44 protein-coding genes, 1 tRNA gene and 1 pseudogene (1 of these 46 running past the window's edge) are annotated in these 57,671 nt (G+C 71.4%); 26 read left to right on the forward strand and 20 right to left on the reverse strand.

All coding sequences use genetic code 11. The features are described 5' to 3' along the window. A partial coding sequence (locus tag HMPREF2863_RS05470) for a C40 family peptidase (protein WP_141756369.1) occupies window positions 1-451 on the forward strand: 451 nt, incomplete at its 5' end. 195 nt (window positions 452-646) lie between these two features. Further along, entirely contained in the window at window positions 647-2,521 is a 1,875-nt protein-coding gene (locus HMPREF2863_RS05475; RefSeq protein ID WP_070638662.1) for an ABC transporter ATP-binding protein, read from the forward strand. Window positions 2,522-2,614: 93 nt separating this feature from the next. Here the strand turns inward: HMPREF2863_RS05475 and HMPREF2863_RS05480 are convergent. Together HMPREF2863_RS05480 and HMPREF2863_RS05485 are read right to left on the reverse strand one after the other, a co-directional pair. Further along, window positions 2,615-2,688 (reverse strand) — tRNA-Arg (locus HMPREF2863_RS05480). A 33-nt stretch (window positions 2,689-2,721) separates the two neighbouring features. Continuing rightward, a complete protein-coding gene (locus HMPREF2863_RS05485; protein WP_070638879.1) occupies window positions 2,722-3,351 on the reverse strand; it encodes a hypothetical protein in 630 nt (209 codons plus the stop codon). A gap of 157 nt (window positions 3,352-3,508) precedes the next feature. Between HMPREF2863_RS05485 and pcrA the strand changes: the two genes are divergently transcribed. The 3 genes from pcrA to sucD all read left to right on the forward strand — a co-directional run bounded on the left by pcrA (window position 3,509) and on the right by sucD (window position 8,507). Then, entirely contained in the window at window positions 3,509-6,196 is a 2,688-nt protein-coding gene (gene pcrA, locus HMPREF2863_RS05490) for a DNA helicase PcrA (protein WP_070638664.1), read from the forward strand. A gap of 190 nt (window positions 6,197-6,386) precedes the next feature. Further along, a complete protein-coding gene (gene sucC, locus HMPREF2863_RS05495; RefSeq protein ID WP_067190441.1) occupies window positions 6,387-7,556 on the forward strand; it encodes an ADP-forming succinate--CoA ligase subunit beta in 1,170 nt (389 codons plus the stop codon). Between the two features lie 30 nt (window positions 7,557-7,586). Then, window positions 7,587-8,507: a succinate--CoA ligase subunit alpha gene (gene sucD, locus HMPREF2863_RS05500; RefSeq protein WP_070638665.1), complete on the forward strand. Its 921-nt coding sequence runs from the start codon at window positions 7,587-7,589 to the stop codon at window positions 8,505-8,507. 119 nt (window positions 8,508-8,626) lie between these two features. On the opposite strand, the gene HMPREF2863_RS05505 is transcribed toward sucD, so the two are convergent. From HMPREF2863_RS05505 to HMPREF2863_RS05515, 3 genes are read right to left on the reverse strand one after another with little or no spacing between them, the layout of a single operon-like run. Beyond that, entirely contained in the window at window positions 8,627-9,235 is a 609-nt protein-coding gene (locus HMPREF2863_RS05505; RefSeq protein WP_227718725.1) for a response regulator transcription factor, read from the reverse strand. Next, window positions 9,232-10,341: a sensor histidine kinase gene (locus HMPREF2863_RS05510; protein ID WP_070638669.1), complete on the reverse strand. Its 1,110-nt coding sequence runs from the start codon at window positions 10,339-10,341 to the stop codon at window positions 9,232-9,234. The genes HMPREF2863_RS05505 and HMPREF2863_RS05510 overlap by 4 nt, the downstream gene beginning before the upstream one ends. 39 nt (window positions 10,342-10,380) lie before the next feature. Then, complete coding sequence (locus HMPREF2863_RS05515; protein ID WP_067190449.1) at window positions 10,381-10,629, reverse strand: hypothetical protein; 249 nt, start codon at window positions 10,627-10,629, stop codon at window positions 10,381-10,383. A 220-nt stretch (window positions 10,630-10,849) separates the two neighbouring features. On the opposite strand from HMPREF2863_RS05515, the gene HMPREF2863_RS05520 reads away from it, so the two are divergent. Then, complete coding sequence (locus tag HMPREF2863_RS05520) at window positions 10,850-11,779, forward strand: ABC transporter ATP-binding protein (RefSeq protein ID WP_070638671.1); 930 nt, start codon at window positions 10,850-10,852, stop codon at window positions 11,777-11,779. A 46-nt stretch (window positions 11,780-11,825) separates the two neighbouring features. Next, window positions 11,826-12,533 carry an ABC transporter permease gene (locus HMPREF2863_RS05525; protein ID WP_070638673.1) on the forward strand — a complete coding sequence of 236 codons (708 nt, stop codon included), beginning with the start codon at window positions 11,826-11,828 and terminating at the stop codon, window positions 12,531-12,533. 278 nt (window positions 12,534-12,811) lie between these two features. Here HMPREF2863_RS05525 and HMPREF2863_RS05530 read toward each other — a convergent pair whose 3' ends face one another. From HMPREF2863_RS05530 to HMPREF2863_RS05540, 3 genes are all read right to left on the reverse strand, one after another. Continuing rightward, complete coding sequence (locus HMPREF2863_RS05530) at window positions 12,812-13,963, reverse strand: VIT1/CCC1 transporter family protein (RefSeq protein ID WP_067190455.1); 1,152 nt, start codon at window positions 13,961-13,963, stop codon at window positions 12,812-12,814. A 299-nt stretch (window positions 13,964-14,262) separates the two neighbouring features. After that, window positions 14,263-15,627: an aspartate aminotransferase family protein gene (locus tag HMPREF2863_RS05535; protein WP_070638675.1), complete on the reverse strand. Its 1,365-nt coding sequence runs from the start codon at window positions 15,625-15,627 to the stop codon at window positions 14,263-14,265. 221 nt (window positions 15,628-15,848) lie between these two features. Next, entirely contained in the window at window positions 15,849-17,042 is a 1,194-nt protein-coding gene (locus HMPREF2863_RS05540; RefSeq protein WP_070638677.1) for an alcohol dehydrogenase catalytic domain-containing protein, read from the reverse strand. A gap of 309 nt (window positions 17,043-17,351) precedes the next feature. Between HMPREF2863_RS05540 and HMPREF2863_RS05545 the strand changes: the two genes are divergently transcribed. The 4 genes and pseudogenes from HMPREF2863_RS05545 to HMPREF2863_RS05560 all read left to right on the forward strand — a co-directional run bounded on the left by HMPREF2863_RS05545 (window position 17,352) and on the right by HMPREF2863_RS05560 (window position 22,821). Then, window positions 17,352-17,921: an XRE family transcriptional regulator gene (locus HMPREF2863_RS05545; protein ID WP_067190461.1), complete on the forward strand. Its 570-nt coding sequence runs from the start codon at window positions 17,352-17,354 to the stop codon at window positions 17,919-17,921. Window positions 17,922-18,027: 106 nt separating this feature from the next. After that, complete coding sequence (gene speB / locus HMPREF2863_RS05550; protein WP_070638679.1) at window positions 18,028-19,035, forward strand: agmatinase; 1,008 nt, start codon at window positions 18,028-18,030, stop codon at window positions 19,033-19,035. Beyond that, window positions 19,032-20,819, forward strand: a complete 1,788-nt coding sequence (locus tag HMPREF2863_RS05555) for a thiamine pyrophosphate-binding protein (RefSeq protein ID WP_070638681.1) — start codon at window positions 19,032-19,034, stop codon at window positions 20,817-20,819. Before speB ends, HMPREF2863_RS05555 begins: the two co-directional genes overlap by 4 nt. A gap of 332 nt (window positions 20,820-21,151) precedes the next feature. Then, window positions 21,152-22,821 (forward strand): annotated as a pseudogene (locus tag HMPREF2863_RS05560) (FAD-binding dehydrogenase). Window positions 22,822-22,903: 82 nt separating this feature from the next. Here HMPREF2863_RS05560 and HMPREF2863_RS05565 read toward each other — a convergent pair. Beyond that, a complete protein-coding gene (locus HMPREF2863_RS05565; protein ID WP_371327621.1) occupies window positions 22,904-23,410 on the reverse strand; it encodes a pyridoxamine 5'-phosphate oxidase family protein in 507 nt (168 codons plus the stop codon). A 52-nt stretch (window positions 23,411-23,462) separates the two neighbouring features. Next, complete coding sequence (locus HMPREF2863_RS05570; protein WP_070638683.1) at window positions 23,463-24,431, reverse strand: inositol monophosphatase family protein; 969 nt, start codon at window positions 24,429-24,431, stop codon at window positions 23,463-23,465. A 164-nt stretch (window positions 24,432-24,595) separates the two neighbouring features. On the opposite strand from HMPREF2863_RS05570, the gene HMPREF2863_RS05575 reads away from it, so the two are divergent. Together HMPREF2863_RS05575 and HMPREF2863_RS05580 are read left to right on the forward strand one after the other, a co-directional pair. After that, entirely contained in the window at window positions 24,596-26,713 is a 2,118-nt protein-coding gene (locus HMPREF2863_RS05575) for an acyltransferase family protein (protein ID WP_070638685.1), read from the forward strand. A gap of 171 nt (window positions 26,714-26,884) precedes the next feature. Continuing rightward, entirely contained in the window at window positions 26,885-27,082 is a 198-nt protein-coding gene (locus tag HMPREF2863_RS05580) for a hypothetical protein (RefSeq protein ID WP_070638687.1), read from the forward strand. 259 nt (window positions 27,083-27,341) lie between these two features. Here the strand turns inward: HMPREF2863_RS05580 and HMPREF2863_RS11810 are convergent, their stop codons facing one another. Beyond that, a complete protein-coding gene (locus HMPREF2863_RS11810; protein WP_141756371.1) occupies window positions 27,342-27,713 on the reverse strand; it encodes a hypothetical protein in 372 nt (123 codons plus the stop codon). Window positions 27,714-27,741: 28 nt separating this feature from the next. On the opposite strand from HMPREF2863_RS11810, the gene HMPREF2863_RS05590 reads away from it, so the two are divergent. Next, window positions 27,742-29,004 carry an App1 family protein gene (locus HMPREF2863_RS05590; RefSeq protein ID WP_083315250.1) on the forward strand — a complete coding sequence of 421 codons (1,263 nt, stop codon included), beginning with the start codon at window positions 27,742-27,744 and terminating at the stop codon, window positions 29,002-29,004. A 2-nt stretch (window positions 29,005-29,006) separates the two neighbouring features. After that, complete coding sequence (locus HMPREF2863_RS05595) at window positions 29,007-29,489, forward strand: acyl-CoA thioesterase (protein ID WP_070638691.1); 483 nt, start codon at window positions 29,007-29,009, stop codon at window positions 29,487-29,489. Between the two features lie 14 nt (window positions 29,490-29,503). On the opposite strand, the gene HMPREF2863_RS05600 is transcribed toward HMPREF2863_RS05595, so the two are convergent. The 4 genes from HMPREF2863_RS05600 to HMPREF2863_RS05615 all read right to left on the reverse strand — a co-directional run bounded on the left by HMPREF2863_RS05600 (window position 29,504) and on the right by HMPREF2863_RS05615 (window position 34,319). Further along, entirely contained in the window at window positions 29,504-29,995 is a 492-nt protein-coding gene (locus HMPREF2863_RS05600; protein ID WP_070638881.1) for a PKD domain-containing protein, read from the reverse strand. 461 nt (window positions 29,996-30,456) lie between these two features. Next, window positions 30,457-31,236, reverse strand: coding sequence for a DUF6318 family protein (locus HMPREF2863_RS05605; protein WP_070638693.1), 780 nt, complete (start codon window positions 31,234-31,236; stop codon window positions 30,457-30,459). 359 nt (window positions 31,237-31,595) lie between these two features. Further along, entirely contained in the window at window positions 31,596-32,936 is a 1,341-nt protein-coding gene (gdhA, locus tag HMPREF2863_RS05610; RefSeq protein ID WP_070638695.1) for an NADP-specific glutamate dehydrogenase, read from the reverse strand. 171 nt (window positions 32,937-33,107) lie between these two features. Beyond that, window positions 33,108-34,319: a glycosyltransferase family 4 protein gene (locus tag HMPREF2863_RS05615; RefSeq protein WP_070638883.1), complete on the reverse strand. Its 1,212-nt coding sequence runs from the start codon at window positions 34,317-34,319 to the stop codon at window positions 33,108-33,110. A 239-nt stretch (window positions 34,320-34,558) separates the two neighbouring features. Here HMPREF2863_RS05615 and HMPREF2863_RS12425 point away from each other — a divergent pair, with 239 nt between their 5' ends. Both HMPREF2863_RS12425 and HMPREF2863_RS05625 read left to right on the forward strand, forming a co-directional pair. Further along, a complete protein-coding gene (locus tag HMPREF2863_RS12425; RefSeq protein WP_141756372.1) occupies window positions 34,559-37,267 on the forward strand; it encodes a cell division protein PerM in 2,709 nt (902 codons plus the stop codon). A gap of 363 nt (window positions 37,268-37,630) precedes the next feature. Beyond that, entirely contained in the window at window positions 37,631-38,575 is a 945-nt protein-coding gene (locus tag HMPREF2863_RS05625) for a DUF559 domain-containing protein (protein WP_168165762.1), read from the forward strand. 415 nt (window positions 38,576-38,990) lie between these two features. Here HMPREF2863_RS05625 and HMPREF2863_RS05630 read toward each other — a convergent pair whose 3' ends face one another. Next, window positions 38,991-39,296: a hypothetical protein gene (locus tag HMPREF2863_RS05630; RefSeq protein ID WP_070638701.1), complete on the reverse strand. Its 306-nt coding sequence runs from the start codon at window positions 39,294-39,296 to the stop codon at window positions 38,991-38,993. Between the two features lie 331 nt (window positions 39,297-39,627). On the opposite strand from HMPREF2863_RS05630, the gene purN reads away from it, so the two are divergent. Beyond that, window positions 39,628-40,218, forward strand: a complete 591-nt coding sequence (purN, locus tag HMPREF2863_RS05635; RefSeq protein ID WP_067187958.1) for a phosphoribosylglycinamide formyltransferase — start codon at window positions 39,628-39,630, stop codon at window positions 40,216-40,218. Between the two features lie 62 nt (window positions 40,219-40,280). On the opposite strand, the gene HMPREF2863_RS05640 is transcribed toward purN, so the two are convergent. Together HMPREF2863_RS05640 and HMPREF2863_RS05645 are read right to left on the reverse strand one after the other, a co-directional pair. After that, a complete protein-coding gene (locus HMPREF2863_RS05640; RefSeq protein ID WP_067187961.1) occupies window positions 40,281-40,592 on the reverse strand; it encodes an NINE protein in 312 nt (103 codons plus the stop codon). Window positions 40,593-40,662: 70 nt separating this feature from the next. Next, entirely contained in the window at window positions 40,663-42,069 is a 1,407-nt protein-coding gene (locus tag HMPREF2863_RS05645; RefSeq protein ID WP_070638703.1) for an MFS transporter, read from the reverse strand. A gap of 340 nt (window positions 42,070-42,409) precedes the next feature. On the opposite strand from HMPREF2863_RS05645, the gene purH reads away from it, so the two are divergent. From purH to HMPREF2863_RS05665, 4 genes are all read left to right on the forward strand, one after another. Continuing rightward, on the forward strand, window positions 42,410-44,104 hold the full coding sequence (gene purH / locus HMPREF2863_RS05650; protein ID WP_070638705.1) for a bifunctional phosphoribosylaminoimidazolecarboxamide formyltransferase/IMP cyclohydrolase: 1,695 nt from the start codon (window positions 42,410-42,412) through the stop codon (window positions 44,102-44,104). Window positions 44,105-44,108: 4 nt separating this feature from the next. Further along, a complete protein-coding gene (gene mgtE, locus HMPREF2863_RS05655; protein WP_246828837.1) occupies window positions 44,109-45,569 on the forward strand; it encodes a magnesium transporter in 1,461 nt (486 codons plus the stop codon). A 133-nt stretch (window positions 45,570-45,702) separates the two neighbouring features. Next, window positions 45,703-46,131 (forward strand): hypothetical protein, encoded by a 429-nt coding sequence (locus tag HMPREF2863_RS05660; protein ID WP_070638707.1) that lies wholly within the window; start codon window positions 45,703-45,705, stop codon window positions 46,129-46,131. 157 nt (window positions 46,132-46,288) lie between these two features. Next, on the forward strand, window positions 46,289-48,511 hold the full coding sequence (locus tag HMPREF2863_RS05665) for an NADP-dependent isocitrate dehydrogenase (RefSeq protein WP_070638709.1): 2,223 nt from the start codon (window positions 46,289-46,291) through the stop codon (window positions 48,509-48,511). Between the two features lie 345 nt (window positions 48,512-48,856). On the opposite strand, the gene HMPREF2863_RS12430 is transcribed toward HMPREF2863_RS05665, so the two are convergent. Then, window positions 48,857-49,462: a methylated-DNA--[protein]-cysteine S-methyltransferase gene (locus HMPREF2863_RS12430; RefSeq protein ID WP_070638711.1), complete on the reverse strand. Its 606-nt coding sequence runs from the start codon at window positions 49,460-49,462 to the stop codon at window positions 48,857-48,859. A gap of 111 nt (window positions 49,463-49,573) precedes the next feature. On the opposite strand from HMPREF2863_RS12430, the gene HMPREF2863_RS05675 reads away from it, so the two are divergent. Next, a complete protein-coding gene (locus HMPREF2863_RS05675; protein WP_070638713.1) occupies window positions 49,574-51,190 on the forward strand; it encodes a TIGR01777 family oxidoreductase in 1,617 nt (538 codons plus the stop codon). Between the two features lie 107 nt (window positions 51,191-51,297). On the opposite strand, the gene HMPREF2863_RS05680 is transcribed toward HMPREF2863_RS05675, so the two are convergent. Further along, a complete protein-coding gene (locus HMPREF2863_RS05680; protein ID WP_070638714.1) occupies window positions 51,298-53,163 on the reverse strand; it encodes a glutaminase in 1,866 nt (621 codons plus the stop codon). 63 nt (window positions 53,164-53,226) lie between these two features. Here HMPREF2863_RS05680 and HMPREF2863_RS05685 point away from each other — a divergent pair, with 63 nt between their 5' ends. The 3 genes from HMPREF2863_RS05685 to HMPREF2863_RS05695 form a co-directional block, all read left to right on the forward strand. Beyond that, on the forward strand, window positions 53,227-56,037 hold the full coding sequence (locus HMPREF2863_RS05685; RefSeq protein ID WP_070638716.1) for an ATP-dependent helicase C-terminal domain-containing protein: 2,811 nt from the start codon (window positions 53,227-53,229) through the stop codon (window positions 56,035-56,037). A 167-nt stretch (window positions 56,038-56,204) separates the two neighbouring features. Next, window positions 56,205-57,518, forward strand: coding sequence for an extracellular solute-binding protein (locus tag HMPREF2863_RS05690; RefSeq protein WP_067187989.1), 1,314 nt, complete (start codon window positions 56,205-56,207; stop codon window positions 57,516-57,518). Next, window positions 57,515-57,671, forward strand: the start of a protein-coding gene (locus HMPREF2863_RS05695) for a carbohydrate ABC transporter permease (RefSeq protein ID WP_070638718.1). 791 nt of this gene lie beyond the right edge of the window; the window shows 157 of its 948 coding nt (coding positions 1-157); its start codon is at window positions 57,515-57,517; its stop codon lies beyond the right edge, outside the window. Before HMPREF2863_RS05690 ends, HMPREF2863_RS05695 begins: the two co-directional genes overlap by 4 nt.

A 57,671-nucleotide genomic window follows, 5' to 3' on the forward strand; every position in this document is an offset into this window, starting at 1 on the left:
TGAGGCCGCTGAGCGTGCCGAGGCCGAGCGCCAGGCCCGTGAGGCCCGTGAGCAGCAGCCCGACCCGACTCCGGCCACGGACCCGGCCCCGTCTTCGGGCAAGAACCTCTCGGGTGCCGTCGAGGCCGCCTACTCCGGCATCGGCGGTCGCTACGTCTACGGCGGCAAGGTTCCAGGCGGTTGGGACTGCTCCGGCTTCGCTGCGTGGGCCTACGCCCAGGCCGGCATGTCCATCCCGTCGCAGACCTCGGCCATCCGCGCCTCGGCCAACACCGCTCCGACCTCCAACCCGCAGCCGGGTGACCTGGTCTTCCAGCGCGGCGGCGGCCACGTGGGCATCTACGTCGGCGACGGCATGATGATCTCCGCGCTGAACCCGTCCCGCGGCACCTTGCTGCACCCGGTGTCCTGGATGCCGGTCTCGGGCTACTACACCTACGTCGGCCCGTGATCGGCGGCGCCCGCGGCTCGGTCCTCGGCTGACTTCGCTGCGCCCGCAGCGGAACGAGGGCATGCTCACAGCTGAAAACGCCACGAAGGCGCGCATTCCCGCCGAATGCGCGCCTTCGTCGTCCCTACGATGGGACGGCCTGCGGCGTCGGCCGCGCGCCCCCGGGGCAGGCACGAGGAGAGGAGCGGTGGTCGGATGAGCATGGAGCGAGCCGCGCGGATGTCGATGATGCGGATGTCCCACGGGGGAGCGCCGCAGCAGACCAGCCTCAAGCCGGGCACGGTCAGAAGAACCCTGGGGTTCGCCGCGCAGTACAAGGGCAAGCTTGTGCTCTTCCTGCTGCTCTCCGTGGTCTCGGCCGTCCTCGGCGTGGCCTCGCCGGTGCTCGCCGGTGACGTGGTCAACGCCATCACCGGGGACGGGAACGCGGACCTCGTGGTCCGGCTGGCCCTGCTGATCGCCGCCGTGGCGCTCGCAGACGCCGCTCTGTCCATCGTGACCCGCTGGCTGTCCTCGGGATTGGGGGAGCAGGTCATCTTCGACCTGCGCACCCGGGTGTTCGAGCACGTTCAGCGGATGCCGGTGGCGTTCTTCCAGCGCACCCGCACCGGCGCCCTGGTCTCCCGTCTGAACAACGACGTGATCGGCGCCCAGTCCGCCATCTCCCGCACGCTCTCCGGCGTGGTGGCGAACGTGGTCTCCCTGGCCCTGACGCTCGCGGTGATGTTCTCCACCTCGTGGCAGATCACCGTCCTGGCGCTGATCCTGCTGCCGCTGTTCATGGTCCCGGCCCGCCGGGTCGGTGCGAAGCTGGCGGACCTCACGCGGGAGCGCGCCGGCCACAACGCCGCCATGGGTGACCAGATGACCGAGCGGTTCTCCGCTCCCGGGGCGACCCTGATCAAGCTCTGGGGCGACCCGAAGGCCGAGGCCGAGGAGTTCGGCCGCCGTGCCGGCCGGGTCCGGGACACCGGCGTCACCATCTCCGTGCGCCAGTCCGTGTTCACCACGCTGCTGACCCTGGTCTCCGCGCTCGCCCTGGCCGTGGTCTACGGCGTGGGCGGCCTGCAGGCGATCGCCGGCACCTTGGACGCCGGAGACGTGGTCACCATGGCCCTGCTGCTCACCCGCCTCTACGCGCCGCTGACCTCCCTGGCCTCGGCCCGTGTGGAGATCATGACCGCGCTGGTGTCCTTCGAGCGCGTCTTCGAGGTCCTGGACCTGCAGCCGCTCATCCGCCAGAAGAACGTGACCACCCCGCTCCCGGACGGACCGCTGGGCCTGCGCCTGGACGGCGTGCGCTTCGCCTATCCGTCCGCCCAGGACGTCTCCCTCGCCTCGCTCGAGGAGGTCGCGGTCCTGGACACCCGTGGCGGCCAGGAGGTCCTGCACGGCCTGGACGTGGACGTCCCCGCGGGCTCCACGGTGGCGCTGGTGGGCTCCTCAGGTGCCGGCAAGTCCACCATCGCCTCGCTCGTCACCCGCCTCTACGACGTCTCCGCGGGCACGGTGACGGTCGGCGGAGTGGACGTGCGGGACCTGTCCTTCACGGACCTGCAGAAGGCGGTCGGCATGGTGACCCAGGACGGGCACCTGTTCCATGACACCGTCCGCGCGAACCTCACCCTGGCCCGCCCGGACGCCACGGACGAGGAGGTCTGGGACGCCGTGGAGCGGGCCCGACTGCGTCCGGTGGTCCAGGCCCTGCCGGACGGCCTGGACACCGTGGTGGGCGAGCGCGGCTACCGGCTCTCCGGCGGCGAACGTCAGCGCATGACCATCGCCCGGCTGCTGCTGGCCTCCCCGCGCGTGGTCGTTCTGGACGAGGCCACCGCCGCCCTGGACTCCACCAACGAGAAGGCCATCCAGGACGCCCTCGCCGAGGCCCTGGCCGGGCGCACCGCCATGGTGATCGCCCACCGCCTCTCCACCGTGCGGGACGCGGACCAGATCCTCGTGGTGGAGGACGGCCGGATCGTCGAGCGCGGCACCCACACCGAGCTTCTCGCAACCTCCGGGCGCTACGCCGAGCTCTACCGCACCCAGTTCGCCCCGGGCGCGGACGGCTGAGCCGGCCCCACGGCCGGGAGAGCAGACACGAGAAGGCGGGCGGCCGTCGTCGGGAACCAGATCCCGGACGAACGGCCGCCCGCCTTCGTACAGTGCCCCAGACAGGATTCGAACCTGCGACCTGCCCTTTAGGAGAGGGCCGCTCTATCCAGCTGAGCTACTGGGGCCTGCGGCGCCCTCACGGGCACCGACAGACAAGTCTAGCGGCGTGCGCGGCCCCTGCCACCGAACACCAGCAGGACCACCGTGATCAGGACGATCAGCGCCAGCAGGATCCAGCGGGTCACGGTGAGGGAGGAGGCGAGTCCGGTGCCGTCGCCGCCGGCGTGCAGAGCCGCCTCGATCGCGATGTTCTCCCAGATGTCCACCGCTGCGAACACGGCGCCGAGGCCGACCATCGCCCACTTCGGGCCGGCCGGGCGCAGACGCCAGGCGGCGACGGCGATCAGGGTGAGCGCCACGGCGATCGGGAAGATCACGCCCGCGGTCTTGTGCACCCAGTTCAGCTGCCCGAGCGCGGCGTCGTCCATGACGGCGGCCAGCGCGGCCACGTCCGCGGCCGAGTAGCCGAAGAACCGGTTGTCCGGCATCGTCAGGCCGTCGGCGAGCTGCGCCATCTGGACGAGCGCGAGCAGGTGGTAGTAGCCGGCCATGAACAGCGTGGTGCCGATCAGGGCGATCACGGGCATCGCGGGGCTGCCTTCGCGCTCGCCGGCTTCGGCGAGGTCCCTGCGCGGGGACAGGTCGCGCAGGCTGACGCGTTCCGGGGCCTCGGCGGGCGTGGCGGGACGGCCGCCGTGGGCGGACGGGGACTTCTTCTTCTGGGACACGGACACCTCCGGTGGTCCAGTATCCCAGGTCGTCGGCGGCTTCCCGACGACGGCCGCGCACCTTTGGTGCGTCGCGGTGCCCGGGAACCGGCGGCTTCCCGACGGCGGCCGCGCTCCCCGGTAGCCCGTCCGGGCCCGGAACTAGACTGGATCCGCCATGGATGACCTCTTCGCCGCCCTCGGCCGTGCCGCCCGCCCTGACCGCCGTTCCGGATCCTCGGATCCGCAGACCGCCCTGCCCGGACTCGTGCCGACGTCCGTCACCTCCCGGCAGGCCGATCCGGAGGCGGGCTTCGACCCGGAGGCCGGTGCCGGCCGTCGCGGGGGAGCGCCCGCAACAGGCGGGCAGGCAGGCGGAGCCGTGGCGCCGCCGTCGCCGGAGTCGCTGGTGGAGGGGCTGAACCCGCAGCAGGCCGCCGCGGTGCAGCACACCGGCTCGCCGCTGCTGATCGTGGCCGGCGCGGGCTCGGGCAAGACGCGCGTGCTGACGCATCGCATCGCCTGGCTGCTGGCCATAGGCCATGCCCGCCCCCACGAGGTCCTGGCCATCACCTTCACCAACAAGGCCGCCGCGGAGATGCGCGAGCGCATCACCGGGCTGATCGGCCCCATGGCGCAGCGCATGTGGATCTCCACGTTCCACTCCTCGGCCGTCCGCATCCTGCGCAACGAGGCCTCGGCGATCGGGCTGAAGTCCACGTTCACCATCTACGACTCCGCGGACTCGCTGCGCCTGGTCACCCAGATCGCCAAGGCGCAGGACCTGGATCCGAAGCGGTTCCACCCCAAGGGCATCCTGAACAAGATCAGCTCGCTGAAGAACGAGCTGACCGAGGCGGACGACTACGCGGCCACCGTGGCCCAGAACGACCCGTGGGGCCAGGCCGTCTCCGCGGTCTACACGGACTACACCGCACGCCTGCGCCAGGCGAACGCCCTGGACTTCGACGACCTCATCGGCATGACCGTGCACATGTTCGAGGCGTTCCCGGCGATCCTGGACAACTACCGCCGCCGGTTCCGCCACGTGCTCGTGGACGAGTACCAGGACACCAACCACGCCCAGTACCGGCTGATCCGCCTGCTCGCCGGCCCGGCGGGCGTCCCGGACGGGGTGCAGACCCCGGGCGGCGAGCTGACCGTGGTGGGCGACTCGGACCAGTCGATCTACGCCTTCCGCGGCGCGGACATCCGCAACATCGTGGAGTTCGAGGAGGACTTCGCCGACGCGGCCACCATCAAGCTGGAGCAGAACTACCGCTCCACGCAGACCATCCTGGACGCCGCCAACGCGGTGATCTCGAACAACGCGGACCGCCGCCCCAAGTCCCTGTGGACGGCCGAGGGGGCGGGCGAGAAGATCGTCGGCTACACCGCGGAGAACGAGTCCGCGGAGGCCGAGTGGATCGCCTCGCAGATCGACCGGCTCCAGGACGAGCACGGCGTCCGCCCCAAGGACGTCGCCGTCTTCTACCGCACCAACGCCCAGTCCCGGTCGCTCGAGGAGCGTCTGGTCACCCGCGGCATACCGTACCGCGTCATCGGCGGCACGCGGTTCTACGACCGCAAGGAGATCAAGGACGCCCTGGCCTACCTGCGTGCGCTCGTGAACCCGGACGACGACATCAACGTCCGCCGCATCCTCAACGAGCCCAAGCGCGGCATCGGAGACCGCGCGGAGGGCGCCGTCGCCGCCTGGGCGGACCGCAACCGCATCCCGTTCTTCGCCGCCCTGCGGGACGCGGAGAACGCCCCCGGCATGGCGACCCGCTCGCTCAAGGCCGTCAGGGCCTTCGTGCAGATGATGGACGACCTCGCCCAGGTCGCGGAGACCTCGGACCCGGCCACCGTGCTCGAGGCCGTTCTGGAGCGGTCCGGCATGCTCGCCGCGCTGCGCGAGTCCGAGGACCTGCAGGACGAGTCCCGCGCGGACAACCTCGGCGAGCTCGTGGCCGTGGTGCGCTCCTTCTCCGCCTCGAACCCGGAGGGCACCCTCTCCGACTTCCTCGAGCAGGTCGCCCTCGTGGCGGACGCGGACCAGCTGCCGGCCGCACCGGACGTGGAGGGTGAGGCGCTCGCCGAGCAGCAGGGCCAGGTCACCCTGATGACCCTGCACACCGCCAAGGGCCTCGAGTTCCCGGTGGTGTTCCTGACCGGCATGGAGCACGGCGTCTTCCCGCACTCGCGCTCCATGACGGATGAGAAGGAGATGGCCGAGGAGCGCCGCCTGGCCTATGTGGGCCTGACCCGCGCCCGCGAGCGCCTGCACGTGACCCGTGCCGAGGTCCGCTCGCTGTGGGGCCAGCACCAGTACAACCCTCCGAGCCAGTTCCTCGCCGAGATCCCCGAGGCCCTCATCGACTGGGAGCGTGAGGGCGCCGTCCGTCCCGGCGGCGCGCAGTTCGGCTCCATCACCTCGCTGGCAGGAGCCGGCACCTCCCGGTACGCCCAGCGCTTCGGCGGGTCCGGGGCCACCGGTTCCGGGCGCGGCTCGTCCGGCCGCGCCTCCTCGTACGGATCCGGCGTCTACGGCTCCGGCACCCGGAGGAACGACGACGGCCCCGCGCCGCGTGTGCGGCAGCGCCTCACCCGCGGAGACGAAGCGAAGGACCTCACGGTGCCGACGGGCGTCGTCCGCGGCCAGGCGCCGAGGCGCGTCAGCCCGCAGCGCGAGGTCGTGAAGCTGGTTCCCGGGGACCGGGTGCGGCACGCGACGTTCGGCGAGGGGTCGGTCGTCGGCGTCTCCGGCGAGGGGGACAAGACGGTGGCCACCGTGACCTTCGCGGAGACCGGCGCGCAGAAGCGCCTGCTGCTCCGGTACGCGCCGCTGGAGAAGGTCGACTGACCAGCGGCCGGGAGGCGGACCCTGGCCCGTGATGGCGGGGCTGGTTCTCGGTTAGAGTGGGTTCGGAACGGTTGCCCGCCGGCCGTCGCCGTCCTCGTGCGGGACGGGGCCGGCGGGGTACGTTCGCCCGGGCGGGCACGCCTGTGCCGCGCCGGGCCCACTGTCTTCGACGTAGAAGGACTCCGTAACCGTGGACCTGTACGAGTACCAGGCGCGCGATCTGTTCGAGAAGCACGGTGTCCCCGTGCTCGCCGGCATCGTGGCGCAGACCCCGGAAGAGGCCAAGGCGGCCGCTGAGAAGATCGGCGGCGTGACCGTCGTCAAGGCGCAGGTGAAGGTCGGTGGCCGCGGCAAGGCCGGCGGCGTGAAGGTCGCCAAGACCGCCGACGAGGCCTACGAGCACGCCAAGGCCATCCTGGGCATGGACATCAAGGGCCACACCGTCCACCAGGTCATGATCGCCCAGGGCGCCGACATCGCCGAGGAGTACTACTTCTCCGTGCTGCTGGACCGCGCCAACCGCACCTACCTGGCCATGTGCTCGGTCGAGGGCGGCATGGAGATCGAGCAGCTGGCGGAGGAGCGCCCCGAGGCCCTCGCCAAGGTGCCCGTCTCCGCCCTGACCGGCATCGACGCCGAGACCGCGCAGAAGATCGTGGACGAGGCCGGCTTCCCGGAGGAGCTGAAGTCCGAGGTCGCCGCCGTCATCCAGAAGCTGTGGGGCGTGTTCGACAAGGAGGACGCCACCCTCGTCGAGGTGAACCCGCTGGTGAAGACCGGCGACGGCAAGATCCTCGCCCTGGACGGCAAGGTGTCCCTGGACGACAACGCCGGCTTCCGCCAGGAGGGCCACGCCGCCCTCGTGGACGAGCGCACCGAGGACCCGCTCGAGGCCAAGGCCAAGGAGAACGACCTCAACTACGTGAAGCTCGACGGCCAGGTCGGCGTGATCGGCAACGGCGCGGGCCTCGTGATGTCCACCCTGGACGTCGTCGCCTACGCCGGGGAGAACCACGGCGGCGTGAAGCCGGCCAACTTCCTGGACATCGGCGGCGGCGCGAACGCCGAGGTCATGGCCAACGGCCTCGACGTCATCCTCGGCGACGAGCAGGTCAAGTCCGTGTTCGTGAACGTCTTCGGCGGCATCACCTCCTGCGACGCCGTCGCCAACGGCATCGTGAAGGCCCTGGAGATCCTGGGCGACACCGCCACCAAGCCGCTGGTCGTGCGCCTGGACGGCAACAACGTGGAGGAGGGCCGCCGCATCCTCGATGAGGCGAACCACCCGCTCGTGACCCTGGCCGCCACCATGGACGAGGGCGCCGACAAGGCCGCCGAGCTCGCCCACGCCGCCAACTGAGCTTCTCGGAAAGACTGAGGTAAGACTGACATGTCCATCTACCTGAACAAGGACTCCAAGGTCATCGTCCAGGGCATCACCGGCGGTGAGGGCACCAAGCACACCCGCCTGATGCTCAAGGCCGGCACCAACATCGTGGGCGGCGTGAACGCCCGCAAGGCCGGCACCACCGTGTCCCACGAGGACAAGGACGGCAACGCCGTCGAGCTTCCGGTCTTCGGCTCCGTCACGGAGGCCATGGAGAAGACCGGCGCCGACGTGTCCGTGGCCTTCGTGCCGCCGGCCTTCGCCAAGGACGCCGCCATCGAGGCCATCGAGGCCGAGATCCCGCTGCTGGTGGTCATCACCGAGGGCATCCCGGTGCAGGACTCCGCCGAGTTCTTCGCCCTGTCCCAGTCCAAGACCGGTGAGGACGGCAAGCCGAAGACCCGCATCATCGGCCCGAACTGCCCCGGCATCATCACCCCGGGCGAGGCCCTGGCCGGCATCACCCCGGCCACCATCACCGGCTCCGGCCCGATCGGTCTGGTCTCCAAGTCGGGCACCCTGACCTACCAGATGATGTTCGAGCTGAACGACTTCGGCTTCTCCACCGCCATCGGCATCGGCGGCGACCCGGTCATCGGCACCACCCACATCGACGCCCTCGAGGCGTTCGAGGCCGATCCGGACACCAAGGCCATCGTGATGATCGGCGAGATCGGCGGCGACGCCGAGGAGCGTGCCGCCGAGTTCATCAAGGCCAACGTGACCAAGCCGGTGGTCGGCTACGTCGCCGGCTTCACCGCCCCGGAGGGCAAGACCATGGGCCACGCCGGCGCCATCGTCTCCGGTTCCTCGGGCACCGCCCAGGCCAAGAAGGAGGCTCTGGAGGCCGCGGGCGTGAAGGTCGGCAAGACCCCGTCCGAGACCGCCGAGCTCATGCGTGAGATCATGAAGGGCCTGGCCTGACCCAGACCCTCGGCCGCCGGGCCTGACGGCGCGGCGAGTCAGCGAACGGCCCCCTCACCCGTCAGGGTGAGGGGGCCGTCGTCGTGGTGTGGTCCTGTGCGGTGGCGGCAGAGGCGGAGTCAGAGCCACTCGCGGCGGCGGGCGAACCGCGCCGCGTCATGGCGAGTGGAGGTCTGGGTCTTCTGCATGGCGCTGGAGAGGTAGTTGCGGACCGTGCCCTCCGCGAGGTGCAGCTGTTGGGCGATCCTGGCCACGGAGTACCCCTCGCTCGTGGCGCGCAGGGCGTCGAGCTCCCGGTCGGTGAGGGGACAGTCGTCCGAGATCGCCCGGGCCGTGGTGTCCGGATCGATCCATCGCTGCCCGCTGTGCACCTTGCGGATCGCGTCGGCGATCTCCTCCGGCTCCGCCGACTTGGTGACGAACCCGGCGACCCCGGCCTTCAGGGCCCGTCGGAGCACCCCGGGACGGGCGTGGCGGGTGAGCATCACCACCGGGAGATCGGGGTGGGTCTGGCGGAGCGCCTCGACGGCGGCGATGCCGTCCAGCCCGGGCATCTCCATGTCCGTCACCAGCATGTCGGGATCGATGCGGCGCACCGCCTCGACCGCCTCATCGCCGTCGGCTGCCACCTCCTCGACGCGGATGCCGCCCTCCATCTCCAGCAGAGTGGCCAGTGCTGTGCGCAGGAGCTTCTCGTCGTCCGCCAGAACGATCCTGATCTCGTTCACGTCGCCTCCTCCTCGTCCGCGTCCCATCGTGCCTCGAGGGTGAACCGTCCGTCGTCACAGGAGACGTCCAGGCGGCCTCCGACTCCCGCGAGGCGGGACCGGAGGTTGGCCAGCCCTCCCGTGTGGTCCTCGGCGGGGACACCGATCACACCGTCATTGGAGATCACCACGTGCCCGGGGGCGAGGCTGATCTCGACCCGACGGGCGTCGGAGTGACGCAGGATGTTGGTGGTCGCTTCCCGGATCACGACGCCGGCCACGTGCTCGAACTCTTTGCGTCGCGGGCCGCCGGCGTCGTCGGCGGTGACGGTGATGCCTGCAGCTTTGAGCAGCGCGACGGAGTTCGCGAGCTCACCGCGCAGGGTCAAGTCGTGCCCGTCCTGTGCCAGCGCCTTGGTCTCGGCCATGGTCCGGCGCAGGGTCTGCTGGGCCTCGTCGAGTTCCCGCCGGGCCGCGTCGGGGTCCGTGGACAGCAGCCGCTGGGCGACGGCGATCTTGAGCTTCACCACGTGCAGCGCATGGCCTTGGATGTCATGGAGGTCCTGGGAGAAGCGCAGCCGCTCGGCATCGACAGAGGCCGCCCGCTCCTGCTCCGCACGCTCGTCCTGCAGGCGCATGAGATCGAAGGAGGCCCGGGAGTCGGGGATGGTCACGCACGCGACGCCCGTCAGCAGGACGCCCATGCCGAGATAGACCCACAGGGCCTGGGGGTCGGTGACGACCACGAGCACGCCGGCTGCTGCCCCGATGGTGAGCACCAGCAGGGTCACGACGGCCCTGGCCTGTCGGCTCCACATGACCTCGAGCGCACCGGGGAGGGCGAAGGCCAGTGCGCCGAGGGGAGTCAGCTCCCAGAGGGCGCTGAGAGCCCAGGTGAGGGTGCCCAGCGTGAGCACCGCCCAGCGAATCGGGGCGGCGACCTGCCGGTGCCACTGGGACAGCAGCCAGAGGCCGGCGATGAGGCCGGGTGCCAGCACGAGAGGAGGCCACGGCTCCACGGCCGACGTCAGGAGGGTGACGATGGCAGCGACGCCGAAGACTGCGAGCAGGACGAAGCTCGTCCTGCTGCGCAGTCTTCGCGTCTCCGATGTGTGCTCGGAGGTCATCGGCACTCCTGTTCAGTCAGTGCGTGGATCGGGTGCTCCTCAGGTGGCCGCCTGCCCCTGTCGCTCGACGGCCTTGTTGCTGGCCGAGAACGCCACAGCGGTCGCGACGACGGAGACGACCATGCCGACGATCAGCCAGGTGGCGTCGGCGGTGCCCCGTGCCGGGATCCAGGAGGTGATCTCAGAGGGCAGGATCTCAGGGATGGGCAGGTAGTGCAGCGTCAACATGATGCCGAATGCGGTGGCACAGAGGAGCAGGATGAATGCGATGGTCCGGATGGTCTTCATGGGAGCCTCCCGTGTCCAGGTCGATGGCTTGTACTCTTCTTCTCTCCGGTGGCCCCGATCCGCCGGGGGTGCCGCGGGACCGGAACGACATCCACCCTTCCGTCAGCGGTCCACCCTGCACCAGTGACGCAGCGTCACGCTTGCGCACCAACTCTGTCATGCCGCGCAGTGACGTGACCTCACTGCCGGGCAGGCAGTGCCCGTTGGTTGTGTGAGGGTCATGCAGAACACCACGCTTCGAACCACACCCGCCGCCCCCACTGCCGACGGCGTCCGTTCAGAGACGGTCGTCGAGATGAAGGACCTTCGCGTCGACTACGGAGACTTCACCGCTGTCGACGGGGTCGACCTGGAGATCCGGCGCGGCGAGTTCCTTGGTCTGCTCGGCACCAACGGCGCCGGCAAGACCACGACCATCGAGGTGATGGAGGGACACCGGGCCCCGACCGCCGGCTCCGTCCGTGTCTTCGGGCAGGACCCGAGCAACCGGTCCCTCCGCAGCCGAGTTGGGATCATGCTCCAGGAGAGCGGATTCGCCCCGGATCTGACCGTGCGCGAGACCCTCGCGCTGATCGGTCGTCTGACCCGGCGGGACGACGACGTCGACCGTGTCCTGGACCTCGTGGACCTCCGCCGGCGTCGGGACACCCGGACCGGGCAGCTCTCCGGCGGTGAGAAGCGCCGCCTCGACTTCGCCACGGCGATCTTCGGCTCACCGGAGCTGATCTTCCTCGACGAGCCCACCACGGGGTTGGACATCGAGGCACGCGACGCCCTCTGGCACGTCGTAGACCGGCTGCGTGACGAGGGCGCGACGATCCTGCTCACCACTCACTACCTCGAGGAGGCCCAGGAGAGGGCTGACCGCATCGCGCTCATGCACAGCGGTCGCATCCATCGGCAGGGGACGGTCGCCGAGCTCACCTCGGCCTCCCCCTCGACCATCAGCTTCCGGCTGAGCCGTGAGCTCACCGTCCCGTTCGAGGACGCGACGATCGCGCCCGGCGGCGGGGTCACCATCCCCACCACGAACCTCCAGGAAGATCTGTACCGCCTCCTGGTGTGGTCCCGCTCCCGCGATGTGGAGCTCGAGGGCCTGAACGTCGGAGCCAAGGGACTCGAATCCCTCTTCCGCGCCCTGAACGCCTGATCTCACGTCCTCACGACCGACTCGACCACCACAAGAGGAGCCCGCAATGTTCGCCATCGCCCGCAGCGAGATGACACAGCTCGTCCGCAACCGCCTTGTCGCCGCCTCGTCGTTGTTCATCCCCCTCGCTTTCAGCGCGGTCCTGATCTTCAACCGCGAGAACTTCGGGGGTACCCCGGTGACGGCAGCTCTGATCCTGGTCACCGTGACCGCCATGGGCACTTACATCACGGCGACCACCACTCTGGCCTCCCGTCGCCAGAACCTGTTCCTGAAGCGTCTGAGGTCCACCGCGGCGAAGGACGCCTCCATCCTGAGCGGTCTCGTGCTGCCGGTCGCACTCGTGAATGTGATCCAGGCCGGCGTCATCGTCGCGGTTCTGTCTGCCGTGGGCACCCCTCCGGTGGGGGTCGCGGCCGTCGTGGCCGCCGTCGTCGTCCTGGAGTTGATGTTCGTGGGCGCAGCCATCGCGACGGCGGGTCTCACCAACTCCCCGGACCACGCGCAGGTGACCACGCTGCCCCTGTTCGTGGTCGTCCTCGGCGCGGCCATGTGGGTCGGTCTGACGGGCACGGAGGAGCTCACCGCGGTCAAGCGCCTGCTCCCCGGCGGCGCCGTGACCGAGCTCATCATCGAGGGATGGAGCGGCATGGCCCTGCATGAGACCGTCAGCCTGCTGCTGCCGAGCCTCGCCTTCGTCGTTGCGGCCTTCGCCGCGGCGAAGAGCACCTTCCGGTGGGAGCCGCGGGCCTGACGCCCACATGGCCGCTCCCTCCGCTCCCGGAATCCTCTCGACTCAGCGGCCCGCTCCTCGAACATGTCCGGTGCGCGGCCAGGGTTGAAGCGGGCCGCGAAGCGCAGAGTGAGGGCAGGACACGGTGCGAAGCGCGCAGAGTGAGGGCAAGACACGGTGTTGAGATTGAAAAACGTGACCGTGTTGTATCCCCAAAGCGCGGGGTCTTGTCCCCAAAGCGCGGGGTCTTGTCTCCAAAACGCCAGGGCCTCAGGCCCAAGAGCCAGGAGGACGGGTGCTCAGCCCACCTGCGCGCCGAAGAGCAGGCCCAGCACGTAGGTGACGCCGGCGGCGCCGAAACCGATGGCGAGCTGACGCAGCGCGCGGGCCATCGGGGAGGAGCCGGAGAGCACACCCACCACGCCGCCGGTGAACAGCAGAGCGCCGCCCACCAGCACCAGCGCGAGCACGAGGGCGGTCATACCGGCCAAGCCGAACAGGTACGGGAGGATCGGGATGAGCGCGCCCACGGCGAAGAAGCAGAAGGACGAACCGGCGGCGGTCCAGGCCGAGCCGATCTCCGCGTAGTCGTCGGAATGGTCCACCGGGCCCTTCGAGCCGTCCGGGCGGGCGGAGTACTTCGGGTTGCAGTCGCAGTTCAGGTAGCCGAGGCGCTCGAGGGCGCGGTGCTTGGCGTCCTCCTCGGACATCCCGCGGGCGAGGTAGACGAGTTCGAGCTCGTTGGCGTCGATGTCCAGGTACTCGGCGGCCTCCAGGGTCACGTGGGTGGGAGAGGATGCCTCCAGCAGTTCGCGCTGGGAGCGGACGGACACGAATTCCCCGGCCGCCATGGACAGGGCACCGGCCAGCAGGCCGGCCACACCGGTGAACAGCACCACGGAGGGTGCCACACCGGTGGCCCCGATGCCCATCACCAGGGCCAGGTTGGACACGAGGCCGTCATTGGCGCCGAACACGGCGGCACGGAAGGAGCCGGCCAGCTGCTCACGGCCCCGGGCGGCAAGGCCGCGCACGACCTCCTCGTGGATCGCCTCGTCCGCGGCCATGCCCTCCGGCACGTCCGAGTCCTTGGCGTAGGGGCTGTCCGACTCGGCGCGCTGGGCCAGGGCCAGCACGAACACGGAGCCGAAGATGCGGGCGAGCCACCGCAGCAGCAGACGGTGGAAGGAGGGCCGCGGCGGGTTCTCCGCGTGCTTCCCGAGCAGGGTGCGCCAGTGCTGTTCGTGGCGCTTCTCCGCCTCCGCCAGGCCGAGCAGGATCTCGCGCTCCACGCCGTGGCGGCGGGCGGCGATGTCCCGGTAGATCTGGCCTTCGGCGATCTCGTCCGCGAGGTAGCGGCGCCAGCGGCGGATCTGCTGGGGCGTGGGGGCCGCCGAAGCCGCGGCAGCGGTGGCGTCGGCGGAGTCCGGGCCGTCGGTGGACGTGGACATGCAGTCTCTCCTGGGGAGTCGCGGTGGGGCGCCGGGACCCGGCGCACGCGGTGCCTGTGGCGCGGTCTGTCCAGGCCGCGGGCACCGGTCCATCCTAGACCCGCGCCCTGCGTGCCCGACCTGCGTGCCCGCCCGGCGTGCGCGTACCTGGCTTGCGTGTCCTGGCCCGCCCGGCGTGCCCCTGCCGGAAGCCGGCCCAGGGCACCCCGCGCGCCCGTGCCCGGCAACCAGCGCCGCACCCGTTCCGTAAGCCAGCACCGGGCGCTCGTCCTGTCAGCCAGCGCCGGGCACCCGTCCTGTCAGCCGATCGCCTCGTCCGCCACACGGAGCGCCTCGTCCAGCACGTCCAGGCCGGTGTGCAGGTCCTCGTCGGACATGTTCAGCGGCGGGGCCAGGTGGATGCGGTTGAAGTTGGCGAACGGCAGCACGCCGCCGGCCTTCAGGGCGCCGACCACCCTGTTCATCTCCTCCGAGGACCCGCCGTAGGGTGCCAGCGGCTCCTTGGTCTGCCGGTCCTTCACCAGCTCCACGGCCCAGAAGGCTCCGAGGCCGCGGACGTCGCCCACGGACGGGTGCTTCTCCTTGATCTCGGCCAGGCGCGGGGCGAAGACCTCCTCACCCATCCGCTTCGCGTTCTCCACCATGCCCTCCTCGCGCATGGCGCCGATGGTGGCCACGGCGGCGGCGCAGGCCAGCGGGTGGCCGGAGTAGGTGAGTCCGCCGGGGTAGACGCGCTCGCCGAAGGTCGTGCGGATCGCCTCGGAGACGATGACGCCGCCGAGCGGGACGTAGCCGGAGTTGACGCCCTTGGCGAAGGTGATCAGGTCCGGGTCCAGGTCCCAGTGGTCCAGGGCGAACCAGGCGCCGGTGCGGCCGAAGCCGACCATGACCTCGTCCGCGATGAACATGATTCCGTGGCGCCGGCACAGCTCCCGGGCGCCGCGGAGGTATCCGGCCGGCGGGACGTAGACGCCGGCCGAGCCCGGCACGGTCTCCAGGATCAGCGCGGCGATGGTGTCCGGGCCCTCCAGCAGGATGGTGTGCTCCAGGTGCTCCAGCGCGCGTTCGGCCTCTTCCTCCTCGGTCTCGGCGTGGAAGTAGGAGCGGTACGGGTAGGAGGGCAGGAAGTGGACGGCGCCCTCGGTGGCGAGGTCGTTGGACCAGCGGCGTGGGTCCCCGGTGACGTTCACGGCCAGGTTCGTGCCGCCGTGGTAGCTGCGGTAGGCCGAGAGGACCTTGTGGCGGCCGGTGTGCAGGCGGGCCATGCGGATGGCGTGCTCGTTGGCGTCCGCACCGGCGTTGGTGAAGAACACGTGCTCCATGCCCTCCGGGGCCAGCTCGGCGACGAGCCGTGCGGCCTCGGATCGGGCGTCGTTCACGTGGGCCGGGGCGATGGTGCAGATCTTCGCGGCCTGCTCCTGGATCGCCTTCACCACGGCGGGGTGCTGGTGCCCGATGTTCGTGTTGACCATCTGCGAGGAGAAATCGAGCAGGCGGTGCCCCTCGCCGTCCCAGACGGCTGAGCCCTCGGCGGCCACCACGGTCATGGGGTTCAGCCTGTCCTGGGCGGACCAGGAGTGGAACACGTGAGCGCGGTCCAGTTCGGCGGCGCGGCGGCCGGCGGCCTTCAGCTCCTCGGTGACGGGTCCGGTGGTCGGTGACATGGGTCCTCCTGCATGCGGGGGCGATGCACTCACGAGTATGACCCTGGTCACGTCCGCCCGGACAGAGGTGACCGTTCCTCCGACAGGGGAGGGGCCGTCGTCGGGAAGGAGGACGCTTCCCGACGACGGCCCCTCGCCTCACGGACGGAGCCTCACCGGCCGCCGGGCACGCTGCTGCACGCAACCTGATCTGCAGACGGCGGCGGCTCGTGCCTGCGCGCTCAGCGGGCGATCATGCCGTGGGGGTCGATGATGAACTTCTCCACGGAGCCCTGGTCGAACTCCGCATAGGCCTGGGGCGCCTCGTCCAGGGTGATCACGCGGGGGTTGACCAACTCCGTCAGGTACGGCATCCGGTCCCACAGGATGGACATCATCAGCTGGCGGTTGTAGCGCATGATGGGCGCCTGGCCGCCGATGATGTGGGGCGACTTGATCCAGGCCTTGCCGAAGTCCACCGGGAAGGTGCCCTCCTGCTCGGCCTTCGTCTCTGCGAGCGGGTCCGGCCCGTAGATGCCGATGATGCCCGTGGCACCGCCCGGACGGGTGATGTCCAGGACCTGGTTCACGGCGGCGATCGGCTGCATCTCATCTGACGCGGAGCCCAGGCCGTGGGCCTCGGAGCCGACGCAGTCCACCGCGCAGTCCACCATCGGCTCGCCGAGGATGTCGTTCACGGCGTCCTGCAGGTTCTCCGTGGCGGAGAGGTCGATGGTCTCGCAGCCGTGCTTGCGCACCAGCTCCAGCCGGGAGGCGTCCTGGTCGCCCACGATGATGCACGAGGCGCCCAGCAGCCGAGCGGCGGCCGCGGCGCACCGGCCCACGGGGCCGGCACCGGCGATGTAGACGGTGGAGCCGGGCTTGGCGCCGGCCTCCATGAGACCGTGGAACGCCGTGGGGAGGATGTCCGAGAGCACGGCCAGATCCAGGATCTTCTCCATCGCCTGCTCCTGGTCCGGGAAGCGCAGCAGCTGGAAGTCGGCATACGGCACGAACAGGTACTCGGCCTGTCCGCCCTGGAAGTCGCCCAGATTGAAGCCGTAGGCGGCGCAGGCCTGGTCCGGGTTGGCGGTCTCACACACCTCGGTGCGGCCGGCGCGGCAGTTGCGGCAGCGGCCGCAGGCCACGTTGAACGGCACGGAGACGAGGTCGCCCTCCTTCAGGAACTGGACGTCGCTGCCGACCTCCAGCACCTGGCCGGTCATCTCGTGACCCAGCACCATGCCCTCGGGCACGGGGAAGGACCCGCGGTAGATGTGCAGGTCGCTGCCGCAGATGTTGGTGGCGACGATCTTGAGGATGACGCCGTGCGGGGCGGCGGAGCCGTCAGGCATCTGCAGGGTGGGGAAGTCCAGCTCGTCGACGCGCACGTCCTTGATGCCGTGGAATGCCACGGCGCGATTCTTGGTCGTCATGGGAACTGCTGCCTTTCTGTGTACAGCGGGGCCCCGGCGGGGCGAGGGACGGGGCGAACCCGACGGGGAGTCCCGGTCCCAGGCTGTACGCAAACACTAGGGGGCGGGCGGAGGCCGACGGAAGGGTTCCGCACCGCTGGCCGGGGCCGACGACGACGTGCCGCCGGTGTGTTGCCGACCACATGGCGGGGGTCTACGGTAAACAGGTGTTGCTCGACGGGCAACACGCGGCCCGAGCCACGCACGATGCGGGCTTGCGCTGGAACAAGGACGGGTGCGTAGACGCCACCGACGCGAGGAAGGAGCGCGATGAAGGTCCTCCCTCTCGAGGCCGCGCCGGACCAGGCGCTGATCGGCCGCCGGCTGCGCGCCCTGCGCGAGGCACGGCGGCTCACGGTCGCCCAGCTGGCCGAGGCGGCCGGCGTCAGCAAGGGCTTCCTCTCCCGGCTCGAGCGGGATCTGACGAGTCCGTCCGTCAGCACGCTCATCACCCTGTGCCAGGTGCTCGGCGCGAGCCCGGGCGAGGTCCTGGACGCACCCGAGGTGACGGTCGTGCGCCTGTCCGACGCCCCCGCGGTCAGCCTCGGCGGCGAGGGCATCCGGGAGCGCCTGATCACCCCGCGCGGCCGCCGCGACCTGCAGATCCTGCGCGCTGACATCGCGCCGCGCGGCCGCGGGGAGGCGGAGCTGTACACGGTGGACTGCCGTGTGGAGGCGGTGCACGTGGTCACCGGCCGCCTCGAGCTGCGGACCACCGAGGCCGTGCACCTGTTGGAGGAGGGGGACACCGTCACCTTCTCCGGCCGCGAGCCTCACTCGTGGGCCAACCCGGACGACCGTCCCGCCGTCGTGCTGTGGACCCTCGTGGGCCACGCCTGACCCCTCCCGGCGCCCCCGCCGGAGAGACCAGACGGACCCGATCGACCAGACCAGACCGAACCAGGCAAGACCAGACCGAACCGAACCACCCAGAGAGGACATCCAGATGCTCGAGATCCCCCGCGTCGAGGAGAACGGCCGCCTCGGCCCCGTGAACTCCGCCCTCGTGCCCCGCTTCGGCGGCGCCCCCACCTACGCCCTGCTGCCGCGCCTGGACGAGGCGCAGGCCGCCGGCATCGACCCGGAGATCAAGGTGGTCGGCGTGCCGTTCGACGCCGGCGTCTCCTACCGCCCGGGCGCCCGCTTCGGCTCCGGCCACGTCCGCCAGTCCTCTCGCCTGCTGCGCCCGTACAACCCCGCCACGGACACCTCCCCGTTCGCCCAGGCCCAGGTGGTGGACGCCGGGGACATGGCCGTGAACCCCTTCAACATCAACGAGGCCATCGAGATGATCCAGCAGGACGCCATGGACCTCACCGAGGACGGCTCCTCGCTGATGACCATCGGCGGCGACCACACGATCGCCCTGCCGCTGCTGCGCGCCGCCTCCGCCCGCGCCGGCGAGCCGGTGGCCCTGCTGCACTTCGACGCCCACCTGGACACCTGGGACACCTACTTCGGCGCCGAGTACACCCACGGCACCCCGTTCCGCCGTGCGGTGGAGGAGGGCATCCTGGACACCGAGGCGATCTGCCACGTCGGCACCCGTGGCCCGCTGTACGGCAAGAAGGACCTGGACGAGGACCACCGTCTCGGCTTCGGCATCGTCACCTCCTCCGACGTCGTCAAGAAGGGTGTGGACGAGGTCGTGGACGCTCTGCGTCAGCGCATCGGCGACCGCCCGCTGTACATCTCCGTGGACATCGACGTGTTGGACCCGGCCCACGCCCCGGGCACCGGCACCCCGGAGGCCGGCGGCATGACCTCCCGCGAGCTGCTGGAGATCCTGCGCGGCCTGCGCGGCATGAACCTCGTCGGTGCCGACGTGGTGGAGGTCGCCCCGGCCTATGACCACGCCGAGATCACCGGTGTGGCCGCCTCCCACGTCGCCTATGACCTGATCACCCTGATGGCCGACCGTCGTGCCGAGCAGGCACAGGAGGAGACCGCATGAGCGCCGCAGACGCCCCGCGCCGCAACGGCGGGGATCTTGCCGTCGAGACCCTCAGCGCGCTCGGCGCACGCACCGTGTTCGGCATCCCGGGCCAGCATGCCCTGGGCCTGTTCGATGCCCTGTCCCGCTCCTCGCTGGAGTTCGTCTCCAACCGCGTGGAGAACAATGCCGCGTTCGCCGCGGACGGCTACGCCCGCGCCACCGGCGAGGTCGGTGTGCTGTTCCTGTCCACCGGCCCCGGCGCCCTGACCTCCCTGGCCGGACTGCAGGAGGCCTACGCCACGGGCGTTCCCATGGTGGTCATCGCCTCCCAGATCCCGCTCTCGGGCCTGGGCGCACGCCGCAAGGGCATGATCCACCAGCTGGACGACCAGAAGGCCTCGGCCAAGAACGTCACCAAGGCCCAGCACACCGTCCACCACGCCTCCGGCATCCCCTCGGCCATCCAGGACGCCTGGGCTGAGGCCATCACCGTGCCCCAGGGGCCGGTGTGGGTGGAGATCCCGCAGGACGTGCTGCTCGGCGAGGTCCAGGTCCCGCCGGTGCGCGACGCGCTCGCCGTGCCCTACGAGCACCCGCCGCGCGCGGAGCTCGTGGAGGAGGCCGCCCGCTGGCTCGGCGGCGCCGAGAAGGTCGCGGTCGTCGCCGGCGGCGGTGTGCGCCGCTCCGGCCGTGAGGCGATGGAGTCCCTGAAGCAGGTCGCCGAGCATCTGCAGGCCCCGGTGGTCTGCTCGCCCGGCGGCAACACCGCGTTCCCCTGGGAGCACCCGCTGTCCCTGGGCGCGTGGGTGGAGGACCGCTACGTGACCGAGGTCCTGGAGGAGGCTGATGTTCTTCTGGTGGTCGGTTCGTCCCTGGGGGAGGTCACCTCGAACTACTTCACCCTGGAGCCGCGCGGCCGTCTGATCCAGATCGACGCGGAGCCGCGTGTGCTGGAGACCAACCACCCGACCCTCGGCATCCGTGCGGACGCCGGTTCGGCCCTGGCCGCCCTGGCCGCCGCCCTGCGTGGCGAGGTCCTCGAGCCGCACCCGTACCTCGAGGGGCTCAACGTCCTCGGCATGAAGTCGATCTCCACCGAGCTCGCGGTGCCGGCACGCGAGGCCGACGCCGCCGCCTGGGGCGGGAAGTCCGCCCGGCAGAAGGTGGCCGAGGTCAACGCCCGCGTGACCGCCCGCCTGGACGCCCAGGACCTGAGCCGTGAGCGGCAGTTCATGGAGGACATCCGCGCCGCCGTGCCGGAGTCAATGCAGACCTTCTGGGACATGACGATCGCCGCGTACTGGGGCTGGAACTGCTGGGACGCCCGCTCCGGGCAGTTCCACTCCGCGCAGGGCGCCGGCGGCCTCGGCTACGGCTTCCCCGCCGCCTTGGGCGGTGCGCTCGGGCTGGCACAGCAGGGCAAGACCGGCATCGACGGCCGCGTGCTGGCCGTGGCCGGTGACGGCTCCTCGATGTACTCCATCGCCGAGCTCGCCGCCGCCCGGCAGCACAACGCCGCGGTCACCTGGCTGATCATCGACGACGGCGGCTACGGCATCCTCCGCGAGTACATGGAGGGCGCCTTCGGCCAGGCCACCGCCACCGAGTTGGACCGCCCGGACTTCGCGAAGCTGGCCGAGTCCTTCGGCATCCCGGCCGAGACCGTGGCCGTGGAGGACGTCCGCGAGGCGCTCGAGCGGAACTTCGCCGCCGAGGGCCCGAACGTGGTTGTCGTGCAGACCACGCTCGCCATGTGGGCCCCGAGCCACCTCGGCGAGGCCCCGGAGGTGCCGGTGGCCTGACGCCGGACGCCTACGTTCTGCCGCCCCCGCCACGCCTTCCGGCTGCGGGGGCGGCAGGGCGGAAACGTCGAGGATCAGGGTGCCGCCCTTGACGTCGGCCTCTCAGGGCTATAACGGCACCGTGGACGTGCCGATCGACACCACCACCGAGCAGCAGCAGCCGTCCGGAAGCGGGCACCCGTGCCCTCCTCTAGGCTGTCCGCATGACTGAGATCCCCGTCACGTCCTCAGCCGGCGCCACCCTCGGCGGTCCGGGCCGGGCCCCGAGCACGGTTCCGTCCCCGGCCTCCGCCCAGAGCTCCTCCGCGTCCACCGTCCGCGGCGCCGATGCCGTGGTCCTGGGCCACGGCCTGGCCGGGCTGGTGGCCACGGTGGAGCTGCTGGAGGCCGGCCGCCGCGTGGTGCTGGTGGACCAGGAGCGCGCCACGGACCTCGGCGGCCAGGCGTACTGGTCCTTCGGCGGCCTGTTCCTGGTGGACTCGCCGGAGCAGCGCCGGCTGGGCGTGAAGGACTCCGTGGAGCTGGCCTGGTCCGACTGGCAGGCCACCGCCGGCTTCACCGGCCCGGAGGACGCCCTCCCCAAGGCCTGGGCGGAGGCCTACGTGCACTTCGCCCACCAGGAGAAGCGGGCGTGGCTGCGCGAGCGCGGCCACCGGCTGTTCCCGGTGGTCGGCTGGGCCGAGCGCAAGGTCCCGGCTCCGGGGGTGGGCGGCAACTCCGTGCCGCGCTTCCACATCAGCTGGGGCACCGGCCCGGGGGTGGTGGAGCCGTTCTCCCGCGTGGTGGAGCAGGCCGCCTTCGACGGCCGCCTCACCTATCTGCCCCGTCACCGCGTCACCGAGCTGCTCACCTCCGGCGGTGCCGTCACCGGTGTGGCTGGCCAGGTCCTGGCGGACGACGACGGCGCCCGCGGCACCGCCTCGAACCGCACCGTGGTGGGGGACTTCCGGATCGAGTCCGCGGCCGTGGTGGTGGCCACCGGAGGTGTGGGGGCGGACCATGAGCGGGTCCGGGAGGTCTGGCCGGAGCGGCTCGGCCCGGCCCCGCAGGACATGCTCTCCGGCGTGCCCGCGTATGTGGACGGCTCCGGCATCACGGTGGCCGAGCGGGCCGGGGCCCGCCTGCTGCACCCGGACCGCATGTGGCACTACACCGAGGGCATCAAGAACTGGGATCCGATCTGGCCCGGCCACGGCATCCGCATCCTGCCCGGCCCGTCCTCGCTCTGGCTGGACGCCACCGGCCGGCGTCTGCCGCACCCGCGCTGGCCCGGCTTCGACACCCTCGGCACCCTCGGTGAGCTGCGCGGCGCCTCGGCCTCGGCACCGCAGGGCGTCCGCACGGACCCGGCCGGCGAGCACTCCTGGTTCGTGCTGAACCACAGGATCATCGGCAAGGAGTTCGCCCTGTCCGGGTCGGAGCAGAACCCGGATCTGACCGGCCGCTCCGCCGCCAGGTCCTCGGCCGCGTCACCCAGGACATGCCGGGCCCGGTGCGCGACTTCCTGGAGAAGGGAGAGGACTTCGTCACCGCGGACACCGTCGGTGAGCTCGTGGCGAAGATGAACGCCCTGGTCCCGGAGGGGCCGAGGGTGGATGAGGCCGCCGTGCAGGCCGCCGTCGCCCAGCACGAGGCCGGCGCCGAGCGCCCCGGCGCGGAACCGCAGCTGGACGAGGTCCGCGCGGCCCGGAGGTACCTCGGGGACAAGCTGATCCGCACCGTGCCCCCGCACCGGCTGACCGATCCGAAGGCCGGCCCGCTGATCGCCGTGCGCCTGCACACCCTGACCCGCAAGACCCTCGGCGGCCTGCACACGGACCTGCACTCCCGTGCCCTGGACGCCGGCGGCCAGGTCATCCCGGGCCTGTATGCCGCGGGTGAGGCGGCCGGCTTCGGCGGCGGAGGCATGCACGGCTTCCGTGCGCTGGAGGGCACCTTCCTCGGCGGCTGCCTGTTCTCCGGCCGCACCGCCGGCAGGTCCGCGGCCGCCGAGACTGCCTGAGCCCGGCCTCCTTCACACGCAAGTTCACACGCAAGGCCCCGGTGAGCCTGTGCTCACCGGGGCCTTGCTGGTGTCTGGCAGATCAGTCGCTCGGCTGGGTGCCGTCGCGCTCCGGGTGGGTGCCGAAGGCGAAGTGGCGGCCGGTCACGGAGGTGATGTCGATCTCCACGTAGAAGTCCTTGAGGGTGGGGACCCACGGGGCGATGCAGAGGGACTCGGCGTGGGCGATCTCCGCCTCGGTCTCCAGCCTGCGGGCGGTGCCGCGGGCCAGGACGGACCAGGCCTGGTCCGAGAGGATGCCGTCCGCCTGCAGCACCACGCTCGGGTTGATGGTCAGCTCGGCGAGCTTGGAGCCCGGCGCCGTGCGGAAGTAGGCCTTGCCCTCGCCCCAGGCGACGTTCACGGGCACGATGTCCGGCTCCCCGTTCACGGCCAGGCCGAGGCGGGCGTGCTGGGTGCGGCGCAGCAGCTTCCAGCACTGCTCCTCGGACAGGACCAGAACGGGCTCCCCGTCGGCGTGCTCGAACATCATCGGCGAACCCGACTCGCGGGCGACGTTCATCATGGACGGCTTGTCGGTGTCAGTCATGCGGGGACCTCCTCGCTGCCTGTTCCCAGGCGATCTGGTTCCTCTCCCCAGTCTAGGTCCCGGCGGTGAGCCGCGTCCGGATGATGTCGTCCAGGACCCGCAGGGCTGTGGGGGCGCTCCGGCCCGGGGCCAGGGCCAGGGCGAACGGGGTCGTGTGGTCCCCGCCGACCCAGGTGCCGCCGGCGGCGCGCAGCAGGTGCACGCCGGCGGCCACGTCCCACGGCTTCGTGTCCACGTAGAGGGCCGCGTCTGCCCAGCCGGCCGCCGTGTACGCCAGCTCCAGAGCGCCGGAGACCGTCCGCCGGACCGTGGCGTAGGTGCGCACCAGCTCGCCGAACCGCTCCAGCGCCGCGGACCCCTCCAGGGCCAGGGCCTCGCCGGCAGGGTAGGAGGTCACCAGGTTCAGGCCGTGCTCGCCGAGTGCCGCGTCCGGGGCCGGGCGGGCCGCCTCGGCCAGGGGACGTTCGTCCGTCACGACGACGGCACCGACCTGGCGCGCGTCGCTCGCCTTCTCGGGGCTGTCGGGGCAGGGTGGGGCAGCGGTGTTGGGGGAGGGCAGCCGGAGGGCGGCGAGCCAGGCGCCGGTGTCGTCCGAGGAGAACACCTGCCCCGCGGCCGGATCCGCGATCGCCGCGGCGACGAGCTCGCCGTCCACCTCCGCGGCGATCGAGACGGAGAACATCGCGAAGCCGTGCGTGAAGTTCGAGGTGCCGTCGATCGGGTCCACGATCCACCGCAGCGGATGGTCCGGGTCCCCGTGGGCGCCGGTCTCCTCGCCGAGGACCTGCGACCCCGGGACGGCGTCCGTCAGGGCGCGCACCAGTGCGGCCTCGGTGGCGCGGTCGTACTCGGTGACCAGGTCGTGGTGGTTGGTCTTCAGGCTCGGGTGGGCGGCCGTCGTCGGGACACAGGGGCCGGCGCGGAAGGCGGCCCGCAGGGCCGGCACGCACCCGGCGGCGGCGTCTACGGCGACTCGCCGCAGGACGGCGGGGGAGGGGACGGAGGGCAGGTCGCGGGCCATGCGTCCACAGTAGTGAGACGTCGCACGAACGCGTGCACGCGCGGGCGCACTGTGAGATTCTTGGAGACTGTGGTCCGTCTCCGCCGGGGGCGGCCGCGCCCTCGTCCGTGCCGGAGCATCGCCCCGCGCGGGCGTTCCGTCCCCCGCACGTGAGGAGCTTCCCCTTGCCTCGTCCGGTCAACAAGTCTGCGGCCTACTATCCGGGCCTGGACGGTCTCAGGACGATCGCCGTGGGCCTCGTGGTCGCCTACCACATCGGTGTGCCCGGAACGAGCGGCGGCCTGCTCGGCGTCGGCGTCTTCTTCACGCTGTCCGGCTTCCTCATCACCATGCTCCTGCTCAACCGCTGGGAGAAGCACGGGGACCTGGACCTCAGGCACTTCTGGATCCGCCGCTTCCGCCGCCTGCTGCCGGCGGTGGTGGTGCTGCTGCTCGTGGTGATGGTGGCCACCATGGTCGTCCACCCGGACAAGCTCGGGGACCGCGGCGAACAGGCGTTCTTCGCCCTGATCTACGTGGCGAACTGGCACACGATCTTCACCGGCGGCTCCTACTTCGAGCAGTTCGACGGGCCCTCCCCGCTGGACCACCTGTGGTCCCTGGCGGTGGAGGAGCAGTTCTACGTGGTGTGGCCGCTGCTGCTGCTCGGCATGCTCACCCTGTTCAAGGCCAAGAAGGACGGCGAGGGCACCGGGGCCGCGTTCGCGAAGGCCGCCGTGACCACCTTCGTGCTGGGCGCGCTCTCCTTCGTGCTGCTGGCGATGCTGGCCGACCCGACCGGCGACTCCACCCGCGCCTACGAGGGCACCGACACCCGTGCCGGCGGCCTGCTCTGGGGCGCCGTGCTGGCGATGCTGTGGCGGCCGAAGAAGGTCGCGAAGATCCAGTCCGAGAAGGCCCTGTGGACCCTGGACATCCTGGGGGCGCTCGGCGTGGCCGGCATCCTCTACCTGGCCGCCACCACCGACCAGCTGGACCACAGCCTCTACACCTGGGGCATCGCCGCGCTGACGGTCTCCACGATCCTCGTGCTGATGCCGCTGATCCACGCACATTCCTGGACCAACCGGGTCCTCGGCATCGCGCCGCTGCGCTGGATCGGTGAGCGGTCCTACGGCATCTACCTGTGGCACATGCCCGTGGTCGCGTTCCTGCCGGAGCGCACCCTGTACGGCCAGGACGTGTGGCGCGGCCTGGTGGTCGTGGCGCTGACCGTGGTGTTGGCCGAGCTGTCCTGGCGGTTCGTGGAGGACCCGATCCGCCGGCACGGCTTCCTTCCGCTGATCACCGGCAAGGCCCAGCGCAAGGCCCGTGCCCAGCGCGCGGAGGTGTCCGAGGGCGACGTCCGTGCCTCCCGCGCCCAGGTGGAGCAGACCCCGGTGCCGAAGGTCGCCGGCCGCGGCGTGCTGGCCGCCGGCTCCGTGGGCGTGACCCTCCTGGCGATCGGCGCGATGGTCGGCATCGCCGTGTTGCCGCAGAAGTCCGTGGTGGAGATCGCCCGGGAGGAGCAGGCGAAGCAGGCCGACACCTCCGCCGGGGACCCGGACGGCGAGGGTGCCGTGGCGTCCCCGACGCCGACGAAGCCCGTGGCCCGCCCCGCCGCGACCGAGACGTCCTGCGAGACCGTGGTCCACATCGGCGACTCCACGTCCATCGGCCCGTCCAACAACTCCCTGACCATGGTGAAAGACCCGGCCAAGCGCATCACCGCCCAGTACGAGGCCGTGGGCGTGCAGACCGTCATCGAGGAGGTGGCCGGAGGCCGCTCCATGATCGAGACCCTCGAGCCGTCCGAGCTCAACCCCGGTGAGAAGGGCACCAACGCCCCGGACACCATGCGCGAGCACGCCGGCGAACTCGGCGAGAACGGCTGCTGGGTGGTCAACGTGGGCCTCAACGACGCCGCGAACATGGCCAGCCAGGACGACTTCTCCAGCACCGAAAAGCGCATCGCCGGCGTGATGGAGGCCTCCGAGGGCAAGCCCGTCCTCTGGGTCAACGGCATCACCATGCCGTGGACCAACAACCCGCACTACGCCAACGAGAACATCCAGAAGCTCAACGCGTCCCTGGTGGAGGCCACCGACCGGTACGACAACCTGCGCATCTACGACTGGTCCGCCGACGCCACCCCACACCCCGAGTGGTTCCTGGAGAACGACGCGAACCACAACAACGCCGAGGGCTCCGCGGCCAAGGCCGAGCACATGGCCAAGGCCCTGGTGGCGGCGTTCCCGAAGGACGAGGACCCGGTGGAGGAGAAGGTCGTCCGCGTCGAGTGACCCGCCCCCCCCTGGCGCTTTCGTTCGGGAAACCGTCGAGTCCCGGGGCGCTTTCGTTCGGGAAACCGTCGAGTTCCGGGGTCAAGTCCCTGGAAGTGGAGCACACCGGTGCGACCTACACCGAGATCAACGGGATGGTTACTAGCTGCTCGCTTCAGTAAGGAGGACGCTATGAGCAAATCTGCGGTGAAGACACTTGTTGTTGTGGCGTTGGTTGTCCTAGGCGTTCTGACGCTGTTTCTTCGGAACCAGGGATACCTCACAGATACGGCGGCATCGTTGACCACGGCGGTGCTTTTAGTCGTTGCCTTTGGGGCGTACTTCGTGGTGGAGCGCTTGTACCGGAAGCGAAAACGGGTCGATTCCTGACGTGCTTCTAGACGGTTATCACCGCGATGAAGTGCCCAGTGGCCAGCGCCAGGAGTGACGCCTTCCCTGGCGGCGATCCCGCGCAAACGCACTCCCGTGGCTCTCCACGCTCGGATCAATGCTTGACGGTCAGATGCCTCGGTGAGGTTGTCCGCGGGGGACCGGGCTACCGTTCGGCGAACGGTGGTGGGGTATACCCCGAACCGTTCTGCTAGGGCACGGGCACTCTGCTTGCGCTTGGTGCGCGTTGGCCCGGCACTTATGCCTGGCCATTCTGGGTGATCTGCTGGGCGCGTTCCTGCCACCGCTGTGTGCGCTTCTCCGAGCTGTTCTGACCGCGTGCGGACTGAATCGTGATGAACGTGGATTCGTAGATGGCCCGCCCGTCCTGCCACAGCCGGGACTGCGTGGTGTTCCATCGGTGGATCGGGAAGGCGAGGTCTCGGGTCTCGTTGGTCGGGAGCGCGTCGTGCGGCCCGTCCACCGCGAAAGGTGACGTTTTCGAATGGTGACCGGCCGTCGTCGGGAAGCCGCCCGCCGGCGGTCCCGGAACGGCCCCCTCCCATTTCACTAGCGAAAACGCACGGGGGCCGATGAACACGTCTGTGCGATGCCCCTCCTGCTCACGCACCGCGGCTCCATGCGGAATACTGGATCCCATGTCAGCGCCCGACCCGCACGCGACTGCGTCCCCGTCTGCCCGCACCGAGGCCCTGGGGGAAGATCAGGCCGCCCACAAGGTCGCCTCGGGGCAGTCCTCCCCGGAGCACGCCTCCTCGGAGCAGTCCGCCCCGGAACACGCCTCGGCCCCGAGCAGCTCTCTGCCGGGGAAACGGACGAAGGGCGAGCACATCGCCGTCCGGCTGCAGAACAGGTGGAACGTCTGGCAGCGGGGCAGGGCGGAGAGGCGCGGCCACGTGCCCACCGCCATCGCGTTCACCGGCTACGGCACCACCGAGTGGGTCCGTGTGCTCTCCCGCGTGATCGTGGCCCCGGACGAGGACTTCCTCAACGGCCGTCGTGTGCACCAGGTGGTGGCGGACGGCATCCGTGGCTGGCGCAACTTCTCCTCCCCGCCCATGGCCGGCGCGCAGGTGCAGGTGACTGTCAAGGGCCAGGTCCACACCGTGACCACGGACCGGATGGGTGTGGTGGACGCGGTCATCCCCGCCTCCCTGAAGCCGGGGTGGCGCACCGTCACCCTGACCGTCGGGGATGACGAGGTCGTCTCCTCGGACGTCTACATCACGGACCCCTCCGCTGACGTCGGGATGGTGTCCGACATCGACGACACGGTGCTGGTCACCGCCCTGCCGCGCCCGATGCTCGCGGCCTGGAACTCCTTCGTGCTGGACGAGCACGCCCGCACGCCCACCCCGGGCATGGCCGTGCTGCTGCGCCGCATCGCCGCTGCCAACCCGATGGCCCCGATGCTCTACCTGTCCACCGGGGCGTGGAACGTGGCGCAGATGCTCACCCGCTTCCTCGGCCGCAACCTCTACCCGCTCGGTCCGCTGCTGCTGACCAGCTGGGGCCCCACCCAGGACCGCTGGTTCCGCTCCGGCCAGGAGCACAAGTTCGCCCAGCTCGAGCGCCTGGCGGAGGAGTTCCCGCACATCAAGTGGATCCTCATCGGCGACGACGGCCAGCACGACCCCGAGATCTACGCCGACTTCGCCAAGCGTCACCCGGACCGGGTGAAGGCGATCGTCATCCGCCAGCTGACCCCGTCCGAGGCCCTGCTGGCCGGCGGCCGTGCGCAGCACACCCGCCATTCGACCCCCGGTGTGCCGTGGTGCTACGGCCCGGACGGTGCCGCCCTCGCCTCCCAGCTGGAGGAGCTCGGCATCCTCGAGACCGAGTTCGTGGACGTCCGTCCGGAGGGCTGGAAGAACGAGATCGAGGGGCTGGAGGAGGAGTGACCATGACAGCCGGAACCCCTTTCCTGGACGACGACGGCCGCCTCGCCGTGGACGTGTACGTCCCCTTGCGCTGGAAGGACATGGACGCCTACGGGCACATCAACAACATCCAGGTCGTCCAGCTCATGGAGGAGGCCCGCGTGGCCGCCTTCGGCGTCCCCGTCGGGTCCGGCAACGACGCCGAGGCCGACCTGGCGCCGCTGGACCTGACGGTCGGCGCGGGGGAGGGGGTGCGCGTCTTCGTCTCCGAACACCGTGTGAAGTATCGGGCGCAGATGAAGTACCGCACGAAGCCGGTGCGTGTGCGCGTTTCGATCGATCAGGCCAAGGGCGCGTCCGTGCATGTGGGCTACAAGATGCACGACGGCGTGGACGATGCGCTGCTGGTGACCGCCACCTCCGTGATGGTCTACGTGGACGCTGAGACCGGCCGCCCCATGCGGCTGACGGACGAGCAGAGGAAGGCGCTGACCGGGGGACAGTGAGCGGATGCCCGCGTTCAGTCCGTGGGCGCGCTGCCCGGGGCGCCGCAACCCCAGCCGCTGGGGTTGGCGACGCAGTCCTCCGCCACATTGCGGGTGACCGAGCGGAAGATGTCCGCCTGGGCCGGGGTCGAGTCGATCACCAGCTGCCCGGGGACAAGCTCCCAGGTCTCGCCGTCGTCGTAGGAGACCTCACCGATGAACACCGTGGTCAGGGTCACCGTGTATGTGCCGGTGTCCTCGTAGACGTGGCTGGTCGAGGTTTCCGTGTTGAAGTCCACGGCGTCTCGGCCGGGATCCGTGGTGGTGCGGGTGGTCCCGTCGCCATAGTCCCATCGGAACTCGACCGGGGTCAGTCGCATCAGCGTCAGCTCGCCGAACTGGGTCTTCCGCTCGAGGATCTGCTCCGCGTCCGCGTAGATGTTGGTGTGGGCGTTCCGCATTCCGCGGCCGCCGTTCTGCAGGAGGATGTCGACCTCGCTGGGAGCGACCGCGGCCAGGTCATCCATGGTGATGGCCGGCCGTCCCTCTGAGCCGCCGCCAGCGGCGTCAGCGGCGCAGAAACGCGAACCGTGTTCGATCGGTTCGTCGGGGTTCTCCCTGCGTACCCGCACCTGCTGCACCCAGGTGCCGTCATCCCCGCAGAAGACATCCTGCTGGCGCTGACAGTCTCCGAAGTCCAGGTTCTGGAGCTGGTCCGGATAGCAGCCGGACACATGGCGCGAGTAGACGGGGTTGGACGTGTTGTAGTTGCTGGCCTTGTTCGCGGTGCTGTTGCTGTCGTCGCTCGAATGAACACCACTGTCGGAGCACTCTCTCTTGACTACGAGAGACGTGTCACGCAGGAGAGCGCTGTTGGTCGTCTCACCGCACCGATCGGGCGTTTCATTTGCCGCTGCAGGGGATGACAAGAAGATCGACAGAGCAGCGACGGAGAATGCAAGGACTGTGGCAGGTGGCGTTGCTCGCCTCACTTTTCACCCTCATAGCTGACGGACGTGGCGACCCATCGCTGGGACTCTTCGTCGAATTTGACGTTGGTGATCCAGGGGGAGTCCCCATAGGACTCCTCGCTCTGTGTCTCGTCGATGGATCCGTTCGACTTGAAGGTCGTGAGTCCTTCGACATCAAGGAGTGTGGTCACTTGAAGAAGCTTCCGGTCCTTGTCGATCACTCCAGTGAGAGCGGACGTCACCTCGACTTCCGAGCCTGAGGTCCAACCCCCGTCCTCGTAGATCTTCTCGATGCTGTGGGCATACGCACGGCAGAAGTCGCAGTCCTCGTCCGAGGAAGCGCGCACCAGATCCGAATCTCCAGTCCGCTGCAGGTAGGTCACCGTGTCCCACCAATACTGCACCGCGGCCTTGGCGCCCTCCGGGGTCTCCTCTTTCATCTCTTCGGGCATGACGGGCTTGGGCACGTTCTTGGCCGGTCCGTCGGCGGAGGCGGGGACGTACTCGCCGGTGTCCTCCCCGTTCGGGTCGCTGTCGTCGGCGTCCGGTGACTCGCCCTCGTCCGGGTCGTCGGGGTCGTCCGGGTCGTCGGGTGTGGTCTCCGTGGACTCGTCGGTCCCTCCGGTCTCAGGCTGCTCGTCCGCCCCGTCGGACGAGGCGCCCTGTGAGGCGGGGGCCGTCGTTGACGGCGATGCGGTCTCCTCCGGCTCCTTGTCCTCACCGCCGGAGCAGGCGGTGAGTGCCAGTGCGAGTGCGGCGGTCAGTGCCAGGCCACGGGCGGGTGCGCCACGGCGCATGGGAACCCCTCCAGATGTCTCATCGTCGGTAGGTCACCGGGACGGCCGCTGATCCTGCAACGGCCGCCGACCCCCTCGGTCGGCAGTGACACAGACCACAGTGTAGACAGATGCCACCGCGGAGGCGCGGTTCTCCACAGGCCCTTCCCCCGTCGGGTCCCCGGAGAAGGTGACGAGCCGACGTCGGGGAGGGGTCCGGCGTCGGGAAGGGGAGGCCGAGGGCCGCGAATGCGGCCTCACCTGCGGTCTTGAGGGGAAGACACGGTGCCGTTCTTGGATCTCAACGCCGTGTTGCATCCCCAAAGCGCAGTGCAGGTGTATCCCCAAAGCGCAGTGAACGGCGGCGGGGGCAGTGGGGCTCAGACGATGCCCTGGGCCAGCATCGCGTCTGCCACCTTGATGAAGCCGGCGATGTTCGCGCCGGCCACATAGTTGCCCGGGGCACCGTAGCTGTCCGCGGTCTCCACGCAGCGGTCGTGGATGGAGTGCATGATCTGCTCCAGGCGCTCACGGGTGTAGTCGAAGTCCCAGGAATCGCGCTGGGCGTTCTGCTGCATCTCCAGGGCAGAGGTGGCCACACCGCCGGCATTCGCCGCCTTGCCGGGCCCGAACAGCACGCCGGCGTCCAGGAAGGTGTGCGTGGCCTTCTCCGTGCACGGCATGTTCGCGCCCTCGGCCACCGCCTTCACGCCGTTCTTGATCAGCATGCCCGCAGCCTTGTTGCCCAGCTCGTTCTGGGTGGCACAGGGCAGCGCCACGGTGCCCGGCACCTCCCACACATAGCCACCCTCCACGAAGTGGGCACCGTTGCCGCGGCGCTCGGCGTACTCGGAGATGCGGCCACGCTCGACCTCCTTGACCTGCTTGAGCAGGTCCAGGTCCAGGCCGTTCTCATCCACCACGTAGCCGGAGGAGTCCGAGGCGGTGATGACCTTCGCCCCCAGGGACATCGCCTTCTCGGCCGCGTAGATCGCCACGTTGCCGGAGCCGGACACGAGGACCTTCTGCCCGTCCATGGACTCGCCGCGGGTGCGCAGCATGGCGTCCGTGAACATCACCGTGCCATAGCCGGTGGCCTCCTTGCGGACCAGCGAGCCACCCCAGGTCAGGCCCTTGCCGGTGAGCACACCGGCCTCGAACCGGTTGGTCAGGCGCTTGTACTGGCCGAACATGTACCCGATCTCGCGGGCACCCACGCCGATGTCACCGGCCGGGACGTCCGTGTGCTCGCCCACATGGCGCCACAGCTCCGTCATGAAGGACTGACAGAAGCGCATGATCTCACCGTCCGAACGGCCGGACGGGTTGAAGTCCGAGCCGCCCTTGGCGCCGCCGATCGGCATGCCGGTCAGCGAGTTCTTGAAGATCTGCTCGAACCCCAGGAACTTCACGATGCCCAGGTACACCGACGGGTGGAAGCGGATGCCGCCCTTGTACGGGCCCAGCGCTGAGTTGAACTCCACCCGGAAGCCGCGGTTCACCTGGACCACGCCCTGGTCGTCCACCCACGGGACGCGGAAGATGATCTGGCGCTCCGGCTCGCAGAGACGGTGGAGGATACCGGCCTCCACGTACTCAGGATGGCGGTCCACCACCGGATCCAAGGCCTCGAAGACCTCGGAGACGGCCTGGTGGAACTCCTTCTCACCGGGGTTGCGGGCGAAGACCTCGTCACGGAGTTCGGAGAGTTCGGCATGCATGAAGGCGGCTCCTGGGGTCGGCCGTCACCGCCGCTCAGGCAGGGCCGAAGCGGCGCGGACGGCGGTGGTCACAGTGAAGTGCCGGAACGCGCAGGCACCGACACTCCATCTTCACAAGGGCCGGAGGCCGCCCGCAGGTGTGTGTCGGCAGGTGGACACACAAGCGCAGTCTCAGAAGGTCAGCGGCCAGGTGGTGTGGTGCTGCAGATGGCGCAGCGCCACCTCGTCCGCACGGCGGTGCTGCACCCGGATCGCCTTCGCGTAGTACCCGAGCAGCTGCTCACACAGCACCGGCCAGGTGCGGCCCTGCACGGACTCCCAGGCGGCCTGGGCGAAGGCGGTGCGCTTGGCGTCGTCGTAGACCAGGTCCGCCACCTGCTCGCGCAGCTGGGCGAGGTTCTTCGGCTCATACAGCCAGCCGGTGCGGGAGGAGTCCACGATGTCCATCGGCCCGCCGCGGCCCACCGCGACCACCGGCACGCCCGAGGCCATGGCCTCCTGCAGCGTCTGCCCGAAGGTGTCCGACTCGCCCGGGTGCACGAACAGGTCCAACGAGGCCACGTGGCGGGCCAGGTCCTCGCCCCCCTGGAAGCCGGCGAAGTGCGCACCCGGAAGCTTCTCCTGCAGCTGCTCCTTCAGCGGGCCCGAGCCGATGACCACCAGACGGGTGCCCGGCAGGTCCGCCAGCACCGCCAGATCCTCCACCTGCTTCTCATGGGCCAGCCGGCCCACGAAGCCGATCAACCGCTCGCCGTTCGGGGCGAGCTCGCGGCGCAGCTGCTCGGACCGCTTGGACGGGTGGAACCGCTCCGAGTCCACACCGCGGGCCCAGCGGTGCACCCGGCGCACCCCATGGGAGTGCAGCTGGCGGATGGTGAAGCTGCTCGGCGCCACCGTCAGCGTGGCGGTGTTGTGCAGGCGAGCCACGTGGCTCCACAGCACGTCCTCCAGCCACGGCGCCCCATAGCGCGCCGCGTAGCGGGGGACCTCGGTCTGGTAGACGGCCACGGACGGGATGCCCAGCTGGTCCGCCGCCTGCACCGCCCGCCAGCCCAGCACGAACGGGGAGGCGATGTGCACCACGTCCGGGCGGAACCCCGCCAGGATCGAACGCACCCGCGCCACCGGCCCGGCGGCCACACGCACCGAGGCGTAGCCGGACAGCGGCACGGACGGCAGACGGTGCACGTCGAAGCCCTCGACCTGACTGGGCGCCGTGTCCTGACCGACCCGCTGCGTCCAGCCGGCCATCCAGGACGAGGCCGGGGCGATCACCATCGCCTCATGGCCCTCCCGTCGCAGATGCTTGAGCACCTGGAGCACGGAGTTGGTGACCCCGTTCATGTGGGGCAGGAACGACTCGGCGACCACTGCAACGCGCATGTCCCGCACGCTACGCCCGCCGTACGACCGCCCCATGGCCGCACCATGACCCCGCCGTGAACACTCGTCACCCCGGGTGAACGAGCGGTGACACAGCGCCCGGCCGGCGTCACCGCGGCGGGCGAGCGGCCGACGTCGGGAAGGGGGGCGGACAGCCGTGACGCACGCTCCCTGTGAGCTCACCGGACCGGCCGCGCCCTGAAGGCCCCGCGCCGCCCGGCGGTGGCACCATAGTGAGGATGACTTCCCCCACTCCACGCGCGTCCCGCCTGCTGCGCCCCCTGCCCCTTCCCCTGTGGGTGCAGGGGGTGATCGAGGCGCTGATCGCGGCGCTGTTCAGCCTGGTGCTCGTGGTGGTCCCCACCCTGCTCGTCTGGGTCACCGGCGGCTTCCACATGGAGCGCATCGACGACGTCCTGCAGGCCGCCGGCGTCCTCTGGCTGGTCCTCCACGCCGCCCCCGTCTCCGTCACCTCCGGCATGCCCGTGGTGGACGGCGACGTCTCCGCCGGACTCGCGTGGATGGTCCCCTGGGGGCTGTCCCTGCTGCCGATGGTCCTGAGCTGGCGCTCCGGCCGGAAGCTGGCCCGCGCGAGCTACCGCGACCAGGCCTGGCAGGCGCTCGCCGGCGGCATGGGCGCCTACGGGCTCGTGGGGCTCACCCTGGCGCTGCTGCCCGGCAGCACCGGCGACACCGGCGACACCGTGAACCCGGCCGTGGGAGCGATCTTCCCCGCCCTGTTCTTCGCCGTCTGCGCCGTGGCCGGTGCCCGACGTGAGGCCGGCACCTGGGCGCACCTGGTGGGCGTGGACCTCACCGAGCGGATCGCCAGGCGCTCCCAGTACGAGCGCTGGGCCGGCTCCTACGCCTGGTCCGTGCTGCGCGCCTGCCTGGTGGCCGTGCTCAGCCTCGTGGCCGTGCACGCGCTGCTGGTGGCCGTGACCCTCGCCGTCCGCTGGGCCGACGCCGTGCACATGTACCAGCTCGTGGACGCCGGACCGGTGGGCGGAACCATGCTCACCCTCCTCGAGATCGGCTACCTGCCCGCCATGGTCGGCTGGGCGGTGGCCTGGTCGGCCGGCCCCGGGTTCTCCATCGGCTCGGAGAGCCTGTACTCCGCCTTCGGCACGACGACGGCCCCCGTCCCCGCGCTGCCCGTCTTCGCCGCGCTTCCCGCACCCTGGGAGCCGTGGCACCCGGTGTTCGTGCTGCTGCCGGTGCTGGCCGGTGCCGTGGCCGGCTGGTGGCTGCTGCGCGAGGGCGAGAACCACCTCGACGACTGGATGGTCCGTCGGGTGAAGACCCGGTGGATGTCCCTGCTCGCGTCGACCGGCGTGCTGGCGCTGCTGCTCGGTGTGGTCTCCGGTGCGATGGCGATGGTCCTGCTGGCCCTGACCTCCGGGACCATGGGCGTGGGCACCTACACGGTGATCGGGTCGAATGTGTGGCTGGTGGGGCCTGCGCTGGCCGGGTGGATCGCCCTCGGCGGGTTCGTGGGCTACCTGGTGGCCATGGGCCTGCAGTCCAGGTCCCTCGAGGCGGACGTCCGCAAGGCCGAGAGGGCGGAGGCCAAGGCGGAGAGGAAAGCTGAGAAGGCAGAGGCCAAGGCGGAGAGGAAGGCCGAGAAGGCGGAGGCCAAAGCGGAGAAGAAGGCCGAGAAGGCGGCCGCCAAGAACGCTGAGGCTGAGAAGGACGCGAAGGATGCCGCCGCGGACGCCGAGGACCGCGGTGACGGAACCGGCGGCGGGGACGGCGCGGATCGCGGTGGCGGAGCCGGCGGCGCGGACGGCGCGGATGACACCGATGGCGCCGGCGCCGACGCTGGAGTCGACGGTGACGCTGATGCTGGGGGAGCCGGTGCCGGTGAGGCCGAGCGTGACGGTGCGAAGGGCGCCGGGGGTGAGGGGGCCGTCGTCGGGAAGGACGGGGCGAAGCCCGGCACAGCGACGACAGACGGCACCGGCGCGGCCGATGCTGCGGACAAGGACAAGGACAGGGGCCGTGACGTGGACGAGGGGGCGGACGCCCCGCAGGAGGACGTCGAGACCGACGGTGCCGAGGCGGAGAAGCACGTGGCGCCCGCCGCCGGGAAGACCGCGGACGTCACCCCGATGCCGCCGGTGAAGGCGCGCATCCCGCGTCGCCCGCGGTCGTCGCGTGGTGGGTCGTTGCCGGTGGCCAAGGCCGTGGACGTGAAGGCGCGTGCCGAGCGCGACCAGGCGGCGACCGACCAGCCGAAGGGCGCACAGGGCCGTGCTGAGACCGCACTGAAGCCGACGGCCGAGAAGCTGCAGACTGACAGGACGCACGGTGCTGCCGCGCAGCCGGGCAAGTTGAAGGGGGCTGAGGGCGGAACGGCGACGGGTGCGAAGGGTGCGTCGGAGACGGCGTCGCAAGGGGCCTCGGACAAGGCTGCTGAGAAGGCGGCGGAGCAGGCTGCTGAGAAGGCGGCGGAGAAGGCGCCCGGGCAGGCACCGGAGCAGCTGGCCGCCGAGCGCCGCGACCGCGTGGCCGCGCTGGCGCGCCGCAACCGTGAGAAGCAGTCTCCGAAGGACGAGCCGCGTCGCCGTGTGTACCGGGACGAGGACGAGCTGGCCGCAGGCCGGACCGGAGCTGCGGGCCAGGGGCGCGGGAAAGGCACCGTGAAGGGGCTCGCGAAGGACGAGAAGGCGACGGGCGAGACGGCGAAGGACGAGACGGCGACGAAGCCGAAGTCGACGAAGCCGAAGTCGAGCTTCGACGCGATCGTCGCGACCCGCGACCCGCGCGCCGGGACCGGCGCCGCCGACGGCCTCGAGAACGCTCGGAGAGGTGCCGTCCGCCGGGGACGGGCCGACGTCGAGGACCAGGGCGATGGCGCCGGGAACGGCCCCCACTCCGCGGGCCGGCAGGGGGGCGCTTCCGGCGAGGACGGCCCCGGTCGTCCGCGTCCGCGCCGTGCGCGGTGAGGTGCTGCTGCCGTTCCGGGAGCGGGCGCGCTCACAAGGCAACGGGCGCCGGGAGCGGGGCTTACAAGGCAACGGGCGCCGGGAGCGGGGCTTGCGTGTATCGAAGTTGGGTCGCAGGGGGCCTGAGTTCTGCGAATCGGCCCAACTTCGATACACGGACAACCTCACACGTGGGCGGCATTCTGCGGCCGAGGTGCGCACACCGAGCGCGCTGCCGGTGTACCGCCGGTTGTCCACAGATTCCGGCCACCTGCTCAACGGTGCGACTGCACGAACCAGAGTGGAGCCATGTCTCGCTCTGCTCCGATCCCTGACGCCCTGCTCTGGAAGGCCTTCACCATCGCCGAGGCGGAGGCGGCCGGAGTGAGCTACCACCGGCTTCGCGGCCCTTCCTTCGAGAGGGTCGGGCACGGCCGGTACCGGTACATCGACTCGCAGCTCGTGCGTGCCGCCGCTGAGCAGACGGGCGTGGGCGAACAGGAGATCTATCGTTGGAGCCCGCTGGTGCCGCCGCCGTCAGCGGTCATGCTCCTCGAGATCCTGGCGCGGTGCCCAGACGCCGTGGTGTCCCATGCGACGGCGGCCCGACTCCGGAACTTCTGGCTGCCGTCTCGGCTGGTTGCGGACGACCGGCTGCATGTGACGCGGTCGAGAAGCCGTGGAGTCCTCAAGGACCGGTGGGTGGTCACCCACCGCAGCGACCTGCCGCGGCACCATTCCACGCCACTGGTCCTCGTCGGCCACAGCATCAGGGTGACTGCTCCGGAACGGCTCTGGACGGAGCTGGCGACGGAGCTGACCGACGACGAGCTCGTCATCCTCGGCGACCACCTCATCCGCAGGAGCGGCAGGAGCCGGAGGGCCGTGCGGGAGAAGGGCCCTCACCTCTTGGAGAGGTTTCGCCAGGCACTCGACAGCCCAGGAGCGCGGCCACAGCGGCGCAGGCTCCGTGCAGCGCTGCAGCGCATCAGGATCGGAGCCGACTCGCCCAAGGAGACCGAGCTTCGGTTGGCCCTCATCGCCGCCGGACTGCCCGAGCCGGAGCTGCAGATCGAAGAATGGGACGCAGACTACTCCGCGGACTTCCCCGCGACTGCAGACATGGGATGGCGGAGCGCCAGGATCGTCCTCCAGTACGAGGGCGCCCATCACAGCCACCGGATCGATGAGGACGTTCGCCGGGATGCGGTGTTCCAGCGCAAGGGGTACACCGTGATCCGTGTGTCTGCATCCGATGCCAAAGACGGGTTCCGCGGAGTCATCGCCCGGGTCCGCGCGCGTCTGGGCACGGAGCGACAGGCGGGCTGAGGCTCCGCCGACGACCGCCTCGATCGTACGTGTATGGAGCATCGTAGGTGTGCCGGACGTCGTTGATTGTGGGTGTGCCGGACGTCGTCGATCCTGGGCGTGCCGGGCGTCGTGCGTGTATCGAACTTGGGTCATGTGGGGCCCTGGAGGCCGAATCCGGGCCAACTTCGATACCCGCAACGAGAGGGGTCGCGTGCCGTCCAGCGCTGCGCCGCATCGGTCGATGCCATCCAGCGTTGCGCCGTGCGAGAAGGCACCCAGCCCGCGGACCCCGACCCACGCAACCACTGGTCCGGCACCACGCAACCGCGGGCCCGGCCCCCCGCGCAACCACGGGCCCGGCCCCCGCGCAACCACGGGCCCGGCCCTACGCAACCGCGGGCCCAGCCCCACTCAGCCTGCGAGCCGACTCGGCTCAGCCGCCGAGGCCGCCGATACCTCCCATGGTCTTGGTGAACTCAGCCTGGCACACGGCCTCGGACTTGAGGGTGAGGGCCTGGCGGAGGCACTCGTCGTAGGCGCTGGCGGCCTCCCAGAACAGCAGTGGTGTCAGCGAGGCCACCGCCACAAATGTGCCGAGGGCCAGCCCGGCGCCCAGCATGACGCGCAGGAACCCGGGCTTCGTGAGCTTTCCGGCGCGCATCCAGGCCACGAAGCCCACAGCCACCGCGCCCACTGCGAACGGTGCGGCCAGCAGCTTCCAGGGCAGCAGTAGGTCCATCGCGAGGATGGTGCACAACAGCAGGCCGCACTGCCACAGCAGCAGCCGTCCGACGTTCTTGCGGAGCTTCAGCTCCTCGGCCTCGTTGGCAGGCTTGCCGGAGCCGTTCTTCCCAGACCTGTTCCTGCCGGGCCAGCCGCCACCGGCAGGCCCGCCAGGCCCACCAGGCCCACCAAGCCCGCCACGCCCGCCGTTCCCGGGACCTCCGCCCTGACCGCCGGGCTCTGCGGACCTGCTGGAGGCAGGGTCCTGCCCGGGCTTCTGCGTCGGGTCGGTGTGCGGACCTGCGGGCGGCGTGGGAGCGGACACGCTTCCACCCTACGATGAAGGCATGCGCATCGTTGCCCTCGTCTCCGGTTCCGGCACCAACCTGCAGGCTGTCCTCGACGCCGTCGCGGGCGGTCACCTGCCTCTCGAGATCGCCGCGGTCGGCGCGGACGTCCCGGGCGTGCAGGGTCTGGCCCGGGCGGAGGCGGCCGGGGTTCCCACGTTCACGGTCTCTGTGAAGGAGCACGCGGACCGGGACGCCTGGAACGTCGCGCTCGCCGATGCCGTCGCCGCCTATGAGCCGGACCTCGTGGTCTGCTCGGGCTTCATGCGGATCCTCGGCGCCGGGTTCCTGGAGCGCTTCGCCGGCCGCATCGTGAACACGCATCCGGCCCTGCTGCCGTCCTTCCCGGGCGCGCACGGCGTCCGCGACGCCCTGGCCTACGGCGTGAAGGTCACCGGCTGCACGGTCCACTGGGTCGATGCCGGCGTGGACACCGGCCGCATCATCGCGCAGGCCGCCGTCCCGGTCATGGACACAGACACCGAGGAGGAGCTCCATGAGCGCATCAAGGTGCAGGAGCGCGCCCTGCTGGTCCGCGTCCTCGGCGACTTCGCCGCCCGCCACGCCGCCGGCGAGACTGTCAGTGCCTGACCGCCCGCCACGCCGCCGGCGAGACTGTCAGTGCCTGACCGCCCGCGCCTGACCTCGCCCGCTCACCAGCCGCGCTGGTACTGCCGCACGGCCCGGTTCCGCTCGCGGGCGTTGAATGCGGTCACCTGCAGGGGCAGGGTGACCAGGTCCCAGACCATCACGAGGCCCCAGATGATGAGGGGGATCCAGCCGATGAGGATCGCGGCGGTCGCGGTGCCGACGCCGAACAGCACGGCCAGCGTGATGCCGGTGATCCACTTGCCGAGGTACATGCGGTGCACGCCCAGCCACCCGAGCAGCACCAGCAGGACGTAGGCGAGCACGACGCTGCGTCCCGCCTGGACGATCACGGTCGGCGGCTGAGGGTAGGTCATGGTCCGCGATTCTAGGCCTCGGCCTGGGAGAACGCCTCCCTCATCTCCTCCCAGCAGGCCCAGGGGAGTCTCAGGCTGCCTCGTCCTCGGCGCCGGCCAGGTGCTCGCCGGCGGTCTCGGGCGCAGCCACCGCCATCGCGGCCAGGGACAGCGCCACGAGCAGGCCGGTGAGCACGAACGCCCCGGTCAGGCCGAGCATCGGCACCAGCCAGCCCACGAACAGCAGCGGGCCCACGCCGGCGGCCACGCGGGAGGCCGCGGAGGCCCAGCCGAAGCCGGAGGCGCGCAGGGTGGTCGGGTACAGCTCGGTGACATATGTGTAGAGCACCGGCACGGCCACCTGCACGAGGAAGCCGAACAGCAGCACCAGCGGCAGCGCCGCCGCGGGCACGCCCAGCACGGAGCTGAGCCACACGAGCACCGCGCAGGACGCCAGGGAGCTGACGGCCAGCAGCCGGCGGCGCCCGGTGCGCTCCACCAGGACGGCGGAGGCCACCACGCCCAGCAGGCCGACGGCCGCCATGCCGGAGGTCATCACGAACGCCCGCGACTGCTCGTGGCCGGCCTCCACGAGGAAGGTCGGCAGCCACTGCAGGGCCAGGTAGTAGGTGAGCATGATCGAGCAGAACAGCGCCCAGGCCACGGCGGTCACCTTCGGCGAGTGCCGCCAGACCGCCACGAGCTGTTCGCCCACGGCCTGCAGCCCGCCGCCCAGTCCGCTGCCGGAGGGCTCGGGCATGGTGTATTCGCGGCGCTCGGCGCCGGTGTTCTCCACCAGCGTGTCGACGACGGCACGCGCCTCCGCCTCGCGGCCTCGGCTCATCAGATAGAAGGGGGACTCGGGGACGCCGCGGCGCACAAGGAACACCAGCAGCGCGGGCAGGACCATGGCGAGCAGCGGCAGCCGCCAGTCGCCCCAGGTGGCCACGAGCCAGGCGGACACCAGGCCGCAGAGGGCTGCGCCGACCGGCCACCAGCCGTCCATGGCGGTGAGCACCCTGCCGCGCAGGTGCCGGGGCGTGAACTCGGAGACCAGGGCGTAGTCCACGGGGATGGTGCCGCCCAGGCCGATGCCGGCGAGGAAGCGGAAGAACGCGAACCAGCCGATGGACGGGGCGAGCGCGCCGGCCAGGGTGAAGACCGAGAACACCAGCAGCGTCAGGGTGAACGCCTTCTTGCGGCCCAGCCGGTCCGCGACCGTGCCCCAGAGGAAGGCGCCCACGCCCATGCCGATGAGGTTCGCGGTGCCGATCCAGGCGGCCTCGGACCTCTCCAGCCCCCATTCGGCGGTCAGCAACGGGATCATCACGCCGTTCAGTGCGACGTCCCAGGCGTCGAACATGAAGCCGAGCCCGCCGATGAGGAAGATCCGGCCCTGCACGGACCAGCGCCACGGCAGCTCCTGCACGACCTCCTCTCCGGTGGGGAGGCGGCCGCCGGCAGGGTGGGCGGTGGTGGTGGCGGGGGAGGAGGACATCGGGGTCGGTCTCCTGTGCTCTGGTGTGCGGTGTGGTCTCAGGCCACGGGCGGGGTCCGTCCGGGCCCGGCCCCGTCCGCGGGGCGAGGCCCGTGTGGGGTCGTCGTCTCGGTGGTCGAAGCGAGGGCCAGGCTCCGCGCGGGGCGAGGCGCCTCGTGCCGCAGGGACTCGATGACCGCGGGGACCCGGCCCCGTCCGCGGGGCGAGGCGCCCACCGGCGGCGAGTGCCGTCGTCGTGGGTCAGGGGAGAGTATGCGCAGGACCGGCGCGGCGTGCCACCTCTAGACTGGCTTCGTTACTTCACCTCCGACTTTTCCCTGACGCTGAGGAGACCTCTGCCGTGAGCACCGCGCAGCCGACCGCGATCGACGCCCTGGACACCGTCCCGCTGAAGCGGGCCCTGATCTCCGTGTATGACAAGACCGGCCTCGAGGAGCTCGCGACCGGGCTGCACGCGGCGGGCGTCGCGATCGTCTCCACCGGCTCCACCGCGAAGCGCATCGCGGACGCCGGCGTCCCGGTCACCGAGGTCTCCGAGGTCACCGGCTTCCAGGAGTGCCTGGACGGCCGCGTGAAGACCCTGCACCCGCGCGTGCACGCCGGCATCCTCGCCGACCGCCGCCGCGAGGACCACCGCGCCCAGCTGACGGACATGCAGATCGAGCCGTTCGACCTGGTGGTGGTGAACCTCTACCCGTTCGTGGACACCGTGCGCTCCGGCGCCGCCGAGGACGAGGTGGTGGAGCAGATCGACATCGGCGGACCGTCCATGGTCCGCGCGGCCGCGAAGAACCACGCGTCCGTGTCGATCGTGGTGGACCCGGCCGCGTACGGCGAGGTCGTTCAGGCCGCGAAGTCCGGCGGGTTCGACCTGAAGGCCCGCCGCCGCCTGGCCTCCCTGGCGTTCGCGCACACCGCGGCCTATGACAACGCGGTGGCCGCCTGGACCGCCGCCCACTACGGCGCGGACACCGAGGACGAGGACGTCCCGGTCTTCCCGCCGTACGCCGGCTTCTCCCTCGAGCGCGCGGACATCCTCCGCTACGGGGAGAACCCGCACCAGCCGGCCGCCCTGTACGCGGACTCCTCGGCGGCTCCGGGCATCGCCCAGTCCGAGCTGCTGCACGGCAAGTCCATGTCCTACAACAACTACGTGGACGCGGATGCCGCCGTGCGTGCCGCCTACGACCACGCCGGCCCGGCCGTCGCGATCGTCAAGCACGCCAACCCGTGCGGCGTGGCCGTGGCCGGCCAGGGCGAGGACATCGCCGTCGCCCACGCCAAGGCCCACGCCTGCGACCCGGTCTCCGCCTTCGGCGGCGTGATCGCCGCGAACCGCCCGGTGACCGCGGCGATGGCCGCGCAGGTGAAGGACATCTTCACCGAGGTGGTGGCCGCCCCGGCCTTCGACCCCGAGGCCGTCGAGATCCTCACCGCCAAGAAGAACCTGCGCCTGCTGGCCCTGCCCGAGGGCTTCGAGCGTGACGCCGTGGAGGCCAAGCAGGTCTCCGGCGGCATGCTCATGCAGATCACGGACGCGGTGGACGCCGACGGCGACGACCCGGCGAACTGGACCCTGGCCGCCGGAGAGGCCGCGGACGAGGCCACCCTCGCCGACCTCGCCTTCGCCTGGCGCGCTGTCCGCGCCGCCAAGTCCAATGCGGTGCTGCTGGCCTCCGGCGGTGCCACCGTGGGCGTCGGCATGGGCCAGGTCAACCGCCTGGACTCCTGCCGCCTGGCCGTGGAGCGCGCCAACACCCTGGGCTCCGCCGTCACCGGCGGCCAGGACGTGAACTCCGCCGGCGGCGCCGAGAACGTCACCGGCGCCGGCGCCCCGGAGCGCGCCCGCGGCGCCGTGGCCGCCTCGGACGCGTTCTTCCCGTTCGCCGACGGCCTGCAGATCCTCATCGACGCCGGTGTGAAGGCCGTCGTGCAGCCGGGCGGCTCCGTGCGTGACGCCGAGGTGGTCGAGGCCGCGAACGCCGCCGGCATCACCATGTACCTCACCGGGGCACGCCACTTCTTCCACGGCTGAGCCTGTGTCCGACCCGCACCGCAGCCGCCACGGCGCCGGCCTGTCCCCTGAGGATGAGGGTGGCGTCCCCGCGTCCGAGACCGATCGCCCTGCAGCCCACGACCGTCATCCCGCCACCTCCGGGCTGCCCGAGCTCACGGAGGACGGGATCCGCGAGCTGGTCCGGAGGGACCGGTTCGACGCGGCCGTCGCGCAGCTGCGCCTGCTCCCGGCGGGCGACGTCCTCGAGTTCCTGGACCGCTGCGACCCGGACGAGGTCCCCATCCTGTTCCGCCTGCTGGAGAAGGACACGGCAGTCCGCGTGTTCACGGACATGGAGCCTCGGCAGCAGTCGGACCTGATCGCCCAGCTCCAGGACGGGCAGGTCCAGGACCTCTTCGGCCGCCTGCACGCCTCCTCCCAGGCCCGCCTGGTCGACGAGATGCCGGCGAAGGTCGCCCGGCGCCTGCTGGACGGCCTGGGCCCGGAGGCCAGGGACCGTGCCGGTGAGCTGCTCGGCTACCCGGCCGACTCGGTGGGCCGCCGTGTCCGCACGGCCCCGGTGCGCCTGCGCCGGGACTGGAGCGTGGCCCATGCGCTCGAGCAGGTCCGCGTCCACGGCGAGGGGGACCGGCGCGCGCTGGCCGCCCTGCCGGTGGTGGGGGACCTGCATCGGGTCGTGGGGATCGTGGAGCTCGGAGAGCTCACCACCGCAGACCCGGGCGGCACGGTCGAGGCCCTCATGGACGATGCGGTGGCGGTCCCCGCAGGCACGGAGGCGGAGGAGGCCGCCAGACTCTGCGCGGACCGCCGCCTGTGGTCCCTGCCCGTCACGGACGACGACGGCCGCCTCATCGGCATGTTCACCGTGGCCGACGCCCTCCAGGTCCTGGACGAGGAGTCCACCGAGGACGCTGCCCGCTCCGGCGGCGCAGAGCCTCTCGGCCGCCCCTACCTGTCCACCCCCGTGATGACTCTGATGCGGGCCCGCATCGTGTGGCTGCTCGTGCTCGCCGTGGGCGCGACGCTCACGGTGCAGGTCCTGGAGGTCTTCGAGGAGACCCTCGAGCAGCTGGTGGTGCTCTCCCTGTTCGTCCCGCTGGTGATCGGCACGGGCGGCAACACCGGCAACCAGGCGGCCACCACGGTCACCCGGGCGCTCGCCCTGGACGACGTCCGTCCCCGCGACGCCCTCCGCGTGATGCTCCGCGAACTCCGCGTGGGCTTCACCCTGGGGGCCTGTCTGGGCGGACTCGGGACACTCGTGGCGGGCCTGTTCTACGGGTGGGACATCGGCGCGGTGATCGGTCTGACGCTGCTGTCCGTGTGCACCCTGGCGGCGACCGTCGGCGGACTCATGCCCCTGGCCGGCAAGAAGGTCGGCGTGGACCCGGCGGTGTTCTCCAACCCGTTCATCTCCACACTGGTGGATGCCCTGGGCCTGGTCCTGTACTTCCTGATCGCGCGGGCGCTGCTCGGCCTCTGATCAGCGACGCCGGGCCGCAGACAGCGGCTGGGTCCCGTGCGGCCGGTCGTCGGGCTACCGTGAGAGACGACGACGGCCCCTCGCCTGTCCGGGGCACGTGACCGCCTGCATCGCCACTGTGGAAGGACCGACGATGAGCACCCCGTACCAGCCGCACGAGAAGGACGTCCGCGCCGAGGAGCAGGGCCCCCACGGCTGGGACCGGCCGGGCTACGGCGGCTACGGGGACTACGGGCCGGCCCCGTACCAGCAGTCCTACGGCATGGCCGCCGCGCAGGAGGGCCAGCGGGCGGGGCAGCTGGCGATCGCCTTCGGCGTGATCGGCCTGCTGTCCGGCCTGGGCGTGATCTTCGGCCCGCTCGCGATCTGGCAGGCGAACAGGGCTGACCGTGCCGGCGGCGTCGGCATCGGCGGGCGCGTGCTCGGCTGGGTGGCGATCGGGATCGCGATCGCGTTCGTGGTGCTCTTCGTCGCCTACGGCGTGTTCCTCTTCAGCATGGTCGAGTACATGTCCACCGAGTTCGGCGAGGACTTCCAGACCGACTTCAGCACGCGGTCCTGACGCCGCACCGGACCCGGCCACGGACCGGGGCGGGGTCACAGGCCGCCCGGACGGGCCGTCGTCGGGCCTCCTCCGGTAGATTTGGGGGAGAGGAAGCCCTTTCCCCTGACGAAGACCCGGGGCGCCGAGGTGTGCCCCAGAAGGAGAGACGTCCCGCATGTCCAAGATCACCTACACGTTCACCGACGAGGCTCCCATGCTGGCCACCGGATCGCTGCTGCCGATCATCGAGGCCTACGCCGGCACCGCCGGTGTGGAGTTCGAGACCAAGGACATCTCCCTGGCCGGCCGCATCCTGGCCGCCTTCAACGACGTCCTGCCGGAGGACCAGCGCACTGCCGACGCCCTCGCCGAGCTGGGCGAGATGGTGAAGACCCCCGAGGCCAACGTCATCAAGCTGCCGAACATCTCCGCCTCCGTGCCGCAGCTGCGCGCCGCGATCAAGGAGCTGCAGGCCGCCGGCTACGACCTGCCCGAGTACGTGGACGAGCCGAAGACCGACGCGGAGAAGGACGCCAAGGCGCGCTACGACTCCGTCAAGGGCTCCGCCGTGAACCCGGTCCTGCGTGAGGGCAACTCGGACCGCCGCGCCCCGAAGGCCGTGAAGAACTACGCCAAGCAGTTCCCGCACTCCATGGGCGAGTGGACCGCCGACTCCAAGTCCGCCGTCGCCACCATGGGTGCGAACGACTTCCGCTCCAACGAGAAGTCCGTGACCCTGGACAAGGACGACGTCCTGACCATCGAGTTCACCTCCGCCGAGGGCGAGACCACCGTGCTCAAGGAGGGCCTGAAGGTCCTCGAGGGCGAGATCGTGGACGGCACCTTCATGTCCGCCAAGGCCCTGGACGCCTTCCTGGCCGAGCAGGTCCAGCGCGCCAAGGACGAGGGCATCCTCTTCTCCGCCCACCTGAAGGCCACCATGATGAAGGTCTCCGACCCGGTGATCTTCGGCCACGTGGTGAAGGCCTACTTCGCCGACCTCTTCGCCCAGTACGGTGACCAGCTGGCCGAGGCCGGCCTGTCCGCCAACGACGGCCTCGCGGCCATCGAGGCCGGCCTGGACAAGCTGGACGCCGAGACCGCCGAGGGCGTGAAGAAGGCCATCGCCGACGCCTACGAGAACGGCCCGGACCTGGCGATGGTGAACTCCGCCAAGGGCATCACCAACCTGCACGTGCCCTCCGACGTGATCGTGGACGCCTCCATGCCGGCCATGATCCGCACCTCCGGCCAGATGTGGAACAAGGACGACAAGACCCAGGACACCCTGGCCGTCATCCCGGACTCCTCCTACGCCGGCGTGTACCAGGCCGTGATCGAGGACTGCAAGGCCAACGGCGCCTACGACCCGACCACCATGGGCACCGTCCCGAACGTCGGCCTCATGGCCCAGAAGGCCGAGGAGTACGGCTCCCACGACAAGACCTTCGTGATGACCGGCGCCGGCAAGGTCGAGGTCAAGAACTCGGCCGGCGAGGTGCTGATCTCCCACGACGTCGAGGAGAACGACATCTGGCGCGCCTGCCAGACCAAGGACATCCCGGTGCAGGACTGGGTCAAGCTGGCGGTCACCCGCTCGCGCGACTCCCAGACCCCGGCCGTGTTCTGGCTGGACGCCGAGCGCGGCCACGACGCCGAGCTGATCAAGAAGGTCGAGACGTACCTGGGCGACCACGACACCGAGGGCCTGGACATCAAGATCCTGTCCCCGGTCGAGGCCACCAAGCTGTCCGTGGAGCGCATCCGCCGCGGTGAGGACACCATCTCCGTGACCGGCAACGTGCTGCGTGACTACAACACGGACCTGTTCCCGATCCTCGAGCTGGGCACCTCCGCGAAGATGCTCTCGATCGTCCCGCTGATCAACGGCGGCGGCCTGTTCGAGACCGGCGCCGGCGGCTCCGCCCCGAAGCACGTCCAGCAGCTGCTGGAGGAGAACCACCTGCGGTGGGACTCCCTCGGCGAGTTCCTCGCCCTGGCCGTGTCCTTCGAGCATGAGGCCAAGACGAACGACAACAAGCGCGCCCAGGTCCTCGCGGACACCCTGGACGCCGCCACCGGCACCCTGCTGACCGAGGGCAAGTCCCCGTCCCGCAAGGCCGGCGAGCTGGACAACCGCGGCTCGCACTTCTACCTCGGCCTCTACTGGGCCCAGGAGCTGGCCAAGCAGACCGAGGACAAGGAGCTGGCCGAGGCGATCGCCCCGATCGCCGAGGAGCTGGCCGCCAACGAGGAGAAGATCGTCGGCGAGCTGAACGGCGTCCAGGGCAAGCCCGTGGACATCGCCGGCTACTACTACCCGTCCGTGGAGAAGGTCGCCGAGGTGATGCGCCCGTCGCAGACCCTCAACGACATCATGGCCAAGCGGGCCAAGTGACCCGCTGACGGCGCACCCCCGCCCCGGGCGCTTTCGTTCGGGAAAGCGTCGGGTTCTCGGGCGTTTTCGTTCGGGAAAGCGTCGGGTTGCCGCCGCTGGGCGCCTGTACGACGAGGGCCCCGTCCCACCGGAGTGATCCGGTCGGACGGGGCCCTCCGTCATGCCTGCGCCTCTGCCTGCGTGCCGGGCGTCGTCGTCGGTGATAGCGGACGTCCCCGTGGCGCCGAACCAGAAGAATCGGCCTCTTCGCGGCGGGGTCAAGGGGCCGGTTCTTCTGGCTCGGCGGACCGTGTCAGCCGGCCTATCGCCCAGCTCACCGCCCGGCCTACCGCCCGGCCTGACGCCTCACCTGGCGTGCTTCGCCTCGTGCTCCAGCAGCGCCCGCTTCGCCTCGGCACCGTAGAGATACGACCCCACGGACCCATCGGCCCTGACCACGCGGTGGCAGGGCACCACCACGGCCACGAGGTTCTTCGCGCAGGCCGTCCCGGCGGCCCGCACGGCGGTCGGCTTCCCGATCTCCTCGGCGAACCGGCCGTAGCTCAGCGGCGCCCCGGCCGGGATCCTTCGCAGCCCCTTCCACGCCGCCTGGCGGAAGTCGGTCCCCGGCTGCTCCACGGCCAGCCCGTCCAGTGCCCCCACATCGCCTCCCGCATACGCCGCCAGCGCGTCCGCCACGGGCTGCTCCAGCCTCGGGTGGGGCTCCACGGGCATCGGGTTCATCTCCCGCGCCGCCGTGGCCGGGGCGACCTCCTCGAGCCGGTCCATCAGCTCCAGCAACAGCCTGCCGATCGCCGCCGCGTGCGGCTCGTCGTCGGCGGGCACGGCCACGCCGGAGGCCCGCACGGTCTGGTCCTCGGGGGAGAACACGGCCACCAGGTTCAGCTCGGTGTCGGGCAGGGCGGCCGCGGTCCAGCGCAGCTCGGGCAGGACGTCGTCGAACGCGGTCACGGGGCCTTCCGGTGGTTTCGGGTGTGGGGAACGGCCACCGCCCAGGGATCACAGGATTCCCGGAGCCGACGGCCTCCTGACAGTGTCCCACCCGCATGGAACGCTGACCACATGACCTCCACGGACGTCCCCACCGCCCACGTCTTCGAGCACCGCACGCTTCTGCGTCACCCGCGCGACGTCGTCTGGCGCTGGCTCACCCACCCCGGCGCCCTGACCCGCCTGACCCCGGACTACGCCGGCACAGTCCTGCAGGAGCCGGCCGCCGGCCTGCCCGTCGGCTCCGAGGCCGTCCTCGCCCTCTCCGCACCCGGCGGCCTCGGCCTGTTCGCCGGCGCGGCGCACGGCACGGTCTCCCAGGCGCTCTCCTCCGTCCTCCCCGGCAGGATCCCCGCCCCTCGGCTCACCTGGCGGGCCCGCCACACCGCCCTCGAACCCGGCGCCATGTTCCGCGACGAGATGGTCTCGGGCCCGCTGCGCTCCTGGGTCCACACCCATACGCTCGCGGACGCCGCACCCGGCGAGGCGGACACGGCCGACGGCAGCCCCGGCACCGTGGTCCACGACAGCATCGCGTACGCCCTCCCTGCCGGCGACGCGCTCTCCCGCGTCCCCGGCATCGGCGACCGCACCGGCCGTGCCGCCCGTCAGGCCTTCGAACGCATCCTGACCGCCCAGTTCTACTCCCGCGCCGCGACCATGGCCGAGGACCTGGACTTCCACGCCGCCCACCCCGGCCCTCTCCACGGCGCCCCCGCCAAGACGATCGTGGTCACCGGTGCCAGCGGCCTCATCGGCGCCCGGCTCTGCGCGTTGCTGACCTCCGGCGGGCACACCGTGGTCCGCCTCGTCCGCGACGCCGCCCAGGCCTCCGCCGAGGACGCCTCCTTCTGGGACCCGCTGCGGGGAGAGGTCGACAGCGCCGTCCTCGCCTCCGCGGACGCGGTGGTCAACCTCGCCGGGGCCACCATCGCCGGCCGCATGACCGACGCCCACAAGGAGGCCGTCCACCACTCGCGTGTGTCCGGGACCCGCACGCTGGCCGAGGCCCTCGTCGGTCTCACCTCCTCTGCGGCTGGCCGGACCAACGACGACGGCCGCCGGGCTCCCGCTCTCGTCAACGGTTCCGCGGTGGGCTGGTACGGCGCCGACGCCGGGGACGGGGGCCTTCCCGGGGGCCTCACCGAGGACCTCCCCTGCGGGGAGGACTTCTTGGCGGAGGTCTGCCGGGACTGGGAGGCCGAGGCCCGCGCCGTAGAGGAGGCGGGCATCCGCTGCGTCCGGGTCCGGACGGGCATCGCGCTCAGCCCGGCCGGCGGCATGCTGCGGCAGATCCTGCCGATCTTCCTGGCCGGCCTCGGCGGCACGCTGTCCACGAAGGGCTCCGGCGCGGACGGCACCCCGTGGATGAGCTGGATCTCCGCCGATGACGCTGCGGCCCTGTTCGCGCACGCGGCCCTCGAGGACTCCGTCTCCGGGGCGCTGAATGCCGCCGCGCCGGATCCGGTCACGGCGAAGGAGTTCGCGGCCACGCTGGGCTCGGTGCTGCACCGCCCGTCCGCGGTGCCGGTGCCCGGCGTCGGACCGCGTCTGCTGCTGGGCCGTGAGGGGGCGGAGCTGATCGTGGACGCGGACCAGAAGGCGTCGTCGGCCGCGGCGGAGGCCGCAGGCCACCGCTTTCGCCACCGCACGCTCGATCAGGCCCTGCGCAGCGTCCTCGGCCGCTGACCTCCGGCGTCAGGCCGGCCGCCGCTGCGCCGGCCGTCAGGCGGCTGCCAGCACGGCTGCGCCGGCCGTCAGCGCCCCGCGCACGGGACGGGGCAGGGCCTCCGGAGTCAGTCCTGCAGCGCGCCGGTCTCCCGGATGAGCTGGGCGAGGGCGGTGAAGGCATCCCGCGCGAGGGCCTCCCAGAGCTTCATGGCCAGCTGAGGGGTGGCCTCCTCGAGGGCGTACATGACCTGAGCGGTCAGCACGCGGGTGGTCACGGGGCCGCGGGCGCGGACGGTGCCGGGCTGGCGGCCGGGCTGGCCGAGGGCCATCTCGCCGAAGATCATGCCGGGGGTGAGGAGCATGCGGCGCATGCGGCGGCCTCCGGTGGCCTGGCCGGTGAGCTCCACCTGGCCGGAGGTGATCACGTAGATGCCGCCGAAGGGCTGGCCTGCGCGGCGGATGATCTGGCCGTCCTCGTACCGGCGGGTGTCCATCATGGACTCGACGAGGCGGGCGTCGTCCTCGGAGAGGTGCTGCAGCAGCGGGGAGAAGGCGGCCTCCTCCTCGGTCTTGGGCAGCAGGTGCGGTTCGTGGCGGGCCAGCAGGCGCTGCTCGCACCACTGCATGGCCTGCGAGCGGGAGGTGAAGAACACGAACTGGGTGGAGTCCAACGGCACGTCCGGCAGGAACGCCTCGGACTCGCGCAGGGGCTCGCGCACCTCGACGCCCTCGGACGCACCGGCGGCGCGGACCTGCTCCAGCAGGGACTCGTCGCGGTCCGTGACCACGATGTCCAGGCCGTCGCGGAGCGCGTGCGCGATCCACTGGGCGATCAGGCGGCGGGCCGGCCCGGAGATGGAGGACACGGAGCGTACGTCCATGGCGAGGGTCTGCAGGTCGTCCGGCATGCTGCCGACCACGTGCACGAGCGCCTCCACCTGGCTGAAGCCGATGTGGCCGCCGAGCTCCATGAGGTGGACGGTGTCCGCATGGCGTTCGAAGGCCTGCATGACCTCGGCGGTGCGGGAGGTGCCGGAGGGGGCCTGGTCCACCCGGTAGTGGGTGCGCAGGGCGGAGCGCGGGGAGCCGGCCACCAGGGACGGATGCATCTCGAAGGCCTCCACGAGCGAGCGCAGCGCCTGCAGGCCGTGCGCGGAGATGCCGTTCTCGTCCAGGCCGTGGGACTGGAGGGCGAGGCCGAGGTGGCCGGGGACGACCACCATGATCGTGCCGCCGCGGCGGGAGGCCCAGCCGGGCTGGCCCACGGTGAGGGACCACAGCGGGTCCCGGGTGACGAGGCCGCAGGAGGACATCAGGGAGAGCACGGCCTGCACGGTCTCGGCGGAGAAGACGCGGTCGCCGGTGTGCGGGTGGACGCCGCCGTGGGCGAAGACGGAGGCGATCACGGACAGCTCGCGCACGTCCACGGTGACGGCGCGCAGGCGGGAGATGTCTGTGAGGATGACGGTGGGGTCCGCGTCGATCGCCTCGATGGACTTCATGAACCAGGCTGCGGCGCGGGTGCGGCGGTTGGCCTTGTCCTCTGCGCGGGCGGCGGTGTCCGTCACGGAGACCTCGCGCTCGAGCAGGGTGGAGGCCAGCTGCATGAAGCGGGCGGTGCGGTCTCGTCCGCCGCGGCCCTTCACGAGGGTCGCCGCGGCCACCACTCCGGTGTCCGTGAGCCCGTTGTAGGCGCGGTGGGTCTCCGGCTCGACCTCGATGCGGTGCAGGGGGTCGCCGGCGGGCTCGGTGCCGATGTGCTCGAGCACGGCGTCGATGCCGTGGTCCTCCACCGCCATCGCGTAGATCAGTGGTGCGGCGAGCGCCCCGAGGGTCACGGTCTGCCCCGTGCCGGCCTGGTAGCCGTAGCCGTCCACGAGGGTCATGGCGATGCCCAGACCGCCCGGCGTGTCCTCGCCTGTCTCGGCCTGGGCCGGCTTCGCGTAGGAGGCGGCGAGCAGGTCGAGGTGGTACTGCACGGGCGTCATCATGCGGCCCAGCCTATCCACAGACCTAGGCCTGCGACACCCGGTCCTGGGCCACAATGGACGGTGATGACCTCCGCTTCTCCGCTCTCCCCGCTGGACCTGGACTCCTTCGTCTCCGGCCTCACGGTGGCGCAGGTGCTGCCGGAGCTCACCGACGCCCTGGCGGCCCACGGAGCGGCCGTGCTCCACGCCCCGCCGGGCACCGGCAAGACCACCGCGGTGCCCCCGCACGTCGCCCTGACGCTCGCCGACGCCTCGGGTGTGGCCGGGCGTGCCGACGAGGGCCCCTGGCCCTCGTCTGCCGCTGCGCCTGCCGCGTCGGCCGGCTCGTCCCCCGACGTCGCCGCCGACACCGCCGCTGCGGCCGCACCCCGTGTTCTGGTCACCCAGCCCCGCCGCGTGGCGGTGCGCGCAGCCTGGCGCCGCCTCCATGCCGCGGTCGAGGCTGCGTATCGGGCCGCCGGCGCCGCCGAGCCCGCGGCGCGGCAGGCCGCCGACGCCGCGGTCGGCTACACGGTCCGCGGCGACGCCGTGGGCCGCGGCCGCAGCCAGGTCGAGTTCCTCACCCCGGGCGTGCTGGTCCGGCGCCTGCTGAACGATCCGGAACTGGCCGGCGTCGGCGCGGTCCTGCTGGACGAGGTGCATGAGCGTGACCTGGACACGGACCTGCTCTTCGCGCTGCTGGCGGACCTGCGGCAGCTGCGCGAGGACCTGCAGGTCGTCGCCATGTCCGCCACCTTGGACGCCGAGGCCCTCGCGGCCCGGTGGGCCGAGGGTATGGGCCAGGACGCCGTTCCGGTGGTCCGCACCGAGGACGTCCTCCACCCGCTGACTGAGCGGTGGGCACCCTACGGCTCCTCCCGCCTGACCGCGCGCGGCGGCTGCGAGCGCGGGTTCCTGGACCACGTGGCCGAGCAGACCGTGGCCGCGCACGCCGCGGCCCTCGCCGAGGACCCGGGCATCGACGCCCTGGTGTTCCTTCCCGGCGTGGCGGAGGTGGAGGCGGTGGCCGAGCGTCTGCGCGCGCGCGTCCCGGCCCACGACGTGCTCACCCTCCACGGCCGCCAGGAGCCGGCCGAGCAGGACGCCGCCGTCGCCGGCCGCGCACCCGGCGGTGCCCCGCGCATCGTGGTCGCCACGAATGTCGCCGAGTCCTCGCTCACCGTGCCCGGGGTGCGTCTGGTGATCGACTCCGCCCTGGCCCGCGAGCCGCGCAGGGACGCCGGCCGCGCCATGACCGGTCTGGTCACCGTGCAGGTCTCCCGTGCCGCCGCCGGACAGCGGGCCGGTCGTGCCGCCCGCCTCGGCCCGGGCACCGTGGTCCGCTGCTGCAGCCGCTCCGCGCTCGGCACCGCTCCCGCCGCGCCGACGCCCGCGCTCGACGTGGCCGACCTCGCCCCGCTCGCCCTCGCCCTGGCCGCCTGGGGCGCCCCGCGCGGTGAGGGGCTGGTGTTGCCCCAGGAGCCGCCGGTCGGTGCGCTCGCCGAGGCCGAGGCCCGTCTGCAGTCCCTCGGCGCCGTGGACGCGGACGGCCGCATCACCGCCCACGGCACCGCCCTGTCCACGCTCCCGGTCCCGCCGCACCTCGGGCACGCCCTCGGATACGGCGCGCAGGCCGTGGGGGAGCGGACGGCCGCGGACGTCGTCGCCCTGCTCGCGTCCGACCTGCGTGCCCCCGGAGCCGACCTCACCGCCGCCCTCGCCCAGGTCCGCCGTGGCGGACCCGAGTCCCGGATGTGGCGTCGTGAGGCCGACCGCCTCGAGCGGCTGCTGCGTCGCGGTGCTCTCGCGCCCTCCCTTCCCGACGACGGCGCCGGCACCTCCGCCTCGCCCGGTGCCTCCGCGGCGGCCGCCGCCCGCGGATCCGCCGGTTCCTCCGCAGGCCCCCGTCGTCTCGGCCGGGACGAGGAGGTCGGCTACGTGGTGGCCCTCGCGGCTCCGGACCGCATCGCCCGTCGGGTGGGGGAGTCCGACGCCTACCTGCTCGCCTCCGGCACCCGAGCGTCCCTGCCTGCGGACTCGCCGCTGCGGGGCAGCCGCTGGCTGGCCGTCGCCGAGGTCCAGCGCACCGGCTCCGACGCCGAGGGCACCGGCGCCGTGGTCCGCGCCGCCGTCCCGCTGGGGGAGGAGGCCGCGATCGCCGCGGGAGCCGGACTGCTCCGCCAGGAGCACACCGCCGTCTGGTCCGGCGGACGGCTCAGGGGCAGCCGCCGTCGCCTCCTCGGCGGCATCGAGCTGGCCGCCCACAGCGAGGCCCCCACCGTCGAGGCCGCCGCGGACGCCGTCCGCGCCGCGTGGGCCGAGGAAGGGCTGAAAGGTTGGGGCGGCGAGGCCGCGGACACGCTGCGCCGCCGCGTCCACCTGCTCCACCGCGTCCTGAAGGACCCCTGGCCGGACATGTCCGCCGCCGCCCTCGCCCAGGACGAGGACCTCGTCGCGGCCGTCGCCGCGCAGGTGGTGGCCGGCACCCCGCGGTCCCGGGTCGACCTCGCCGGACTGCTGCAGGGCCTGCTGCCCTGGCCCGCCGCCTCCGAGCTGGACACGCTCGCCCCCGCACGGCTGCCCATCCCCTCCGGACGCACCGCCGCCGTGGAGTACCCGGAGGTCGGCGACGACGGCCAGCCCGTGCTCGCCGCCAAGCTCCAGGAGTTCTTCGGGGCCTCCGGCACGCCGACGGTCGCGGACGGACGCCAGCCGGTGCTGCTGCACCTGCTCTCGCCCGCCGGGCGCCCGCTGGCCGTGACGGCGGACCTGCCCTCCTTCTGGGCCGGCGCCTACGCCCAGGTCCGTGCCGACATGCGCGGCAGGTATCCGAAGCACCCCTGGCCCGAGGACCCCACGACGGCCGAGGCCACGGGACGGACCCGGCGTCGGTGAGCCGGGCCCCGGCGGTCCGTCCGCGGACGGTGCGGCCGGGGGAGGAAGCCGGGGTGCCGTCGTCGTGAAACAGGGCCCCGTAGGGGCACGGTGCGTGCTGACGGACGGCGAAGGGTCTAGGGTGTAGCGCAGATCACCCGGAAGACGGACGACAAGGAATCCCCGCCATGACGACTCCCCCCACCCGGTGCGGCCGGGGCCGGATGCTCGCGGCGACCGGCCTGGCCGCCGCCGCCCTGGTCTTGAGCGGATGCGCCGCCGACGACGGCGGAGGCACTCCGGTGCTGACCTGGTACACGAATCCGGACGACGGCGGCCAGGCCACCATCGCCCAGCAGTGCACCGAGGCATCCGACGGGAGGTACCGCATCGAGACCTCCATGCTCCCCACCGAGGCCTCCGCGCAGCGGGAGCAGCTCACCCGTCGCCTCGCCGCCGGCGACTCGTCCATGGACATCATGTCCCTGGACCCGCCGTTCGTGCCCGAGCTCGCCGAGCCCGGCTTCCTGGCGCCGGTGCCCCAGGAGCTGCAGAAGACCGCGCAGGAGAACACCCTCGACGGCGCGCTCGCCGGCGCGACGTGGAAGGACGAGCTCGTGACCGTCCCGTTCTGGGCCAACACGCAGCTGCTCTGGTACCGCAAGTCGGTGGCCGAGGCCGCCGGACTGGACATGGACAAGCCGGTCACCTGGGACCAGCTGATCGAGGCCGCCGAGGCCGAGGACAAGTACCTCGGCGTCCAGGGGGCCCGCGCGGAGTCCATGACCGTGTGGCTCAACGCGCTCGTCGCCGGCGGCGGGGACGAGATCATCGTGGACCCTGAGGCCTCGGCGGACGAGATGACCACCAACCTCGCCGGTGAGGCCGGCACGAAGGCCGCCGAGATCGTCTCGACCATCGGCAAGAAGGGCCTCGGCGGCCCCGGCCTGCCGACCCAGCGTGAGAACGAGGCGATGCTGCAGTTCCAGGGGGACAAGGGCTCGTTCATGGTGAACTGGCCGTTCATCTGGGCGGCCACCAACGCCTCGGTCGAGGCGGGAGACCTGCCCGAGGACCTCCCGGAGGACATCGGCTGGACCACCTACCCGCAGACCGTCGAGGGGCACGAGGCCGCACCGCCGCTGGGCGGCATCAACCTGGGGGTCGGCGCGAAGTCCGAGCATCAGGACCTGGCCTGGGATGCCGTCTCCTGCATCACCTCCGCCGAACACCAGGCGGACTACTTCGTCACCAACGGCAACCCGCCGGCAGACCCGAAGGCCTACGAGGACGAGCGCATCAAGGACGCCTACCCCATGGCGGACGCGATCCGCGACTCCCTGGACATCGCGAAGCCGCGACCGCAGACGCCGTACTACAACGAGGTCTCCACGGCCATCCAGCAGCGCTACGCGCCGGTCTCCGGCGTCAACCCCGCCACCACGCCGGAGGAGACGAACACCTTCATCGAGCAGATCCTCCGAGGGGAGCGCCTCCTGTGAGCACCGTGTCCACCCCCGAGCGCGCATCCGGGCGCCGCCGCGTCCGCTCCGCCCGTGCGAAGTCCGAGGCCCGCCTCGGCATGATGCTGGCCGCCCCGGCGTTCCTCATCATGCTGTTCGTGGTGCTGTACCCCATCGTCCAGGCCGTCTGGG

The sequence above is a fragment of the Micrococcus sp. HMSC067E09 genome, assembly GCF_001812555.1.
Taxonomy (GTDB): Bacteria; Actinomycetota; Actinomycetes; order Actinomycetales; family Micrococcaceae; genus Micrococcus; species Micrococcus lylae.

Bases quoted from the DNA above. Each gene is read 5' to 3' on its own strand.
- HMPREF2863_RS05530 (WP_067190455.1), bottom strand. From the start codon at position 13,963: ATGTCCACGTCCACCGACGGCCCGGACTCCGCCGACGCCACCGCTGCC.
- HMPREF2863_RS05510 (WP_070638669.1), bottom strand. From the start codon at position 10,341: ATGACCTCCGAGCACACATCGGAGACGCGAAGACTGCGCAGCAGGACG.
- HMPREF2863_RS05600 (WP_070638881.1), bottom strand. From the start codon at position 29,995: ATGGATGACCTGGCCGCGGTCGCTCCCAGCGAGGTCGACATCCTCCTG.
- HMPREF2863_RS05605 (WP_070638693.1), bottom strand. From the start codon at position 31,236: ATGCGCCGTGGCGCACCCGCCCGTGGCCTGGCACTGACCGCCGCACTC.
- HMPREF2863_RS05590 (WP_083315250.1), top strand. From the start codon at position 27,742: ATGTCAGCGCCCGACCCGCACGCGACTGCGTCCCCGTCTGCCCGCACC.
- HMPREF2863_RS05630 (WP_070638701.1), bottom strand. From the start codon at position 39,296: ATGGACCTACTGCTGCCCTGGAAGCTGCTGGCCGCACCGTTCGCAGTG.
- HMPREF2863_RS05665 (WP_070638709.1), top strand. From the start codon at position 46,289: ATGTCCAAGATCACCTACACGTTCACCGACGAGGCTCCCATGCTGGCC.
- HMPREF2863_RS05690 (WP_067187989.1), top strand. From the start codon at position 56,205: ATGACGACTCCCCCCACCCGGTGCGGCCGGGGCCGGATGCTCGCGGCG.
- HMPREF2863_RS05545 (WP_067190461.1), top strand. From the start codon at position 17,352: ATGAAGGTCCTCCCTCTCGAGGCCGCGCCGGACCAGGCGCTGATCGGC.
- HMPREF2863_RS05475 (WP_070638662.1), top strand. From the start codon at position 647: ATGAGCATGGAGCGAGCCGCGCGGATGTCGATGATGCGGATGTCCCAC.
- HMPREF2863_RS05640 (WP_067187961.1), bottom strand. From the start codon at position 40,592: ATGACCTACCCTCAGCCGCCGACCGTGATCGTCCAGGCGGGACGCAGC.
- HMPREF2863_RS05660 (WP_070638707.1), top strand. From the start codon at position 45,703: ATGAGCACCCCGTACCAGCCGCACGAGAAGGACGTCCGCGCCGAGGAG.
- HMPREF2863_RS05570 (WP_070638683.1), bottom strand. From the start codon at position 24,431: ATGGCCCGCGACCTGCCCTCCGTCCCCTCCCCCGCCGTCCTGCGGCGA.
- gdhA (WP_070638695.1), bottom strand. From the start codon at position 32,936: ATGCATGCCGAACTCTCCGAACTCCGTGACGAGGTCTTCGCCCGCAAC.
- sucD (WP_070638665.1), top strand. From the start codon at position 7,587: ATGTCCATCTACCTGAACAAGGACTCCAAGGTCATCGTCCAGGGCATC.
- HMPREF2863_RS05580 (WP_070638687.1), top strand. From the start codon at position 26,885: ATGAGCAAATCTGCGGTGAAGACACTTGTTGTTGTGGCGTTGGTTGTC.
- pcrA (WP_070638664.1), top strand. From the start codon at position 3,509: ATGGATGACCTCTTCGCCGCCCTCGGCCGTGCCGCCCGCCCTGACCGC.
- HMPREF2863_RS05520 (WP_070638671.1), top strand. From the start codon at position 10,850: ATGCAGAACACCACGCTTCGAACCACACCCGCCGCCCCCACTGCCGAC.
- HMPREF2863_RS05535 (WP_070638675.1), bottom strand. From the start codon at position 15,627: ATGTCACCGACCACCGGACCCGTCACCGAGGAGCTGAAGGCCGCCGGC.
- HMPREF2863_RS05555 (WP_070638681.1), top strand. From the start codon at position 19,032: ATGAGCGCCGCAGACGCCCCGCGCCGCAACGGCGGGGATCTTGCCGTC.
- HMPREF2863_RS05595 (WP_070638691.1), top strand. From the start codon at position 29,007: ATGACAGCCGGAACCCCTTTCCTGGACGACGACGGCCGCCTCGCCGTG.
- HMPREF2863_RS05515 (WP_067190449.1), bottom strand. From the start codon at position 10,629: ATGAAGACCATCCGGACCATCGCATTCATCCTGCTCCTCTGTGCCACC.
- HMPREF2863_RS05645 (WP_070638703.1), bottom strand. From the start codon at position 42,069: ATGTCCTCCTCCCCCGCCACCACCACCGCCCACCCTGCCGGCGGCCGC.
- HMPREF2863_RS05540 (WP_070638677.1), bottom strand. From the start codon at position 17,042: ATGACGACCAAGAATCGCGCCGTGGCATTCCACGGCATCAAGGACGTG.
- speB (WP_070638679.1), top strand. From the start codon at position 18,028: ATGCTCGAGATCCCCCGCGTCGAGGAGAACGGCCGCCTCGGCCCCGTG.
- HMPREF2863_RS05680 (WP_070638714.1), bottom strand. From the start codon at position 53,163: ATGATGACGCCCGTGCAGTACCACCTCGACCTGCTCGCCGCCTCCTAC.
- purN (WP_067187958.1), top strand. From the start codon at position 39,628: ATGCGCATCGTTGCCCTCGTCTCCGGTTCCGGCACCAACCTGCAGGCT.
- HMPREF2863_RS12425 (WP_141756372.1), top strand. From the start codon at position 34,559: ATGACTTCCCCCACTCCACGCGCGTCCCGCCTGCTGCGCCCCCTGCCC.
- HMPREF2863_RS05615 (WP_070638883.1), bottom strand. From the start codon at position 34,319: ATGCGCGTTGCAGTGGTCGCCGAGTCGTTCCTGCCCCACATGAACGGG.
- HMPREF2863_RS05685 (WP_070638716.1), top strand. From the start codon at position 53,227: ATGACCTCCGCTTCTCCGCTCTCCCCGCTGGACCTGGACTCCTTCGTC.
- HMPREF2863_RS05565 (WP_371327621.1), bottom strand. From the start codon at position 23,410: ATGACTGACACCGACAAGCCGTCCATGATGAACGTCGCCCGCGAGTCG.
- HMPREF2863_RS05525 (WP_070638673.1), top strand. From the start codon at position 11,826: ATGTTCGCCATCGCCCGCAGCGAGATGACACAGCTCGTCCGCAACCGC.
- HMPREF2863_RS05675 (WP_070638713.1), top strand. From the start codon at position 49,574: ATGACCTCCACGGACGTCCCCACCGCCCACGTCTTCGAGCACCGCACG.